Origin of the sequence: Kitasatospora sp. NPDC005751 (genome assembly GCF_040630835.1) — a bacterium.
Classification (GTDB): Bacteria; Actinomycetota; Actinomycetes; order Streptomycetales; family Streptomycetaceae; genus Kitasatospora.
In genome coordinates, this window is the sequence record NZ_JBEXYC010000008.1 from 167,909 (window position 1) to 225,579 (window position 57,671).

The window sequence follows — 57,671 nt, forward strand, 5'->3', positions numbered from 1 at the left end:
CCCCGCCCGGGACGCGGTCGACTGGGCCCGGCTGGACCTCTGGTGGGGCGACGAGCGCTTCGTCGCCGCCGACAACGCCGAGCGCAACGCCGTCCAGGCCCGGGCGGAACTGCTCGACGCCGTCCCGCTCGACCCGGCCCGGGTGCACGAGATGCCCGCCTCGGACGGCGTCGACGGCTCGGACGTCGAGGCCGCCGCGGCCCGGTACGCGGAGGAGCTGGCCAAGGCCGCCGGTCCGGGTGACCGCCTCGGCGTGCCCGCCTTCGACGTGCTGCTGCTCGGCGTCGGCCCGGACACCCATGTCGCCTCGCTCTTCCCCGAGCACCCGGGCGTCCGGGAGACCGGGCTGACGGTGGTCGGCGTGCGCGGTGCGCCCAAGCCCCCGCCGACCCGGATCTCGCTCACCCTCCCGGCCATCCGGGCGGCCCGCGAGGTCTGGCTGCTGGCGGCCGGCGAGGACAAGGCCGGCGCCGTGGCACTGGCCCTGTCCGGCCCGGGCGAGCTCCAGGCGCCCGCCTCGGGCGCCCACGGACGGAGCCGGACCCTGTGGCTGCTGGACCGCGCGGCGGCGGCTCAGCTCCCGCCGCAGCTGTACCCGCCGGCCTCGGCCTGACCGCGTTCGGCCCGACGGCATGACGAAGGGCGCCACCGTTCTCCACGGTGGCGCCCTTCGGCGTCGGTCAGGTGCTCAGATCTCACCGCGCAGCTTGGCCAGCGCCTCGGCGAGGATCGCCTCGCCGTCGGCGTCGGTGCGCCGCTCACGGACGTAGGCGAGGTGGGTCTTGTAGGGCTCGTTGCGCGAGGGGGCCGGCGGGTTGTGCTCGTCCTGACCGGCCGGAAACCCGCACCGCGGGCAGTCCCAGGTGTCCGGGATGACCGCCTCCGCGGCGAAGCTGGGACGGGTCTCGTGCTTGTTGGCACACCAGAAGGAGATCCGGTTGCGGGGGGCGGATTCGCCGCGCTCCGCCTCGCCCATCGGGCCGGCTCCGACCCTGCTGCCACGGATGGCGTTGCCACTTGCCACGGTCTGACTCCCTGCGTGCTGGTGCGCCGACCCGCCGCGGTGCGCGTCGGTGGCTAAAGTCGTCCTAGTGTAAGCAGGAGTTAAGGATGCACCGTCACCGACTCCGCCCCGGACCGTTCCAGCATAGGCCGCGGGGCGACAGGGCGTCAGAGATACGTCAGCTCTTGTACTTGAGCACCAGGCCGAGCACGATGATGCACGCGAACCAGGCGAAACCCACGATGACCGTGATGCGGTCCAGGTTGCGCTCGGCCACGGCCGAGCCGCCGCCGGTGGACATCGCGCCGCCACCGAACATGTCGGACAGGCCGCCGCCCTTCCCCTTGTGCAGCAGCACCAGGAGGACCATCAGCAGGCTGAAGATGATCAGGGCAATCGAGAACCCGAGAACCACGGCGGGACCAACTCTCTCGTATCTTCGGCGAAGGGGCCGGGCCGCACGATGCGGTCCGGCCCCAAAGCCTACGTTGCTGCGGCGGCGTTAGCCTACTGCCTGGTCACGGTACCGCACGATCTTGACGAACTCGTCGGCGTCCAGGGAGGCACCGCCGATCAGGCCGCCGTCGACGTCCGGCTTGGCCATCAGGCCGGCCGCGCTGGAGGACTTGACCGAGCCGCCGTAGAGCACCCGGACCTTCTCGGCCAGCGGGGCGTCGTACAGCTCGGCGATCCGCTTGCGGATGGCCGAGCAGACCTCCTGGGCGTCCTCGGGGGTCGCCACCTCGCCGGTGCCGATCGCCCAGACCGGCTCGTAGGCGACCACGACGGACTCGGCCTGGTCGGCCGGGACGTCCTGCAGGGCGCCGTCGAGCTGGGCCAGGGTGTACTCGACGTGGGTGCCGGCCTTGCGGATCTCCAGCGGCTCGCCGATGCAGAGGATCGGGGTGACCCCGCTGCGGTAGGCGGCCTTGACCTTGGCGTTGACGATCTCCTCGTTCTCGCCGTGGTACTGGCGGCGCTCCGAGTGGCCGATCACCGCGTAGGTGCACTTCAGCTTCGACAGCATCGGGCCGGAGATCTCGCCGGTGTAGGCACCGGAGTCGTGCTGCGAGATGTCCTGCGAGCCGTACTTGATCTTCAGCTTGTCGCCGTCGACCAGGGTCTGCACCGAGCGCAGGTCGGTGAACGGCACCAGAACGGCGACCTCGACCGACTCGTAGTCCTTGTCGGCCAGCGCGAACGCCAGCTTCTGGGTGTGCTGGATGGCCTCAAGGTGGTTGAGGTTCATCTTCCAGTTGCCCGCCATCAGCGGGAGACGCTCAGTCATTGCCTCAGCCTTCCAGGGCGGCGAGACCGGGGAGCGTCTTGCCCTCCAGGTACTCAAGGCTGGCGCCACCGCCGGTCGAGATGTGCCCGAACTTCGTCTCGTCGAAGCCCAGGATGCGGACGGCCGCGGCGGAGTCGCCGCCACCGACCACGGTGAACGCGTCGCTGTCGAGCAGGGCCTGCGCGACGGCCTTGGTGCCCTCGGCGAAGGTCGGGTGCTCGAAGACACCGACCGGACCGTTCCAGAACACCGTCTTGGCGTCGGCCAGCTTCGCCGCGAACAGCTCCCGGGTCTTCGGGCCGATGTCCAGGCCCTCCTTGTCCGCGGGGATCTTGTCGGCGTCGACGACCGCGAAGTCCTCGACCGGCTTGTGGGTCTTGGTGTCGGGGAACGACCCGGAGACCGCGATGTCCACCGGCAGCACGAACTCGACGCCGTTCGCCTTCGCCCGCTCCAGGTAGTCCAGGACGACCGGGATCTGGTCCTTCTGCAGCAGCGAGATGCCGACCTCGTGCCCCAGGGCCGCGAGGAAGGTGTACGCCATGCCGCCGCCGATGAGGATGCGGTCGGCCTTGCCGAGCAGGTTCTCGATCACGCCGACCTTGTCGGACACCTTGGACCCGCCCAGGACGACCACGTACGGCCGCTCGACCTCCTCGGTGAGCCGCTTGAGCACGGCCACCTCGGCGGCGATCAGGTCGCCGACGGCGTGCGGCAGGCGGGCCGGCAGGTCGTACACCGAAGCGTGCTTGCGGTGCACGGCGCCGAAACCGTCGCCGACGTACAGCTCGGCCAGCGCGGCCAGCTCGTCGGCGAAGGCGCCGCGCTCGGCGTCGTCCTTGCTGGTCTCACCGGCGTTGAAGCGCAGGTTCTCGAGCAGCGTGACCTCGCCGTCGGCCAGGGCGGCGACGGTGGCCTTCGCGCTCTCGCCCACGGTGTCGGTCGCGAACGAGACCGGCGTACCGAGGATCTCGCCGAGGCGGGCGGCCACCGGCGCGAGGGAGAACTGCGGGTCGGGCTCGCCCTTCGGGCGGCCGAGGTGGGAGGCGACGACGACCTTCGCACCGCGCTCGACGAGCTTGGCGATGGTCGGGGCGACGGCGCGGATCCGGCCGTCGTCGGTGATCGTGCCGTCGGACAGCGGGACGTTGAGGTCGGCGCGGACGAACACGCGCTTGCCGGCGACGTCGAGGTCTTCGATGGTCTTCACGGTCTTCGGTCTCCTGGGGAGATGGTTGCGCTGTTGGCAGCGGCACAACGGCGGGCCGCCTGGGAGTTGAGTTTCGAGGGTGCGCAGACGGAGGGCCCGGACGGCGTGCGGTGTCCGGGCCCTCCCCCCTACTTCACGTCAGCTCCCGCTGCGTCAGAGCTGGCCGCCGACGAGGGTGGTCAGGTTGACGAGGCGGTTCGAGTAGCCCCACTCGTTGTCGTACCAGCCGAAGACCTTGACCTGGTTGCCCTGGACCATGGTCATCAGCGAGTCGAAGATCGTGGAGAACGGCGAGTTCACGATGTCGGAGGAGACGATCGGGTCCTCGGTGTACTGCAGGATGCCCTTGAGGGAGCCCTCGGAGGCCTTCTGGAAGGCCGCGTTGACCTCCTCGACGGTGACGTCGCGCTCAAGGGTGACGACCAGGTCGGTGATCGAACCGGTCGGGACCGGGACGCGCAGCGAGGTGCCGTCCAGCTTGCCCTTCAGCTCCGGCAGGACCAGCGCGGTGGCCTTGGCGGCACCGGTGGACGTCGGGATGATGTTGAGGGCCGCGGCGCGGGCGCGACGCAGGTCCTTGTGCGGGAAGTCCAGGGTGACCTGGTCGTTGGTGTACGCGTGCACCGTGGTCATCAGACCCTTGACGATGCCGAAGTTCTCGTTGAGCACCTTCGCCAGCGGCGCCACGCAGTTGGTGGTGCAGGAGGCGTTGGAGATCACGTCGTGCTTGGCGGCGTCGTACTTCTCGTCGTTGACGCCCATCACGATGGTGACGTCCTCGTCGGTGGCGGGCGCCGAGATGATGACCTTCTTGGCACCGGCGGTGATGTGCTTCTTGGCCGCCTCGGCCTTGGTGAAGATGCCGGTGGACTCGATCACGATGTCCACGCCCAGCTCGCCCCAGGGGAGGTTGGCCGGGTCACGCTCGGCGATGACCTTGAAGGTCTTGCCGTCGACGGTGATGCTGTTCTCGGTGTGCGAGACCTCGCCCGGGAAGGTACCCAGGATCGAGTCGTACTTGAGCAGGTGCGCCAGGGTCTTGGTGTCGGTCAGGTCGTTGACACCGACGATCTCGATGTCCGCGCCCTGAGCCTTGACCGCACGGAAGAAGTTGCGGCCGATGCGGCCGAATCCGTTGATGCCTACCCGGATCGTCACGAACCGATCTCCTCGTTAGGTACGCCGGAGCTATGCCGACGGGGTGGAATTTGGGAGGTCCCCGACCGCCTATGACCCTACCTCTCCAAGGCCTGGGAGGGCACATCAGGCCGGGTCGGACGCCTTGGCGTGGCGTGTCAAGAGGGTGCGAGCAGGGCTTCCGTCCTTGCCGTCGGGGGCAGTTGGTCGCGGCCCGCGCGGACCGGTCCGAAGCCCCCCGGCCGCACCGTCCGGACACGGCACAGCCGGTGCCCGGAATCCGGACACCGGCTGGTCTGTCGTCACTGGCTGTGATCGCTAGTTGAGCGCCATCTCGTCGGTCAGATTGGCCTCGGTGCTCGGCAGGCCGAGCTCGGAGGCGCGCTTGTCGGCCATCGCCAGCAGCCGGCGGATCCGGCCGGCCACCGCGTCCTTGGTCAGCGGCGGGTCGGCCAGGGCGCCCAACTCCTCCAGCGAGGCCTGCTTGTGCTGCATCCGCAGCTGGCCGGCGGCGGCCAGGTGGTCCGGCACCTCCTCGCCGAGGATCTCCAGCGCGCGCTGCACCCGGGCGCCGGCCGCGACCGCGGCCCGGGCCGAGCGGCGCAGGTTGGCGTCGTCGAAGTTGGCCAGGCGGTTGGCGGTGGCCCGGACCTCGCGCCGCATCCGCCGCTCCTCCCAGGCCAGCACCGACTCGTGGGCGCCGAGGCGGGTCAGCAGCGCGCCGATGGCGTCGCCGTCCCGGATCACCACCCGGTCGACGCCGCGCACCTCGCGGGCCTTGGCCGGGATGCCGAGCCGGCGGGCCGCGCCGACCAGGGCGAGGGCCGCCTCGGAGCCGGGGCAGGTGATCTCCAGCGAGGAGGAGCGGCCGGGCTCGGTGAGCGAGCCGTGCGCCAGGAAGGCGCCCCGCCAGGCCGCCTCCGCGTCACAGGTCGCCCCGGAGACGACGGCCGGGGGCAGGCCCCGGATCGGCCGGCCGCGGCCGTCCACCAGACCGGTCTGCCGCGCCAGCAGCTCGCCGTCCTTGACCACCCGCACCACGTAGCGGCTGCCGCGCCGCAGACCGCCGGGCGCCATCACCACCAGGTCCGAGGAGTGTCCGAAGATCTCCAGGAGGTCCTTGCGCAGGCGTCGCGCTGCCGCCCCGGTGTCCAGCTCCGCCTCGATCACGATGCGGCCGCTCACGATGTGCAGCCCGCCCGCGAAACGCAGGATCGCCGAGACCTCCGCCTTGCGGCAGCAGGCCCGGGTGACCGGGAGCCGGCTGATTTCGTCCTTCACCGCTGGAGTCATCGCCATGGCCCGATCCTTCCATGTGTCCGGAAAATCCGGTCGTACGCGGCGGCCAAGAGCTCCGGGTCGTGTCGCGGCGTGCCGTCGGTACGGGCGACCCGGCCGAGCACCAGGGCCGCGCCCATCCGCTCCGCGGCCTTCTCCAGGCCGGCCAGGTCCGCCTGGCCGAAGGCGCCGCCGGTGACGGCGCGCTCGTCCACCAGGATCGCATCCACCGCGAGGGCGGGTGCGTGGTCGGCGATGACCTCCAGGTGGCGCTGCGGGGTGAAGCCCTCCGTCTCGCCCGGCTGCGGGGCCAGGTTCAGGGTGAGCAGCCGGCGCGCGCGGGTCTCGGTGAGCGCCTCGGCGAGTTCGGGGACGAGCAGGTGGGGCAGCACGCTGGTGAACCAGGAGCCGGGCCCGAGCACCACCCAGTCCGCCTCCCGGACGGCCGTGACGGCCTCCGGGACGGCCGGCGGCCCGTCCGGCAGCAGCCGGATGGACTGCACGGTGCCGGGCGTCACGGCGACGCTCGCCTGGCCCCGGACGGCGGACAGCTCGCCCGGGCTGGCCGGGTCGTGGCCGCGCACGACCGCCTCGATGTCCAGCGGTACCGCCGACATCGGCAGCACCCGGCCCTGGACGTTCAGCAGCCGGCCCACCCAGTCCAGGGCGGCGACCGGGTCCCCCAGCTTCTCCCAGAGCGCGACGATCAGCAGGTTGCCGACGGCGTGGCCGCCCAGGCCGCCGGAGCCGGTGAAGCGCTGCTGGATCACCTCGGACCAGGTCCGGCCCCAGTCGTCGTCGCCGCAGAGCGCGGCCAGCGCCTTGCGGAGGTCGCCCGGGGGCAGCACCCCGAGCTCCTCGCGCAGCCGGCCGCTGGAGCCGCCGTCGTCGGCGACGGTGACCACGGCGGTGAGGTCGGTGGTGAGCCGGCGGAGGGCGGAGAGCGAGGCCGAGAGCCCCTGACCGCCGCCGAGGGCGGCGATCCGGGGCGCCTGGTTGCCGCGGGGTGCCTGGTTGGTACGGGCCGGGCTGGTGCGGACCTGGCCGGTCCGCGGCCGGTTGGGCGACGCGCCGCGTGACGGGACCCCCGTCCGGTCGGCGGTCTTGTTCTGCGGCTGCCGCCCGGGCACGTATCCCGTCACACCTACCTCGCGTTCCTCTTGCCCGCCGCCGGCCTCCACCGGCGGCCCGGCAGGGGGTGAGGCGGCTACTCCCGTCCCATGTCACGGTGGACCAGCACCGTTTCGACGCCGTCCGCGATCAGACGCTTGGTCAGCCGCTCGGACATCGCGACGCTGCGGTGCTTGCCACCGGTGCAGCCTACGGCAAGGGTCATGTAACGCTTCCCCTCGCGGCGGTACCCCTCGGTGATGATGCGCAGCAGCTCCGCGTAGCCGTTGAGGAACTCGTTGGCACCGGGCTGTTGGAACACGTAGTCGGCGACGTCGGCGTCGGTGCCCGTCCGGGCGCGGAGCTCGGGCACCCAGTGCGGATTGGGCAGGAAGCGGCAGTCCACCACGAGGTCGGCGTCGACCGGGAGGCCGTACTTGAAGCCGAAGGACATCACGGTGGCGCGCAGCTCGGGCTCGTCGTGGTCGGCGAACTGGGCGTCCAGCTTGGCCCGCAGCTGGTGCACGTTGAGGTTGGAGGTGTCGATCACCAGGTCGGCCTCGCCGCGCAGCTCGCGCAGGAGGTCGCGCTCCTGGGCGATGCCGTCCACGATCCGGCCGTCGGCCTGGAGCGGGTGCGGGCGGCGCACGCTCTCGAAGCGCCGGACCAGGGCGTCGTCGGAGGAGTCCAGGAAGACCACGCTCAGCCGGACGCCGCGCTTCTCCAGCTCGTCCAGCGAGGTGAGCAGGTCGTCGAAGAACTGGCGGCCGCGGACGTCGACCACGGCGCCGATCCGGGCGACGTTCCCCTGGGAACGGGCGCCGAGGTCGACCATGGTCGGGATGAGGGCCGGCGGCAGGTTGTCCACCACGAACCAGCCCAGGTCCTCCAGGCACTTGGCCGCCGTCGACCGGCCGGCTCCGGACATCCCGGAGATGATCACCAGCTCCGGCACGTTCTCGCCCGCGGCCAGTGGTCGGGCGGTGCCGCCATCGTCGGACATCGTCACTTCGGTTCCCCGCTCTCGGTGGTTCTGCTGTGGAGAACGCGCGCGGCACGGCCACGCTTCCCCTGCTCACTCGGGCGAGTGAACGCGGGGCGCGCCGGCTGACGGACGGCGTCGGCCGTCATGGCGTCTCCTGGAATGGTGCGGTCTGGGGTGCGGCGTCGGTCCCGGTGCCGGCCGCCGGGCCGGCCGGGACGGCGCCGTCATCGATGATCTCGCCGGTGGCGGTGTTCACGGCGGGTGTCGCGGATGGACGGGACGACAACGCCGCCGCAACAGTCTCCGCCGTCCGGCGTCCGATGCCGGGGACGGCGCAGAGTTCGTCGACGGTGGCCAGCCGGAGCTTCTTCAGCGAGCCGAAGTGCTTGAGCAGCGCCTGGCGGCGAGTCTCGCCGAGGCCGGGGACGGAGTCCAGCTCCCCGGCGGTGAGTCGCTTGGACCGCTTGCTGCGCTGGTAGGTGATGGCGAACCGGTGCGCCTCGTCGCGGACCCGCTGGAGCAGGTAGAGGCCCTCGCTGCTGCGCGGCAGGACCACCGGGTCCTCCTCGCCGGGCAGCCAGACCTCCTCCAGCCGCTTGGCCAGGCCGCAGAGGGCGACGTCGTCGATGCCGAGCTCGTCCAGGGCGCGCTTGGCGGCGGCGACCTGCGGCTGGCCGCCGTCGACGACCAGCAGCTGCGGCGGATAGGCGAAGCGGCGCGGGCGGCCGGTCTCCGGGTCCACCGGGCCGACCACGACCTCCGGGCCGTCGGGGTCGTCGGACCCGCGGGCGGCGCCGTGCGGCCCGGGTGCGCCGGCCTCCGCGGGCGCGCCGGGGTCGTCCGCCTCGGGAACGGCCCACTCCCCGGTCTGCTCGCGCTCCTGGAGGTAGCGGCGGAACCTACGGCCGATCACCTCGTGCATCGAGCGGACGTCGTCCTGGCCCTCGAAGCCCTTGATCTGGAACCGGCGGTACTCGCTCTTGCGGGCCAGGCCGTCCTCGAAGACCACCATCGAGGCGACCACGTCCTCGCCCTGGAGGTGCGAGATGTCGAAGCACTCGATCCGCAGCGGGACGGAGTCCAGCTCCAGCGCGTCGGCGATCTCCTGGAGGGCGCGGCTGCGGGTGGTGAGGTCGGAGGCGCGCTTGGTCTTGTGCAGCGCCAGCGCCTGCTGGGCGTTGCGCTGCACGGTCGCCATCAGGTCCTTCTTGTCGCCGCGCTGCGGGATCCGCAGGTCGACCTGGCTGCCGCGCAGGCCGGTCAGCCACTCCCGGACCGGTTCGGCGGGCTCCGGCAGTGCGGGCACCAGCACCTCGCGCGGCACGGCGCCGTCGCCGCCGCCGTAGAGCTGCTGCAGGGCGTGCTCGACCAGGGCCGCGGTGTCGACGTCCTCGACCTTGTCGGTGACCCAGCCGCGCTGGCCGCGGACCCGGCCGCCGCGGACGTGGAAGATCTGGACGGACGCCTCCAGCTCGTCCTCGGCGAGGGCGAGCAGGTCGGCGTCGGTGGCGTCGGCGAGGACGATGGCGTTCTTCTCCATCGCGCGCTTCAGCGCACCGATGTCGTCCCGCAGCCGGCCCGCCTTCTCGTACTCCAGGTCGGCGGCGGCCTCCCGCATCTGCTCTTCCAGCCGGCGCAGGTAGTTGCCGGTGCGGCCGGCCATGAAGTCGCAGAAGTCCTCGGCCAGCTCGCGGTGTTCCTCGGCCGAGACCTTGCCGACGCAGGGCGCGGCGCACTTGCCGATGTAGCCGAGCAGACAGGGCCGGCCGACCTGGCGGGCCCGCTTGAAGACGCCGTTGGAGCAGGTGCGGACGGGGAAGACGCGCAGCAGCAGGTCGACCGTCTCGCGGATCGCCCAGGCGTGCCCGTAGGGGCCGAAGTAGCGCACGCCCTTCTTGTGCGCCCCGCGCATCACCTGGACTCGCGGGTACTCCTCGTTGAGGGTGACCGCGAGCTCCGGATAGCTCTTGTCGTCGCGGTACTTGACGTTGAAGCGGGGATCGAACTCCTTGATCCAGGAGTACTCCAGCTGGAGCGCCTCGACCTCGGTGGCGACGACCGTCCACTCCACCGAGGCGGCCGTGGTGACCATCGTCGCGGTCCGCGGGTGCAGCCCGGCGAGGTCCTGGAAGTAGGACGACAACCGGGGCCGCAGGCTCTTGGCCTTGCCGACGTAGATGACCCGCCCGTGGGCGTCGCGGAACTTGTAGACGCCCGGCGAGGTCGGGATCGCGCCCGGTGCGGGGCGGTAGGTGGACGGGTCAGCCATGGGTCCACCGTACCGAGTCGGGCCGGGGCTGCGGAGGGGAGATCAACTGGTTCAGCTCGGGGTCACCTTGAGGTTGCCGCCCTCGACCGCCACGGAGTAGGCGGGGAGCGGGGTGGGCGCCGGTCCGTCCAGCACCGCGCCGTCGGTGATGGCGAACATGCTGCCGTGACAGGGGCATTGGATCTTCTGGTTCTTGACCTGGTCGACGATGCAGCCGGCGTGGGTGCACGTGGCGCTGAACGCCTTGTACTCACCGGCGTTGGGCTGGGTCACCACGATCTTCTTGTCGCGGTAGACGGTGCCGCCGCCGACCGGGACGGCGGTGGCCGGGCCGACGTCCACCGGGGTCTTGGGCCCGGAGGAGGTGGAGGTGGAGGAGGACGACGAGGAGCAGCCGGCGACCGCCAGCGTGCCGCCGCCTGCGGCGAGGACGGCCGCGGCACCGCAGAGCAGGGTGCGGCGGGAGGTGGCGGGGTTCTCGCCCAGCGGGCTCTCGGGGGCCTCGGACATGTGGTTCGCTCCTGGAGTCGCTGCGGTTCGCCGGGGGTCCCCCCGCGGCGCCGGTCGGCGGTGATTCTATGCGGCCCTTACCCGGCCGCCCCCCGAACGGGGGTCGGCCGGGCCGATGTCGTGCCGCCGACCTCGCGGCGCTACTTCTTCTTGGCGACCGCCCGCTTGCGCGGGGCCTTCACCGGCGCCGGGGCGTCGGTGAACTCGCCCGGGAGGATGTCCCGGAGGAACTTGCCGGTGTGGCTCTCGGAGACCGCCGCGATCTGCTCCGGCGTGCCCTCGGCCACCACCATGCCGCCGCCGGAGCCGCCCTCGGGGCCCATGTCGACGATCCAGTCGGCGGTCTTGATCACATCGAGGTTGTGCTCGATGACGATCACCGTGTTGCCCTTCTCCACCAGACCCGAGAGCACCTTGATCAGCTTGCTGATGTCCTCGAAGTGCAGACCGGTGGTGGGCTCGTCCAGCACGTAGACCGTCCGCCCGGTGGAGCGCTTCTGCAGCTCGGAGGCGAGCTTGACGCGCTGCGCCTCACCACCGGAGAGGGTCGGCGCGGACTGGCCGAGCCGGACGTAGCCGAGGCCGACGTCGTTGAGCGTCCGCAGGTGCCGGGCGATCGCCGGGACGGCCTCGAAGAAGTCCATCGCCTCCTCGATCGGCATGTCCAGGACCTCGGCGATGGACTTGCCCTTGAAGTGGACCTCCAGCGTCTCCCGGTTGTACCGGGCGCCGTGGCAGACCTCGCACGGCACGTAGACGTCCGGCAGGAAGTTCATCTCGATCTTGATGGTGCCGTCGCCGGAGCAGTTCTCGCAGCGGCCGCCCTTGACGTTGAACGAGAACCGGCCGGGCAGGTAGCCGCGGACCTTGGCCTCCTGCGTCTCGGCGAAGAGCCGCCGGACGTGGTCGAACACGCCGGTGTAGGTGGCCGGGTTGGAGCGCGGGGTGCGGCCGATCGGCGACTGGTCGACGTGCACGACCTTGTCCACCTGGTCGGTGCCGGTGATCCGGGTGTGCCGGCCCGGCACGCTGCGGGCGCCGTTCAGCTCCCGGGCGAGGTGGGTGTAGAGGATGTCGTTGACCAGCGTCGACTTGCCGGAGCCGGAGACCCCGGTGATCGCGGTGAACGTCCCGAGCGGGAAGCCGACCGTGACGTCCTTGAGGTTGTGCTCGCGGGCGCCGTGGACGGTCAGCTGGCGCTTCTTGTCCCGCTCGCGGCGGGTGGCCGGGATCGGGATGGACCGCTTGCCGGAGAGGTACTGGCCGGTCAGCGACTCCTTGTTGGCGAGCAGCTGCTTGAGCGAGCCGGAGTGCACCACCTTGCCGCCGTGCTCACCGGCGCCCGGGCCGATGTCGACCACCCAGTCGGCCATCTTGATGGTGTCCTCGTCGTGCTCGACGACGATCAGGGTGTTGCCGATGTCCCGCAGCCGGACCAGGGTCTCGATCAGCCGGTGGTTGTCCCGCTGGTGCAGGCCGATCGAGGGCTCGTCCAGCACGTAGAGCACGCCGACCAGGCCGGAGCCGATCTGGGTGGCGAGCCGGATCCGCTGGGCCTCGCCGCCGGACAGGGTGCCGGCCGCGCGGTTCAGCGAGAGGTAGTCCAGGCCGACGTCGACCAGGAACCGCAGCCGCTCGTTGACCTCCTTCAGGACGCGCTCGGCGATCTGCTTGTCCCGCGCGTTGAGCTTCATCGCGCCGAGGAAGTCCGAGCAGTCGCTGATCGACATCGCCGAGACGTCCGCGATGGACCGGCCCTCGACGGTGACGGCCAGCACGACCGGCTTGAGCCGGGTGCCCCGGCAGGTCGGGCAGGGCACCTCGCGCATGTAGCCCTCGAAGCGCTCGCGGCTGCTGTCGCTCTCCGCCTCGGTGTGCCGGCGCTGGATGAACGGCACCGCGCCCTCGAAGCCCGTGGTGTAGGAGCGGTCCCGGCCGTAGCGGTTGCGGTAGCGCACCTCGACCTGGTGCTTGTGCCCGTACAGCAGCGCCTTCCTGGCGCGGGCCGGCAGCCCGGCCCAGGGGAGGTCCGTCCGGAAGCCCAGCTCGCCGGCGAGGGCGTCGATCAGGCGCTGGAAGTACTCCTTGGTGTGGCCGCCGGACCAGGGGTGGATGGCCCCCTCGTCCAGCGACTTCTCCTCGTCGGGGACGACCAGCTCCGGGTCGACCTCCATCCGGTTGCCCAGGCCGGAGCAGTCCGGGCAGGCGCCGAACGGCGAGTTGAAGGAGAACGAGCGCGGCTCCAGCTCCTCGAACGACACGTCGTCGTACGGGCAGTAGAGGTGCTCGGAGTACATCCGCTCGCGCTCCGGATCGCCCTCCGGGAGGTCGACGAAGTCGAGCACGACCATGCCGCCGCCGAGCCGCAGGGCCGTCTCCACCGAGTCGGTCAGCCGGCGCTTGGCGCTGCTCTTCACGGTGAGGCGGTCGATGACCACCTCGATGGTGTGCTTCTCCTGCTTCTTGAGCTTGGGCGGCTCGGCGAGCTGGACCGTCTCGCCGTCCACCCGGGCCCGGGCGTAGCCCTTGGACTGGAGGTCGGCGAAGAGGTCGACGAACTCGCCCTTGCGCTCGCGCACCACCGGGCTGAGCACCTGGAACCGGGTGCCCTCGGTGAGCTCCAGCACCTTGTCCACGATCGCCTGCGGGGACTGCTTGGCGATCGGGCGGCCGCAGTGCGGGCAGTGCGGCTTGCCGATCCGCGCGAACAGCAGGCGCAGGTAGTCGTAGACCTCGGTGATGGTGCCGACGGTCGAGCGCGGGTTCCGGTTGGTGGACTTCTGGTCGATCGAGACGGCCGGGGAGAGGCCTTCGATGAAGTCGACGTCGGGCTTGTCCATCTGCCCGAGGAACTGACGGGCGTAGGAGGACAACGACTCGACGTATCGGCGCTGGCCCTCGGCGAAGATCGTGTCGAAGGCGAGCGAGGACTTGCCGGAGCCGGAGAGGCCCGTGAAGACGATGAGGGAGTCGCGGGGCAGGTCGAGCGAGACGTTCTTGAGGTTGTGCTCGCGAGCACCGCGGACGATGAGGCGGTCGGCCACTGCTTCTGGCGCCTTTCTCCGGGGCGAGATGGCTTTGCGTGAGAGGTGTACTTCTTCCAGGATGCGCCTGCCAGCCTATAGCTCAGGCGTTCGATTCTCGACCTTGTCCAGCGGAGTCCACCCGATCGAGTGAGAGACCTGCTCGACGTTGACCGGGCCTGTTCGAGAAAAGCCCTGCTCAGCCGTGACATCGGAGATAGCGTCACCCTCGTCAACGAGCGAGTGCCCGTGCGGGCAACGCTGCCGACCACTCCGACGGAGGCCGCCACCGATGACCGACCCCCAGACCGCCGCCGACCTCGCCGACGAGCGGCTCCGGCTGGTCGCCACCAGCACCGGGCACCTGCTGCACACCGTGGCCGGACTGAAGCCCGAGGCCCTCGCGGAGCCCTCCGCCCTGCCGGGCTGGACCAGGGGCCACGTCCTGGCCCACCTGGCCCGCAACGCGGACTCGCTGGTCAATCTGCTCGACGGCGCCCGGACCGCCACCGACATCCCGCAGTACCCCAGCGACGAGGCCCGTGACCAGGGCATCGAGGACGGCGCCGACCGCCCGCTCGATGTCCAGCTCGACGACCTGCGCGACTCCGACGAGCGGTTCGCCGCGGCCGCCGCGGCGCTGGCGCCCGGGGCCTGGACGGCCGAGGTGCGCCACCGCACCGGCTACGTCTTCCCGGCCGCCGACATCCCGTGGAAGCGGCTGATGGAGGTCGAGTACCACCACGTCGACCTGGCCGCCGGCTACTCCCCCGCGCACTGGCCGGAGCTCTTCGCGGTGGCCGAGTTCCGGCGCCTGTCCGACCGGCTGGCGGGCGCCGAGGGCCTGCCCGCGGTCGAGCTGGTCGCCGACGACACCGAGGACCGGGCCGTGATCGGCACCGCCGGCGAGGGGCCCGGACTGACCGCCGAGGGCCCGGTGCGGGCGCTCGCCGCCTGGCTCTCGGGCCGCTCCGACGGCGACGGCCTGCAGGTCCACCGCGGCGGCGACCAGCTCCCCGACGGCCGCGCCGCGCTGCCCGCGCTCCCGCCGCTGGGCTGACGCGGGGCGGGCCCCCGCACCGGGCCGGGCCCCGGCGCGGGAAGATCCACAAGACGCGGCCCGGCCGCGCGACGATGCTGGCAGCAGGGGCGATGCCGACGGCGGCCCCGGAACGACGAGGAGCGGACGGATGACGTACCACGGAGCGGTCAAGGTCGGCGGGCCGCCGGACGTGCGCGAGCTGGCCCACCTGATCATCACCAAGGCGGCCGTCGGCCCGTACGACAACAACGCCTACCTGCTGCGCTGCCGGGCCACCGACGAGCAGCTGTTGATCGACGCCGCCGCCGACGCGGCGGTGCTGCTGGAGACGGTCGGTGACGAGCTGACCACCGTGGTCACCACGCACCGCCACCACGACCACTGGGGCGCGCTCGCCGAGGTGGTCGCGGCGACCGGCGCCCGCACCGCCGCCGGGCGGTACGACGCCGAGGGCATCGACGTCCCGACCGAGCTGCTGCTGGAGGACGGCGAGCCGCTGCGGTTCGGGCAGATCGAGCTGACCGTCCGGCACCTGGTCGGGCACACCCCCGGCGCCATCGTGCTGGTCTACGACGACCCCCAGGGCCACCCGCACGTCTTCACCGGCGACTGCCTCTTCCCCGGCGGCGTCGGGAACACCTGGGACGACAGGGCCGCCTTCGAGAGCCTCTACCGGGACGTCAACGAGAAGATCTTCGACGTGCTGCCGGACGAGGCCTGGGTGTACCCCGGCCACGGCAAGGACACCACCCTCGGCGCCGAGCGCCCGCACCTCCAGGAGTGGCGCGAGCGCGGCTGGTAGCCCCGGTACGACGAACGGCGGGCCCGCGACCACTGCTCGGTCGCGGGCCCGCCGCCCTGGACCCCGGGGGTCCCGGGGATCAGGGGATCAGGCGTCGATCTTCTCCGGGGCCTCGTCGGCCCGCTCCTGCTTCTTCGCGGCGATCAGGCTGGTCACCGTGGTGACGGCCAGCACCACCACGATGAAGCCCAGCGAGAACGGGATGCCGATCTCGGGGACGTGCACACCCTGCTCGTGCAGCGCGTGCAGCACCAGCTTCACGCCGATGAAGCCGAGGATCACCGACAGGCCGTAGGAGAGGTGGACCAGCTTCTTCAGCAGCCCGCCGATCAGGAAGTACAGCTGGCGCAGCCCCATCAGGGCGAAGGCGTTCGCGGTGAAGACGATGTACGGGTCCTGGGTCAGGCCGAAGATCGCCGGGATCGAGTCCAGTGCGAACAGGACGTCCGTGGTGCCGATCGCGAGCATCACGATCAGCATCGGCGTCATCAGCCGACGGCCGTTCTCCCGGATGAAGAGCTTGGTGCCGTGGTACTTGTCGGTCGACGGGAAGCGCTGCTCGATCGACTTGAGCAGCCGGTTCTCCTCGAACTCCTCGTCCTCCTCGTCGGCCCGGGCCTCCTTGATCAGCTTCCAGGCCGTCCAGACCAGGAAGCCGCCGAAGATGAAGAACACCCAGGAGAACTGCGCCACCAGGGCCGCGCCGCCGGCGATGAAGACCGCCCGCAGCACCAGGGCGATGATCACACCGAACATCAGCACGCGCTGCTGGTAGATCTTCGGCACCGCGAACTTGCCCATGATCAGGATGAACACGAACAGGTTGTCGACGCTGAGCGACTTCTCGGTGATGTACCCGGCGAAGAACTCACCGGCCGGCTTGGAGCCGGAGTGCCACCAGAGGAACCCGCCGAAGACGGCGGCCAGCACGATCCAGACCGTGGTCCAGACACCGGCTTCCTTGACCGACACCTCGTGCGGCTTGCGGCCGCCGATGAAGAAGTCGGCCACGATCAGGGCCAACAGCACACCGATCGTGCCGATCCACAAACTTACGGAAACGTCCACTACTGCTCCTCCGGCAGGTAGGCGAGACAGTCATCGTCACTGCCGGAGGTCTCTTCCGCCCGCCGGGCGCATGTGCGGCGCCCGCGGACCAGCGCCCCGGGACGCCGCCAGGTGGGCGCCCGTGATGACGGGACAACTGCGAGGGAATACTCCCCTCCGCTCCCACGAGGCTAACAGAAGAACCAAGAGAAGGTAAAGAAGGTAAAGAACGACCCGGGGCGCCTGCCGCCGGCCGGGACCCCGCCCGCTAGAGGAAGGGCTCGATGGCCGGCAGCAGGTCCTGGAAGGTCCGACCCCGGGCCGGCGCGCCGATCGCCTGCATCCCCCAGCCGCCGGACGGCTCGCGGAACACCTTCGCCATGATCTGCCCGGTGTGCGGGCCGCCGCCGGCCAGCTCGTAGCGGGCCAGCTCCAGCCCGGTCGAGTCGTCCACCAGCCGGCAGTACGCGTTCTGCACCTCGGCGAAGGTCTGCCCGGTGTACGAGCTGACCGTGAACACCACCTGGGTGATGTGCACCGGTACGTGGGCCAGGTCGACCAGGATCGACTCGTCGTCCTCACCCGCCCCGGTGCCGCCGACCAGGTTGTCCCCGGTGTGCCGGACGGAGCCGTCGTTGCTCTCCAGGTGCTGGAAGAAGACCACGTCGGACGGGGTCTGCTCGGCGTACAGCAGCGCCGAGGCGTCCAGGTCGATCTGTCGCGTCCGGCTGCCGAAGAGGCCGCGCTTGGGCGCCGCCTTCCAGCCCAGCCCCATCCGGACGACCGTCAGCGACTCGCCCGAACCCTTCTGCAGGCTGACCTGCTGCCCCTTGGCAAGGTTCACCGACACGGCCTTGTCCTCTCTGCCCAGCCGGGCGGTCGGTATCCGCGCCGGCTTCACGGTGGAACACCCCCTTGCCGTCCCCCGGCTGAGGCCCCCTGATGCGACCGCCCGTCCCGGGCGGCACCGCAGGCCAGCCTAGGGCCTGCGGTCGGCCGCGTCCGTCAGCGTCTACCCGTTTGTGGCAAGGCTGAGACACCGCCGGGCTTGACCGGTACCGGATCCGGCCAAGCCCGGCGCGGGCCGCGACCGGCGCTACGCGATACCCGCCTCGCGCATCTGGCGGAGCTCCTTCTTCAGCTCCTTGACCTCGTCGCGCAGCCGGGCCGCGACCTCGAACTGGAGGTCCGTCGCGGCCGCGTGCATCCGCTCGGTCATCGACTGGATCAGCTCGGCCAGCTCGGCCGCCGGCAGGCTCTTGGCGGGCTTGCGGTCCGCGCCCAGCGCCGGCACCGGGGCCTTGCCCTTGCCCCCCGCCCGGTAGCCGGAGGAGAGCAGCTCGTCGGTGTCGACCTCCTCGCGGGCGAGGGTGTCCAGGATGTCGCCGATCTTCTTGCGGAGCGGCTGCGGGTCGATCCCGTGCTTCTTGTTGTAGGCCTGCTGCACGGCCCGGCGGCGGTTGGTCTCGTCGATCGCCTTCGCCATCGAGGGGGTGATCCGGTCCGCGTACATGTGGACCTGGCCGGAGACGTTGCGGGCCGCGCGGCCGATGGTCTGGATCAGCGAGGTGCCGGAGCGCAGGAAGCCCTCCTTGTCCGCGTCCAGGATCGCCACCAGGGAGACCTCGGGCAGGTCGAGGCCCTCACGGAGCAGGTTGATGCCGACCAGCACGTCGTACCGGCCGGCCCGCAGCTCGCGCAGCAGCTCGACCCGGCGCAGCGTGTCGACGTCGCTGTGCAGGTACCGGACCCGGATGTCCAGACCGAGCATGTAGTCGGTGAGGTCCTCGGCCATCTTCTTGGTGAGGGTGGTGACCAGGACGCGCTCGTCCCGCTCCACCCGCGTCCGCACCTCGTGCACCAGGTCGTCGATCTGGCCCTCGGTCGGCTTGACGATCACCTCGGGGTCGATCAGGCCGGTCGGGCGGATGATCTGCTCGACCTGGCCGTCGCCGCGGGACAGCTCGTACGCGCCGGGGGTGGCCGAGAGGTAGACGGTCTGGTCGGTCCGCTCCAGGAACTCCTCCCACTTGAGCGGGCGGTTGTCCATCGCGGAGGGCAGCCGGAAGCCGTGCTCGACCAGGGTGCGCTTGCGGGAGGCGTCGCCCTCGTACATCGCGCCGATCTGCGGGACGGTGACGTGCGACTCGTCGATGACCAGGAGGAAGTCCTCCGGGAAGTAGTCGAGCAGGGTGTTCGGCGGGGAGCCGGGCGCGCGGCCGTCGAAGTGCATCGAGTAGTTCTCGACGCCCGAGCAGGTGCCGATCTGGCGGAGCATCTCGATGTCGTAGGTGGTGCGCATCCGCAGCCGCTGGGCCTCCAGCAGCTTGCCCTGCTTCTCCATCCGGGCCAGCGTCCCGGCCAGCTCCTTCTCGATGTCGTTGACCGCCCGCTCCATCCGCTCCGGGCCGGCCACGTAGTGCGAGGCGGGGAAGACGTGGACGGAGTCGTCCTGGCTGATGATCTCGCCGGTCAGCGGGTGCAGGGTGTACAGCGACTCGATCTCGTCGCCGAACATCTCGATCCGCAGGGCGAGCTCCTCGTAGACCGGGAAGATCTCGATGGTGTCGCCGCGGACCCGGAAGGTGCCGCGGGTGAAGGCGAGGTCGTTGCGGGTGTACTGGATGTCGACGAAGCGGCGCAGCAGCACGTCGCGGTCGATCTCCTCGCCCACCTTGAGCCGGACCATCCGGTCGACGTACTCCTGCGGGGTGCCGAGGCCGTAGATGCAGGAGACGGACGCGACGACGACCACGTCCCGGCGGGTGAGCAGCGAGTTGGTCGCGGAGTGGCGCAGCCGCTCGACCTCCTCGTTGATCGAGGAGTCCTTCTCGATGTAGGTGTCCGTCTGCGGGACGTACGCCTCGGGCTGGTAGTAGTCGTAGTACGAGACGAAGTACTCGACCGCGTTGTTCGGCAGGAGTTCCCGGAACTCGTTGGCCAGCTGGGCGGCCAGGGTCTTGTTCGGCGCCATCACCAGGGTGGGGCGCTGCAGCTTCTCGATCATCCAGGCCGTGGTGGCCGACTTGCCGGTGCCGGTGGCGCCGAGCAGGACGACGTCCTTCTCCCCCGCGCGGATCCGGCGCTCCAGCTCGGCGATCGCCGCCGGCTGGTCGCCATTGGGCTGGAAGGGGCTGACGACCTCGAAGGGCGTCTCTGAGCGCTCAATACTCGTGATGGGTCGCACGTGTCCACCGTACGACCCACCACTGACAACCGGTGCCTACTTGGCGCTGTCCCGGGCCAGCGCGACCAGCCGGGAGACCGCCCGGAGGTACTTCTTGCGGTAGCCGCCGCGCAGCATCTCCTCGGGGAAGACCTGGTCGAAGGGGATCCCGGAGGCGGTGATCGGCAGCTCGCGGTCGTACATCCGGTCGGCGAGGACGACCAGGCGCAGCGCGGTGGACTGGTCGTCGACCTGCCGCACGCCGCGCAGGCAGACCGCCTGCACGTCGTCCAGCAGCGCGCCGTAGCGGCTCGGGTGGACGGCGGAGAGGTGGTCGAGCAGCCCGGAGAACTCGTCCAGCGAGGCGCCCGGGGTGCGGGCGGCGACGGCGGCGACGGTCTCGTCGTCGTACGGCGGCGGGGCGGCCGGCAGGCCGCGGTGGCGGTAGTCCTGGCCGTCGATCCGCATCGGGCGGAAGTGCGCGGAGAGGCCCTGGATCTCGCGCAGGAAGTCGGCGGCGGCGAACCGGCCCTCGCCGAGCTTCTCCGGCAGGGTGTTCGAGGTGGCGCAGAGCTTGACGCCGTTGTCGACCAGGCGGCCGAGCAGGGTGGAGACCAGCACCGTGTCGCCCGGGTCGTCCAGCTCGAACTCGTCGATGCAGAGCAGGCGGTGGTCGGAGAGGGTCCGGACGGCCTGCTGGAAGCCGAGCGCGCCGACCAGGTTGGTCAGCTCGACGAAGGTGCCGAACGCCTTGGGGCCGGGGGCGGCGTGCCAGAGCGAGGCCAGCAGGTGGGTCTTGCCGACGCCGTAGCCGCCGTCCAGGTAGACGCCGGCCGGGCCGGTGGGCACGGGGGCCGTACGGCGGAACCAGCTGCGCTTGGGGGCGCCGCCGTCTCCGGCGTTGAGCGTGCCGGCGAACTGCTCCAGGACCTGGACCGCCTCGTACTGGCTGGGCTGGTTCGGGTCCGGGAGGTACGTTCCGAAGCTGACGAGGGAGAAGCGCGGTGGCGGGACCATCTCGGCCACCAGGCGCTCGGCGGGGACGACGGGGCGCCGGTCGGTGAGCGCGAGGGGAGCGGTGGCCACGTCTGCGGTCGCTATCGGCTCGGTCGGCGCGTCGGGGAGTGGGGCTGCGGGCACGGTACTAGAGGGTACGCCTGCCGGCGCACCGCTCGGGCCGAGGGCCGCCGGTGGATCGCCGGGCGCCGGGCGACGAGACTGGACGGCATGCAACAGTTGATCAGTCCGCTGTCCCGGCCGTTCGCCGATCCCGCGTCGCTGGAGTCGCTCGCCGCCGTCTACGCGTACCCCGAGCAGGTGAATCAGGGCCGGCCGTGGCTGCGGGCCAACATGGTGGCCGGCCTGGACGGCGGGGCGAAGCTGGCGGGCCTGTCCGAGGGGCTCTCGGGGGACGCCGACAAACGGATCTTCGGAGTGCTGCGGGCGCTGTCGGACGTGGTGCTGGTGGGCGCCGAGACGGTCCGCGCCGAGGGGTACCGGCCGGGCCGGGCCCGGGCCGACTTCGCCGCGGCGCGGGCGGCGGCCGGGCAGGCCCCGGCCCCGGTGATCGCGATCGTCAGCCGCTCGCTGGGGCTGGACCTCGCGGCGCCGCTGTTCACCGAGCCGCTGGTGCGGACGGTGGTGATCACCACCGAGGACGCGCCGGCGCGCAGCCGCCGGGCGGTGGCCGAGGTGGCCGACGTGGTGGTGGCCGGGAAGGGCTCGGTGGACCTGCCCGCCGCGGTCGCGGCCCTGGCCGAGCGGGGGTGGACGAGGCTGCTGAGCGAGGGCGGTCCGCGGCTGCTGGGGCAGCTGGCCGCCGCGGACCTGCTGGACGAGCTGTGCCTGTCGGTGGCACCGCTGATCACGGCCGGCGACGCGCCGCGCATCATCCACGATGCGGAAATGCCTGACGTGCAGCGGATGCGACTGGTCTCATTGATCGAGCAGAAAGGATTCCTCTTCACCCGCTACCTGCGTCTTCACCCGCAAGCCGCGTCACCGGCCCCCGTGACCGCCGGACAGTGATCCCGCTCTCCTTCGGGAGCTCCACCCGCGTGGCCCGCAGGGTCGCGGGGCAGCATGCGGAAAGCTTCCCGCCGGGCAGTATGGGATGCGATGCCGGGGCCCGGGGGCCGGTCACTGGAAGGGACTCACGTGTTCAAGACGGTACTGATGATCGAAAAGGCGCTCTCCGACGCCGATGTGGAGCTCGTCACCACGCTCCACAGCGACGAGAAGGTGTCCTTCGTCGTCCTGATGCAGCCGCGCGGCAAACAGGACGAGCTGCTGAGGGCGCTGGACGACGTCGCCCTCGGCCACCTCGACAAGGTGGTGCGCGAGCACGACGAGTCCGAGCACGAGCCGACGGTGGCCGGCGAATCGCTCGCCCACAGCCTGCGCCACCTGCGCCAGGCCGGCGCGGAGGCGATCGGCGAGCTGGTCGAGGAGAAGCCGCTGGAGCGGCTGCGCGCGGTGGTCGAGGAGCACCGGGCCGACGAGGTCGTGGTGCTCACCTCGCCGCACTTCGTGGAGGAGTTCTTCCACCGCGACTGGGCCTCCCAGGCCCGGCACAAGGTGGGTGTCCCCGTCCTGCGACTGTTCGCCAGCGACTCCTGACCCGACCCGCCGGTGGTGCAGAATCGTCCTTGCGGCCCATCCGCGAGGACGATTCGCCCGTTGGTCCGCCGACCGACGTACCCGCTGTACCCGCTCTGCCCCTTGTCTGCCCCCGCCCGTACGGAGCCTTGCCTTGAACGACGCCGCGCACGACCTGCACGCCCCGCACTTCATCGGTATCGGCGGCGCCGGGATGTCCGGCCTGGCGAAGATCCTCGCGGTGCGCGGCGCCAGCGTCTCCGGCAGCGACTCCAAGGAGTCCGAGACCGTCCTGGCGCTGCGCGCGCTCGGCGCCGTCGTGCACATCGGCCACGCCGCCGAGCACGTGCCGGACGGTGTCAGCAGCGTGGTCGTGTCCAGCGCCATCCGCGCGGACAACCCGGAGCTGGCCACCGCCCGCGAGCGGGGCGTCCCGGTGGTCCACCGCTCCGACGCGCTGGCCGCGCTGATGGGCGGCCGCCGGGCGCTGGCCGTGGCCGGCACCCACGGCAAGACCACCACCACCAGCATGCTCGCCGTCGCCCTCGGCGAGCTGGGCCTCGACCCCTCGTACGCGATCGGCGGCGACCTCGACGCGCCCGGCTCCAACGCCCACCACGGCACCGGCGAGATCTTCGTCGCGGAGGCCGACGAGAGCGACCGCAGCTTCCACAAGTACGCGCCCGAGGTGGCGATCGTGCTCAACGTCGAGCTCGACCACCACGCGAACTACGCCTCGATCGAGGAGATCTACGAGTCCTTCGAGACCTTCGTCGGCCGGATCGCCCCCGGCGGCACCCTGGTGGTCTCCGCCGACCACGACGGCGCCCGCGAGCTGACCTCCCGGGTGGCCGGCCGCGAGGGCCTGAACGTCGTCACCGTCGGCGCGGCCGAGGACGCCGACGTCCGCGTGCTGTCGGTGGTCGCGCACGGCATGACCAGCGAGGTCACCGTCCGGCTGGACGGCGCCGAGCTGACCTTCACCGTCTCGGTGCCCGGCCGGCACTACGCCCACAACGCGGTCGCGGCGCTGGCCGCCGGCGTCGCCCTGGGCGTGCCGGCCGCCGACCTCGCCAAGGCGCTCGGCGCCTACACCGGCGTGCGGCGGCGGCTCCAGCTCAAGGGCGAGGCGGCCGGCGTCCAGGTGATCGACTCCTACGCCCACCACCCCACCGAGATGACCGCCGACCTGGAGGCGATCCGGGAGGGCCTGCACGGCGCCGGGCGGGTGCTCGTGGTCTTCCAGCCGCACCTGTTCAGCCGCACCCAGCAGCTCGCCGAGGAGATGGGCCGGGCGCTCGCCCTGGCCGACGCCTCGGTGGTGCTGGACATCTACCCCGCCCGCGAGGACCCGATCCCCGGCGTCACCAGCGAGCTGATCATCGACGCGGCGAAGCGGGCCGGTGCCGAGGTCACCGCCGAGCACGCGTTCGACGCCGCCCCCGCCCTGCTGGCGGGCCTGACCCGCCCGGGCGACCTGCTGCTCACCATGGGCGCCGGTGACGTCACCAACCTCGGGCCGGAAATCCTCCGGCACCTCGCGAGCGTTGGCACCGACGTCCGAGACCTGCCGACCGGGAGTCTGCGATGAGCTACGAGATCGAGAAGAGCGACGCCGAGTGGCGCGCCGAGCTGAGCCCCGACGAGTACCACGTGCTCCGCGAAGCCGGCACCGAGCGCCCGTTCACGGGTGAGTACACCGACACCAAGACCGTCGGGGTCTACAGCTGCCGCGCCTGCGGGTCGGAGCTGTTCAGCTCGGAGACCAAGTTCGACAGCCACTGCGGCTGGCCGTCCTACTACGCCCCGCTCGCCGGGGACCGGGTGCAGTACATCGAGGACACCACGCTCGGCATGCGCCGGGTGGAGGTCCGCTGCGCGCGCTGCGGCGGGCACCTGGGCCACGTCTTCGAGGGCGAGGGCTACGGCACGCCGACCGACCAGCGCTACTGCATCAACAGCATCTCGCTGACGCTGCGCCCGGCCGACGGCAGCTAAGCACGGCACGGCACGCGGGCCCGGGAGCCGGTTCGGCGCCCGGGCCCGCGGCTATCCGCCGACCGGCTGGAAGCGCACCGGGAGGTGGAGCAGGGCGCGGTGGAACGGGCCCGGACGCCAGAGGAGGTCCTCGGCGCCGGTGCTCAGTTCGAGGTCGCTCAGCCGGCTGGTGAGCTGCTCGATCGCGGTGATCGCGATCAGCAGCGCCGGGTCCCGGGCCGGACAGGCGTGCGGGCCGGCCGCCCAGGCCAGGTGGGCGGACTCGCCGCTGCGCAGCTCGGTGCCGTCGGTGGGCGGCGCGGCCTGCGAGTTGGCGGCCCCGTAGGAGACCAGCACCAGCGAGCCGGCGGGGATCTCCCGGCCGTGGAAAGTGATGTCGTAGCGCGGGTAGTGGGCGGAGAGGTTGGCCAGCGGCGGGTCGTGCCAGAGCACCTCGTCGATCGCCTGGTAGGCCGTCATGGCGCCGCCGAACAGCGATCCCGCGTACCGGGCGTCGGTGAGCAGCCGCATCAGCGCGTTGCCGATCAGATTGGTGGTCGGCTGGTTCCCGGCGATCATGGTGAGGGTGATCTGCCGGACCACCTCGTCGTTGTCCAGCCCGGCCGGGTGGGTGAGGAACCACGAGGTGAGGTCGTGCCGGGGGCGCTCGCGCCGCTCGGCGACCATGCCGGTGACCACGGAGACGAGGTCGCCGTAGGCGGCGACGGCCTTCTCGGTGGACTCCATCATGCCGGCGATGCCGGCCACCAGCCGGGCGCTGTGCTCCTCGGGGACGCCGAACCAGGTGTTGAACACGGCCACCGGCAGCTGCCGGGCGTACTCGTCGATCAGATCGGCCGAACCGGTGGCCACGAAGGCGTCGATCAGCCGGTGCGCGACCTCGGCGACCCGGCGCTGCAACAGGTGCGGTTCGAGCAGGGCCAGGCCGTCGGTGATCACCTGGCGGTAGCGGGCGTGCACCTCGCCGTCGCTGAAGAAGGCGGTGGGGCGGTAGCCGAGCACCGGCAGGAGCGGGGAGGTCGGCGGGACGGTCTGCTGCCAGGCCCGGGAGTCCTTGGAGAAGGTGTCGGTGTCGCGCAGCAGGTCCAGCGCGGCCTGGTAGTCGGTGACCAGCAGGGCCTCCACGCCGGGCGAGATCTCCACCGGGGCGACGGCGCCGTAGCGGCGCAGCCGCTCGTAGACGAGTTGCGGGTCGGCGGCGAAGGCCGGGCCGTAGATCGGCACCGGCCGGGCGCCGGGCGCGCTGCCGGAGCCGGCGGCCGTGGGGGCCTCGTCGGTGGCGGTCGCTTCGTCGGTGGCGGTCGCTTCGTCGGTGCTGGTCACGGCTGCTCCGGGGCGGCGTCGGGTGTGGCGGGCAGACCGTGCAGCACGTGCTCGGTCAGCGCGATCAGTGCGTCGAGGCTGGAACCGCGCTCACGGGCGTCGCAGAGCACCAGCGGGGTGGCGGCGTGCAGGTCCAGGTGGGCCCGGAGCACCTCGATCGGGTGCGCGGGCGCGCCCGGGAAGCAGTTGACGGCGACCGCGTAGGGCAGCCCCTGCTCCTCGACCATGTCCATGATCTCGAAGGAGTCGGCGAGCCGGCGGGTGTCGGCCAGCACCAGGGCACCGAGGGCGCCGCGGGCGATGTCCTGCCAGAGCGGGAAGAACCGGCGCTGCCCGGGGGTGCCGAACATGTAGAGCACCACCTGCCCGGGCAGCGTCAGGCGACCGAAGTCGACCGCCACCGTGGTGGTGGTCTTGCCCGGCAGACCCTCCGCGTCGTCGACGGGGGCACCGGTCTCGGTCATCGCCTCCTCGGTGTGCAGCGTGGGGATCTCCGACAGGGTGCGGATCAGCGTGGTCTTCCCGACGCCGAACGGACCGGCGACCACCAGCTTCATCAGCGTCTGGTCCCGGTCGGGCAGGTAGCCCACCCGGTCGGTCCGGCCGGTCGGGCTACCGGAGCGTGCGGAGTCCAACGAGGAGCCTCTCGACGATGGAGCGGTCGGTCTGCTGTGCGCGGGGGATCGGGGCACGGGCCTGTAAGCAGCCCGCCTCGACCAGGTCGGCCGCGAGGAAGACGGTGGCGCTGACCGGCAGGCGCAGGTGGGCGGCGGCCTCCACCACGGTCAGTGCGCCCGGTCGCAGCAGCTCCCAGAGCCGCCGGTGTTCGTCCTCCACGTCCTGCGGCGGCTCCGCACCGGCCGCGTACAGGACGGTGAGCCGTTCGAAGCCCGCCGTGCCGGGCCTGGTCCGGCCGCCGGTGGCCAGGTAGGCGGGGACCATCCGCCTGCGGGGTACGGCGGTCATGACCGGGCGGTGGTGTCCTGCTGCCGGGCCGGGCTCGCCAGCGCGCGGCCCAGGGCGGCGACCTGCACCTGCATCTGGTAGGCCACGTTGCCGAGTTGGGCCTCCGGCGTGGTGAACACCGCCAGTGAGGTGTTCTCCCCGGCCGGGACGACGATGGCGAAGCCCAGCTCGGACTCCACGACCGTCTGCGCCAGCCGGGGCTGCTCGACGTCGGTGAAGGCGGTGGTGAACGCGCGGGCGGCGGCGTGCACGGTGGCGGTCATCGCGGCGACCCGCTCCGCCGAGGCTCGGCCGAGGCCGGCCGAGGCGCCCTCGACGAGGCCGTCACCGGTCGCGATCACCGCGTGCAGGACACCCGGCAGCTCCAGCAGCGGGGTCAGCACCCATGAGATCTCATCGGTGGCGGTAGGGCTGGGCGTGCTCACTGCTCGGCTCCTTCGGAGGTCTGGGCGGGGTGGCGGCCGGTCCGGTCCGAGCGGTCGGCGGAGCCGGTGTGGTCGGCGGCCTCCGCTCCGGTGGCCTCGGCGCGGGTGGTGCTCGTGGGGGCGGCGCTCGTGGAGGTGTCGCTCGTGGAGGCGGCGCTCGTGGAGGTGTCGCTCGTGGAGGCGGTACCCGTCGTGCAGGTACCCGCCGGGTCGGTGGCGGCTCCGGTGGCGGTCGGGCCCGGGGCCCCGCCGGGCGAGGTGCCCGCGGCGGCCGCCTCCGCGACGGCGGCGCGGCCTGAGCCCGTGCCCTGCTGCAGGGCGTCCCAGCAGGCGGCCGCCCGCTCGGGCGTCCGGGCGGACCGGCCGGTGGCGGCGGACCGCGCCGCGCCGTCCGCGGCACCCTCCGGCGCGGCAGCCCCGCCGGAGGGCCGGGCCGCCTCCGGCACCTGCGGGCCGAGCGGTCGGCGCCGGCGCCGGCTCGGCAGACCGCTGTCGTCGGCGGTCACCCCCCGTACCGGCGGCACGACGTGCATGGCCGGCGCCGGGTGCCGGGTCGGCGTGTCGTGCCCGTCCGGCACGTCGTGCCACTCCGGCACGTCCTGCCCGGTGGGATCATCGGCTCCCGCACGCGGGGTCGGCACCGCCTGGACGGTGGGCGCGGGAGCCGGGCCGGCGCCCGCCCGCAGCGGCAGCGGGGTGAGCACCGAGAGCGGCTGCTCCTCGTCCACGACCGTCAGCAGGGCGGCCGGGATCCGCACGATGGTCCGCATGCCGCCGTACGGCGAGGGCTCGATGTGACAGGAGAACCCGTACTGCCGGGCGAGCTTGCCGACCACCGCGAAGCCGGTCTTCGGCGGGTTGCCGAGCTCCGTCAGCAGCACGTCCGAGGGACCGGCCAGCAGCCGGCGGGCCCGGCGCAGCTGGTCCTCCTCCATCCCGATGCCGCTGTCGTCGATGATCACCAGGGCGCCGCGGCCGCCCTGCTGGACGGTCACCGGCACATCGGTTTCCGGGTGCGAGTACGACGCGGCGTTGGCGAGCAGCTCGGCGATCGTGATGGCGAGCGGCTCGGCGGCCCGGGCGACCACGGCGAGCCGGTTCTCGCGCAGGTGGTTGGCCACCTTGATCCGGGCGTAGCCGGGCACCCGGGAGAGCGCCCCGACCACCACCTCGGCCAGGGGCGAGTCGGTCCGGGCCAGACCGGGCCAGGCCTCGCAGAGCACCGCGATGGTCTGGATCCGGCGCAGCGCGACCTCGTTGCGGAAGTCGACCTCCAGCAGCCGCGGGTCGTCGTTGTCGTGCTGGAGCTGCTGGACCAGGCTCTGGATCTGGTACAGCAGGGTCTGGATCTTGGAGGTGGCACCGCGCATCGCGGCCCGGGCGGCGGCGTCGACCCGCTCGCGCTCACCGGTGACGGCCGCGACCGAGGCGTCCAGCACGGCCTGGAGGGCGCGCACCGCCTCCGGACCGGCGGCCCGCGCGTCCAGCGGCCCGGTGTCCGGCGCGTTGGGGTGGCTGAGCCGCAGCGCGGCGGCCGCCACCCGCTCCTCGGCCAGGTGACCGACCTCGGCCAGCAGGGCGGCCGACCGCACCTGGGCGGCCGCGAGCTGCCGGCCGGCCTCCGCGGTGCGGTCCTCGGCCGCCCGGGCGTGCAGCTCCGCCTCGGCCGCGCGGTGGTCGGCGGCCGCGGTGCGCTGCTCGGCCTCCCGGACCCGGCCCTCGGCGGCGAGCGCCCTGGTCTCGACCCGGCGGGCCTCCTCGTCCGCCCGCCGGGCGGCCGTCCGGGCCTCGCGCAGTTGCTGCTCGACCCGGGCCAGCCGGCCCTCGGCGGTGCGGGTGCGCTCCTCGCTGTGGACGGTGGCCGCCTCGGCGGCGGTGGCCCGGGCGAGTGCCCGGGCGCGTCCGCGGGCCAGGACGGCGGCCGCCGCGAGCGCGGCGACCGTGGCCACCGCGAGGGCCAGCAGCGCGATCTGGGTCATCGAAGTCCTCGGAAGTCCTCGCTCGAAGGGGTGGGGAGGTGCCGGTGGCGGAGCCTCGGCGACAGGTGGTCAGGCCGGCGAGGAGGGGAACCGCCGGGGGCGCGGCGTCGACATCCGGCCCGCGTCCTGGGCCAGCTCCCGCGCCACCAGGGCGACCTGGCCCATCGCCTCCAGGACGTTCGGCACCGCGCTGCCGTCCAGGTGCCGGTACTCGGCCGCGACGGTGAGCACCAGCCTTTCGGGCAGGCCGAGTTCGGGGTGGCGCTGCTCGGCGATGATCCGTCGGGCCGCGTCCAGGGCCGGTATCCCGGCGCGGTGCAGCGCGTGGGCGCGGCCGCGCACGTACCCGAGGTAGCCGATGTGGGCCTCCACGCCGGACCGGTCGAGCACCGGACCGTGGCCGGGGACGAAGAGTTCGGCGCCGGTGGCCAGCGCCTGCTCGCAGGCGCCGATGATGTTCTCCAGCGGTCCGGCCCAGTGCGAGGGGTGGTCTCCGGGCTGCTCGGGCGTCGAGCCGAAGATCACGTCACCGGTGAACACCACCCGCTGGTGCGGCAGGTGGACCAGCAGGTCGCCGCCGGTGTGCGCGGCCGGCAGCCCGGTGATCCGCACGGGGTACTCCCCCACCCGCAGCTCCAGTTCACCGGTGAAGACGGTGTGCGGGTGGACGGGATCGGTCTGCGACCAGTCGAACGGGCCGAAGTGCTCCCGGAGGTAGCCGCCGAGCGGCGAGGCCGGGTCGCTGCCCGCGACCAGCGCGTGCTGCTGCTTCGGCGTCGGCTCCCAGTGGATGTGCTCCAGCGCCTCCCGGGTGGCGATCACCTCGGCGTCGGGCACCACCCCGGCGCCCCAGAGGTGGTCGCCGTTGGCGTGGGTGACGATCACCCGGTCGATGTCCACCCCGTCGGCCAGCCGCTGCCGGCTCTGCGCGAGGAACTCCGCGGCGAGGGAGGGATCGTAGGGCGTGTCGATCCAGAGCGCCGTCCGCGGTGAGGTGAGCAGCCCGCAGTTGGCCAGGCCCCAGCCGCGCTTCGGCGGAAGCCACACATACAGGTCCTCGGCAATCGCGCTCACGTTCGCGCGGCTGATCGTCATGGGCGCGATTATGCCGATGATGTGATGACAGTGAAGCAAAACACCGGCGATTCAAGCCACTTCTCGCCCCAGACCCTCCCGACCTGTCCCGTTTCGCACCCGTGCGGTCTGGACCACTTCGTCTCAAGGGGCAGGACGGGAAGGCCGCCCCGAGCTGCCGGAAAGGCCTGCGGCGCCGCACCCGGGGCGCCGTCCGCTCACACCACCGGCAGCAACCGGCAGACCTCGACGGTCACATCGACGGTGTCCAGACCGATCACCCGGCCCTCGACCGCGACGAATCCTTTCTCCCCCGCGCGGAAGATCGCCGCCAGCGGCGACTTCCGGGTGGCGGCCGCCAACGCCTCCACGGCCATCGCCGAGCCGAAGGCGAAGACCCCGCAGAGCACGACGCAGGGCGCCTGCCGCGACGTCCGGGTCACGAAGACGAAACCGTGGTCCCGGATCAACTCGTCGGCCGCGTTGTACTGCGCCTCGAAGGTCATTCCGCCCCAGCGGGCCCGGGCCGCGTCCGGGTACTCGATGCAGAAGTCCGGGAATCCCGCGCCGAGCACGGTCGCCGAGTACGGATTGACGCTCGGTCCGCCGATCGAGAAGGTCGGCATCCTCGGGTCCTGCGCCCCGGCGGTGACCAGTTCTATCGTCGCCTTCCGGTTGATCTTCCTCAGCAGATCGGTGAGTTGGGCTATCGCCCGGGCCTCGGCCATCGGCATGAAGAGGACGTTCTTCGGCCCCCGGCTGATCAGCGGGCGGCCGTCCTTCGCGAACGCGAACGCCGCCGCCTCGATGCTGGGGGTGACGATCTGGACCCGGCCGTACGGGGCGAGCAGCACCCGGAGGAAGCCGTACCGCAGGAACAGTCTGGTCCGGGCGAGGGAGCGGGCCGCGAGAAAGCCGATCACGGCCGGAACGAACCCGACCAGGACCTGAAGCAGGATCTCCATAGCATCCCCCACCGAGGAAGACTCGGGCACGAACTGTCTGCCGTGAGGTGATGCCCGCACAGAACGCCGGGGACTCCCGACACGGCGGTCCACCCGGCGCAGCGCGGGGGAAGTGCGCCGGATTCACTCTTTCGAGTGACCGAAACCGGCCGCTCCCTCCCGGCCCGTCACCCCTCCGACCGCTTGGTGAACTTCCGCTCGCTCGCGCACCGCTCGTACCCGAGCCACGCGTTGATCGCGAGCATCGGCGCGTTGGTGGCGTCGTTGCTGGTGTAGGCCCACCGGTAGCCGGCCGCCCGGGCCCGGTGCAGCGACTCGGTCTTGGCCAGCTTGCTCAGCCCCCGGCCCCGGAAGGCCCGCCGGCAGGCGGTGAACGCCGACCAGTAGCGTTCCGCGCCGTCCGTCTGCACCGCGCTGAACGCGGCCGGCTCGCCGTCGACCACCGCCACCACGGTCAGCTCGCGGTCGAGGTCCGGGCGGGCCCAGTCCCCCGTCAGGAACGCCTCGTAGTCGGCGGCGTCCATCGCGATCTCGCCCGGCTCGTCCAGGGCCGCGTCCGCCTCGATCACGAAGATCGGGTACGGGTCGTCCGCCCAGTCGGTGGCCGGGCGCAGCTCGACCCCGGGCGGCAGTGCCGGGACGGCGGGCAGCGGACGGGCGAGGTCCCGGCCGGCGAAGTGGGCCAGCCGCCCCTCGGTGAAGCCGCGGGCGACGGCGAAGGCGCGTGACGCCGGCTCCTCGTCCACCCAGCTGTGCAGCTCGACCACGCCGTGCCCGGCCAGGTGCCGCTCGGCCGCCGCCAGCAGGGCGGTGAAGACCCCGCGGCGCCGGAAGGCCGGCAGCACACTGCCGTTGGCGTACCCGATGCCCCGGGTGGTGGTGCCGACGACCACACCGCACCGGACCGAGCCGACCACCTCGCCGTCCAGCTCGGCGACGAAGGTGCGGAAGTGCTCCCCCGCGGCCCGGCGGGCGTTCAGCCAGGTGAAGACCTCGGGGGTGAGGAGCAGGTGCTCGCGGCCCGCCCGGTGGGCGGCCGCGGCGGCCTCGGCGTCGGCGGGGCGGAAGTCACGCACGGTCAGCGTCGTCATGGGCGGGTACCGTAACCGCCCCGCCGACCGGTTCGCCTCCGAATTTCCGCCCCGTCCGGGGGGCCGGTGACAGGGACGGGACCAAAGTCCCTCATCACCGGGTCGACAAGCTCAAATAATGCTCTGAGAAGACCGGATGGGGCTTGGCAGCCGCTCCCACCGGGGACATCCTCAGCAGCACGGCCCGGCCCGACCCTGGCGACGATGCCCGCGTCGGCCGACGGCTTCCCACCCAGCCCTCCGAAGGGGGCGAACCCATGACCTCTCCTGCCGTCCGGCGCAGGACGCCCGCCGCTCCGACCGGGGCCACCGAACGACCGGCGGGTACGGCCGGTCCCGCACCCACCGCGCTCGGCGTCGGCCTGGGCTGGCGCGGCGAGATCGACACCGTCGTGGAGCGCCAGCCCGGCCTGGACTGGGTCGAGGTGGTCGCGGAGAACGTCTGCGCCGACCACCTCCCCGAGTCGCTGCGGATCCTGCGGGCCCGCGGCGTCACGGTGGTCCCGCACGGCGTCTCGCTCGGCCTCGGCGGCGCCGACCGGCCCGACCCGGCACGGCTCGACCGGCTCGCGGAGGCGGCCGGCGCGCTCGGCTCCCCGCTGGTGACCGAGCACCTGGCGTTCGTCCGGGCCGGTGGCCTGGAGGCCGGGCACCTGCTGCCGGTGCCCCGTTCGCGCGACGCCCTCAGGGTGATCGCCGAGAACGTCCGGATCGCGCAGGACCGGCTCCCGGTGCCGCTGGCCCTGGAGAACATCGCCGCCCAGCTGGCCTGGCCGGACGACGAACTGACCGAGGGACAGTTCCTCGCCGAGCTGGTCGAGCGCACCGGTGTCCGGCTCCTGATCGATGTCGCCAACCTGCACACCAACCGGGTCAACCTCGGTCTGGACCCGGCCGCCGAACTGGACCGCCTGCCGCTGGAGGCGCTGGCCTACGTCCACGTCGCCGGTGGCACCATGATCGACGGCGTCTGGCACGACACCCACGCCCACCCCGTCACCGAACCGGTGCTGGAGGTGCTGGCCGAGCTCTGCGACCGGGTCGCACCGCCCGGCGTCCTGCTGGAGCGGGACGCCAACTTCCCGCCGCCCGCCGAGCTGGCGGCCGAACTGGACGCCATCCGCCGCGTGCTGGACGGGGGACGGGCCGGATGACCGGCCCGACCGGCGAGGCCCACGGCCTCACCGCCGCCCGCGCCGCGCTGGCCCGGCGCCAGGAGGAACTGCTGGCCGCCCTGGTGGCCGGCGGGCCCGTCCCGCCCGGCTTCGACCCGGCCCAGGTCCGCGCCCAGTCGGCCGGTCTGGCCGCCAAGCGCCGGGACACCACCGCCAAGGTGGCCCCGGAGCTGCCCCGCCTGCTCGGCCGGCGGTACGGGCCGCTGTTCCTCGCCTACGCGCGGACGCACCCGCAGACCGGCGGCTACCGCGCCGACGCCCGCGCCTTCGCCGCGTGGGCGCTCACCGACGAGCCGGGCACCCGCCCGGACGCCGGGCGGCCCGGCACCGAGCCCGGCACCGAGCCCGGCCCCGCGCTCGACCCAACGCTCGACCCCGAGCAGCGGCAGGCTCTGGAGCGATGGCTCCACGGCCCCGCGCCCGAGCGTCCGCAGGGGCCGCTCGCCCGCCTGCGCCGGGCCCTGCGGCCCGGCCCGCGGCACTGAACCAGAACCACCCACACCATTCCGGGGGAACCGCCCATGTGGCACAACACCTTCTTCGTCGTACCGGCGCTGCTGCTGGTCGCGGCCGCGTCGTACGCCTCGTACACCAAGGGCCGGGTCCGGCGGGTACCGCAGGTCAAGGGCCTGCCCGGCCGCGGACTGCCGCTGCTGGACACCGCGTTCCTCTCCGGCGGCCCCGGCCGGGTCTTCGACACCGCCCTGGTCCGGATGCACCAGGCCGGCCGCGTCGTCGTCAACCGGGCCGGCCTGGTCACGCTGACCACCCGGAAGGCCTACGACGCCGTCGACGAGGCGATCATCGAGGCGGTCGGGCCGACCGGGCAGCGGGAGCTCGCCCCGCTGCGGCGCGCGGTGATGCGCGCCCCCGCCGTCCAGCAGCTCGGCGACGGGCTCGCCAACCGCGGGCTGCTGCGCAACCCCGCCCTGATGCACCGGGCCAAGGTGGCCCGTCGGCTGCTCTGGCTCGCCCTGCTGAGCGTGGTGGTGACCACCGTGGTCGCCCACGCGGTCGACCTCGGGGAGGCGGACCGCCCCGTCCTCTGGCTCCCGTCCGTGCTGGTGGTCCTCGGTCTGGTGTCGCTGCTGGTGACCTGGCCGTTCAAGGGACGGATCACCCCGGCCGGCCGCCGTCAGCTCGCCCTGATGTCCGTCGGCAAGCCGTGGAAGCCCAGTGCCGGCCTGGCACCGCGGGCGGCCGGCGGCGTCCTGCTCGGCGCGGTCGCGCTCAGCGGGCTGGCCGCCTCCGGGCTGGACGACGCGGAGCTCCAGGAGGCGATGCTCGCCGCGGCGGCGGCCGACCTGGCGACCGCCAAGGCCGCGGCGACGGGCGGTTCCTCGTCCTCCACCTACACCTCGTGCTCCTCCGGCTCCTCCGGCACTTCCTGCGGCGGCGTCACCTGGTGCGGCAGCGGCTCCGATTCGGGCTCGGGCTCGTCCGGGTCGAGCTGCGGCGGCAGCAGCTGCGGCTCGTCCTCGTCGAGCTGTGGCTCCTCCTCGTCGAGCTGCGGCGGCGGCTCCAGCAGCTGCGGATCCTCCTCCAGCTGCGGTGGCGGGAGCAGCTGCGGATCCTGAGGCCCACCGCCCTCCCGAGTCACAGTTCGATATCGCGCACCGGAAAGGCGTTCCGCCCGGAGCGGGGGCAGGTCTACAACGGGCCCATGTGGTTGCTCTTCCTGATCCCGGCCTGCGTCAGCGCGGTGCTCTCCTGCATCCGGCTGGTCCGGATGACCGCCACCGCCGACGCGCTCGCCGGGCAGGAGGGGCCCCGGCCGCCCGAGGCGGTCGGCATCGGCCTGTACGAGACGGCCTACCTGGCGGGCGGCCCGGACCGGGTGGTCGAACTGGCCCTGGTCCTGATGGCCTCCCGGGGCCGGCTGCACCTCGCCCACACCGGCTGGACCACCGTCGTCGACCCCAGGGGCCGCAGCCGCCTGGAGCGGGCGGTGGTCGCCGCTGTCGGGCCCGGGGGCCAGTGCCGGACGGACGACCTGCGCCGGGTGATGTCCGTCCACCCGACCGTGCTGGAGATCGGCGGCCGCCTCGCACTGGCCGGTCTGGCCACCCCGGCGCCGGTGCAGCGGCAGACCGTCCTGGTGATCCGCCAGGTCCGGCAGGCGATGCTGCTCACGCTGGTGCTGCTGGCGGCCGCGCTGGCGGTCGGCGCCTTCTCCGGCGGCGACGCGCTGGCACCGCTGGCCTGGTTCTCCCTGCCGCTGGTGCTGACCGCGGGCACGCTGCTGATGGCCCGGGTCGACGTCTACCCCTACACCCGCTGGGCCTCCCCGGTCGGCCAGGAGGTGCTGCGCGAGGTGCGGCCGCCCCGCCAGCACGGCCTCACCGACGACGACGAGCGCGAGCTGCTCACCGCCGTCGCGATGATCGGCTCCGTCGCGCTGCCGGACGCCCGCCTCCGCGCGGCCCTGCGCCCGCACCGGAGCTGACCCGCCGACGGCCGAGGGGCCGGCCGCTCCCCTCGACGGGAACGGCCGGCCCCTCGGGCGGAGGCGTCAGACCAGGCCGTTGAGCAGCTCGCTGACCGGCTTGCGGCGGCCCGTGTAGAAGGGGACCTCCTCGCGGACGTGCAGCCGGGCCCGGGACGGGCGCAGGTCGCGCATCAGGTCGACGATCCGGTGCAGCTCGTCCGCCTCGAAGGCGAGCAGCCACTCGTAGTCGCCGAGCGCGAACGAGGCGACCGTGTTGGCCCGCACGTCCGGGTAGCCGCGCGCCATCTGGCCGTGCTCGGCGAGCATCGCGCGCCGCTCGGCGTCCGGCAGCAGGTACCACTCGTAGGAGCGGACGAAGGGGTAGACGCAGACGTAGTCGCGCGCGCGCTCGTCGGCCAGGAAGGCCGGGATGTGCGACTTGTTGAACTCGGCCGGGCGGTGCAGCGCCATGTTGGACCAGACCGGCTCCAGCACCCGGCCGAGGCCGGTGCGGCGGAAGCGGTTGTACGCCTCCTGGAGGTCGTCGGAGTCCGCCGCGTGCCACCAGACCAGGATGTCGGCGTCCGCCCGCAGACCGGAGACGTCGTAGGTGCCGCGCACGGTGACGTCCTTCGCGGCGAGCTGCGCGAACAGCTCGTCGACCTCGGCGGCCAGCGCGGTGCGGTCCTCGGGCAGCTCGCCCTTGAGCTTGAACACCGACCACATGGTGTAGCGGATGACCTGGTTCAGGTCGCGCGCCTTCTTCTTCTCGGGCTGCTGCTCCGGCTGCTGCTCAACGGTCTCAGTCATGCGCCCATTGTCCTCTCCGTGACGTTCTCCCCGGTCGCCGGGGTCAACAGTTCGTCGAGCGCGGCGACGGCCGCCCGCGCGCTCGCGACGCAGGCCGGGATGCCCACGCCGTCGTAGGCCGCGCCGCAGACGGCGAGCCCGCCCACCCGGCCGACCGCGGCCCGGATCCGGGCCACCCGGTCGAGGTGGCCGACGGGGTACTGCGGCAGGCCGGACCGCCAGCGGGTCACCGCGGTGTCGTACGGGCGGGCGGTCAGACCGATCGCCTCGCCCAGGTCGGCCAGCGACCGCGCCACCAGCTCCTCGTCCGACAGCTCCAGCGGCTGCTCCTCGCGCAGCCGGCCGAGCGAGGTGCGCAGCACGAAGCTGTCGGGGGCCGAACGCGCCAGCCAGCCCCACTTGTTGGAGGAGAAGGTGGACGCCTTGATCCGGCGGCCGTCCACTGGCGGCACCAGGAACCCGCTGCCGGCCGGCGGCGTGGGCAGCTCGGCCCGCCGGAACGCCAGGGTGACCAGTGCCATCCCCGCGTACTCGACGGCGTCCAGCTCGACGGCCGCCCCCGGCGCGTCCGCGCGCAGCAGCCGGGCGGCGGCGGGCGCGGGCACCGCGAGCACCACGGCGTCCGCCTCCAGCGCCCCGCCCCCGGCGGTCACCACCCGCCAGCCCCCCGGGGTCCGGTGCAGCCCCTCCACCGCGGTACGGGTGCGCAGCTCGACACCGGCCCGGGCGCAGGCCGCGGCGACCGCCTCGGGCAGCGTGCCGAGACCGCCGCGCAGGCCCTGGAAGACGGGAGTGCCGACGGTGCGCGGCCGGTTGGCGAGCTCGTGCACGCCCTCGACCAGCGAGCCCCCGCCGCGCGCGATCTCCAGCAGCTGCGGCACGGCGGCGCGCAGCGAGATCTCGTCGGCGTGCCCGGCGTAGACGCCGCCGAGCAGCGGTTCGACCAGCCGGTCGACCACCTCGCGCCCGAGCCGGTCCGCGACGTACCGCCCGATCGCGACATCGTCCCCGACCTCGGTGGCGCCCTCGTGCCGGGCCCGCTCCAGGCCATCGGCGCTGAGCACCCCGGAGGCGGCGAGCGCCACCAGGTCACCGGGGACGCCCATCACCTGGCCGCCGGGCAGCGGCCGCAGCGCGCCCCTGGTCCAGATCGCGGCCTTGGCGGTGGTGGGCGGCTCCAGCTCGCCGCCCAGCCCGACCGCCCGCGCCAGCTCGACCGCCTCCGGCCGCCGCGCCAGCATCGACTCGGCCCCGAGGTCCACCCGGACCCCGCCGACCTCTCCCCCGTACAGCTTCCCGCCGAGCCGGTCGGACGCCTCCAGCAGCGTCACCCGCGCCCGCGCGGCCCCGCCGGCCGCCCCGCTGAGAAAAGCGGCCGCGGCCAGCCCCGCGATACCGCCACCGATCACGACGACCTGTGCTTGCGACATGCCCCGCAGTCTCGCAGGTCCTTACATCAATGCCTCAATCCGCCCGCTTCCGGACAGGCACGAGACCGTCGAGGTCGAGATCGACGGCGAACGGCACCGGCCGGCGCGTAGGAGGAGGTACTGGCTTCGAGCTCGAAGACGTGCACCACCGGGAGGCCGTCCTCCTCCTCGACCACCCAGTCGTGCGGGATCCCGGCCTCGGCGTACTTGCGGACCTTGACCACGCGGTCCCGATGGGCCGACTCCGGCGAGACGACCTCGACGACGAGCGACACCTGCTCCGGGGCGAACCAGGTGCGGTCAGGGTCGAACTCCGCGCTGACGGCCAGCAGATCCGGTTCCGGACGGTTGCGTCGGTCCAGCTTGACCGTCATCTCGCGCTCCACCATGACCCCGTCCGGCACGAGCGCCTCCAGCGCTCCGGTCAGGACGGTGACGACCCGGCTGTGCCAGGAGCGCTGCGGCCGCGTCCTCAAGACCAGTGCTCCGTCGATCAGCTCGGTGTGGCGCGGCGCCCAGGACAGGTGGTCGAGGTCCTCGGCGAACCACCCCTCCTCGCGAGGTAGCGGCCGGGGTGGTCCACGGGCATCCGCTCACCCGGACGAGCGACCGGAGGCGACGGCGGGCCGGGGCCTTGACCGGCCTGCGGCCCAGTCGTGATCGAGCTGCGACCTCCGGGGCGGGTCCGATCGGGGGCGGCGGCCGTCGAATGGTCCGGGCGCCGGAGGACGCGGTGCCGCAACCGTGGACTGGGAGGGGTCGGTCGTGGGACGAGGACGGCGCGGAGCGGGGGCACTGGCGGCGGTGGCCGTGGTGGCGGTGCTGGCCGGTGGGTGCGGCGCGGACGGTGGCGGGGCGAGGGAGAGGTCGGCCGCGGCCCCGGCGGGCGATGCGGCGGGCCCGGGCGTGGCCGCGTCGGCGGCGCCGAAGGCCGCGCCCGCTCCGGGCGCCGCCGCCGGGGCGTCGGACGCGGTGCCGGTGGTGGACACCCGGCAGATCGCGTACAGCGCGCAGCTGTCGGTACGGGTGGCCAAGGCGGACGCCGCGCTGGCGCGGGCGCGCGAGCTGGCGCTGGCCGCCGGCGGGTACGTGGCGAGCGAGACGGTGACCGGCAGCGGCGGGCGGGCCGCCGACGGCGTGGCCGGACCGCAGAGCGGTCAGCTGACGCTGAAGGTGCCGTCGGCGGCGTTCCAGCAGACCCTGGACCAGCTGGCCGGACTGGGCGAGGTGCTGTCCCGCCGCAGCCAGGCGGACGACCTGACCCAGCAGGTCGCCGACGTCGGCAGCCGGGTGCAGACCCAGCAGGCGAGCGTCGACCGGGTCCGGGCACTGATGGCGCAGGCGAAGACGCTGGCCGAGATCACCAGCCTGGAGGGCGAGTTGAGCCGCCGCGAGGCGGATCTGGAGTCGTTGCAGAAGCAGCTGAAGGAGCTGTCGGCGAAGACGTCGCTCTCCACGGTCACGCTGGACGTGCGGCAGAGGACGGAGACCAGGGCACCGGACGGGGAGGCCGCCCCGGCGAAGAAGGACGGCTTCTGGCACTCGGTCGGCGCGGGCCTCGGCGGCGGCTGGGACGTCCTGGTCGCGATCGTGCGCGCACTGGCGGTCGCGGTCGCGGCGGCGGCGCCGTTCCTGCTGGTGCTCGTGCCGGTGGTGGCGGTGCTCCGGCTGGTCCGGCGGCGCCGGACGCCCGCGCTGCCGCCGAAGCCCACCGAGCCGCCGCGGCGCGGGGAGAGCGGGGAGAGCGGGGAGGCGGCGAACGAGGAGGAGGCGCAGCGGCGGGAGGCCTGAGCACGACGGTGGCGGGCCCCCGACACCCGGGGACCCGCCACGCCGTCGGTCAGCGCGCGCTGGCCTCGTGCACGAAGGCGACCAGCCGGCTGAGCGCGTCCGGGTCCATGCTGGGCAGCACGCCGTGGCCGAGGTTGAAGATGTGGCCGCTGGTACCGAGCGCCTGGGCGGCGTGCAGCACCTCGCGGGCCTTGGTCTCGACCGCCTTGGTGGGCGCGAAGAGGACGGCCGGGTCCAGGTTGCCCTGGAGCCCCTTGCCGGGGCCGACCCGCTCGGCGGCGACGTTCAGCGGCACCCGCCAGTCCACGCCGACGATGTCCGCGCCGGCCTGGCCCATCAGACCGAGCAGCTCACCGGTGCCGACGCCGAAGTGGATCCGCGGCACGCCGTACCCGGCGACCGCGTCGAAGACCTTGGTGCTGGACGGCATCACCGAGCGGCGGTAGTCGTCGGGGGCGAGCGCGCCCACCCAGGAGTCGAAGAGCTGCACGGCGGAGGCGCCGGCCTCGATCTGCACCTTCAGGAAGGCGGAGGTGATGTCGGCCAGCCGGTCGAGCAGGGCGGCCCACAGCTCGGGCTGCCCGTACATCATGGCCTTGGTGTTCTCGTGGTTCTTGGACGGCCCGCCCTCGATCAGGTAGCTGGCGAGGGTGTAGGGCGCACCGGCGAAGCCGATCAGCGGGGTACCGCCGAGCTCGTCGACGAGCAGGCCGACCGCCTCGGTGATGTAGGGGACGTCGTCCGGCTCCAGCGGGCGCAGCCGCTTGAGGTCCTCGGCGGTGCGGATCGGGTCGGCGATCACCGGGCCGATGCCGGGCTTGATGTCGACGTCGATGCCGACGGCCTTGAGCGGCACCACGATGTCGCTGAAGAAGATCGCCGCGTCGACCTTGTGCCGGCGGACCGGCTGCAGGGTGATCTCCTTGACCAGCTCGGGCCGCATGCAGGAGTCCAGCATCGGGATGCCCTCGCGGACCTTCAGGTACTCGGGCAGCGAGCGGCCGGCCTGGCGCATGAACCACACCGGGGTGTGGGGCACCGGCTCGTGCCGGCAGGCCCGCAGGAACGCGGAGTCGTGCGCGGCGCCGCGTCGCACGGAGGGCTGCTGCCCGGTGGGGGTGCCTGCCTGAGTGACTGCCGTGGTTTCTGCCGTTGTCTCGCTCACGGTTCAAATCTTCGCACGCGCCCCGGACCCGGCTCCCCGCCCGGTCTCGTCGGTTCCTCCAAGATCTGGTCGGTTTGCCGTCCCGGCACGCCGCGCGGGCAGAAGTTGCGGCGATTACCCCGGCCTTCGACCTAGTCTTCGGGGCATGGCAGCGGTCGGCGGGCACCCCGCACAGGGTGGCGGAACAGGTGGCGGAACGGGTCGGGAGGCGGCGCCGAGCGAGTTCCGGGCCGCGGTCGAGGCTCTGACGGCGGCGCGGCTGCGGCCCGAGCTCGAACTCTCCCCCGCCCCGGCGCCGCGCCGGCTCGCCCCCCACGCGTTCGCCCTGACCGCCTCGGTGGAGGTGGACGGCGACGAGCTGGCCGACGGCCGGCTGGTGCTGCTGTACGACCCGGCCGGGCAGGAGGCCTGGAACGGGGACTTCCGCGTGGTGACCATGACCCGGGCCGAGCTGGAGCCGGAGATGGCCGGCGATCCGATGCTCTCCGAGGTCGGCTGGGCCTGGCTGATGGACGCGCTGCAGGCGCACGGCGCCGGGTACGCGGAGCCGTCCGGGACGGTGACCAGGTGCGCCTCGCAGTACTTCGGCGCCCTGGCGGACCGCGAGTCGTCCACCGAGATCGAGATCCGGGCCTCCTGGACGCCGGCCGACGGCCGCTTCGAGCGGCACCTGGCCGCCTGGGGGGACCTGCTCTGCATCAGCGCCGGTCTGCCCCCGGTCGCGCCCGCGCCGCAGCCGGCCGTCGACGTGCCGTCACTCGGTGGGGTGGTCCCGATGCCCGCCCGCCGGCGCCCGCGCTCGCACTGACGGGTGGTCCGCGGCCGCCGGCGGCGGTACCGGACCCAGCGCCACCCCCAGGGCTGACGGAGTGTGGCTTCGGACCCGCTCTGCGGCGATTTGTCCGGCCTGACGCGATGCCTGACGTGACCGATTCATGCCGACTCTGATCGATTTTGTACGAATTCCAGGCATGTCGCATCAGTCACCTGCGCGATTTGTCCGTATTGTTACTCACTAGATCGTGATCTTTCGCTAAAGCCGGGCACGGTAGCTGCCGAAGCAGACTGTGACCCTTTCCAAACGCGGAACACTCCGACCGCCCCATCGGGGTTCCGTCCGCCACTCCCCGCAGGAGGCCTGGTGTCGGTCCTTCTTGAGCACCCCGCAAACGTGGTCGCCTACCGGCCGACCAAGCCCACCGCCATGGTGGTCATCGCTGACCCCCGTGTCCGAAACACCGTCACCCGCCACCTCTGGGCGCTCGGCGTCCGAGACGTGATCGAGGTGTCCTCGATCGCCGAGGCCCGCCCCCGGGTCTCCACCCCACGCGACATCTGTGTCGCCGACGTCCACCTCCCGGACGGCTCCGGGCTGACCATCCTGGCCGAGACCCGCGCCGCGGGCTGGCCCAACGGCCTCGCGCTCTCCGCCGCCGACGACATCGGCGCGGTCCGCAGTGCGCTGGCCGGCGGCGTCAAGGGCTACGTGGTCACCGGTACCCGCACCAACGTGGCCATGCCGGGTCGCCCCGGCCTGCCGCTCGGCGCGGGTGGTCTGGCCGGCCGGATGCGCCGCCCCGGCATGCCGGGGATGCCCGGTGCCGCCGGTGCGCCGGGTGCCCCCGGAGCTCCCGGTGCGCCGGGCGCGCCGGGTACCCAGCAGTCCGCCTACCGCGAGCTCTCCGGCCGTGAGGTCGAGGTGCTGCGGCTGGTCGCCGAGGGCCAGTCCAACAAGGCCATCGGCGTCGCGATGGGCCTGTCCGCGCTCACCGTGAAGAGCCACCTGGCCCGGATCGCCCGCAAGCTGGGCACCGGTGACCGGGCCGGGATGGTCGCCGTCGCGCTGCGCACCGGCATCATCCACTGAGCGATCGGTGGGCCGCTGCGGCGGTCCTGGAGGAACGTTTCCTCCAGGACCGCCGCAGCGGCGTCCGGACGGCCCCGCGGCGGCGTCACCGCGGCCCCCGCGGCCGCTCCGGACCGCCCCCGGTCCCGGACCACGGGAGCGGGGACGGCGCAGGCCGCCCGGTGGCATAGTCACGAACCCGGTCTGACCAGTCCGACAACACTCCTGGCCCCGAGGTCCGTCGTACCCTTGGTGAGTGACCGACGCCGTAGCAGCCACCCAAGAAGAAGCAGCCCCGGTCCCGCTCCTCGAACCGAAGGAGGGGATCCCGCCAGTCGTGGCGGACGAGGAGGCGCTGGCCGCCACCGTCGCCGCCTTCGCAGCGGGCACCGGACCGGTCGCCGTGGACGCCGAGCGAGCCTCCGGCTACCGCTACGGCCAACGGGCGTACCTCATCCAGCTGCGCCGCGCGGGCGCCGGCACCGCGCTGATCGACCCGATCGCCTGCCCGGACCTCAGCGGGCTCGGCGCCGCCCTCGCGGACACCGAATGGGTGGTGCACGCCGCCACCCAGGACCTGCCCTGCCTGGCCGAGGTCGGGATGCGGCCGCAGCGGCTCTTCGACACCGAGCTGGCCGGACGGATCGCCGGCTTCGCCCGGGTCGGCCTCGGACCGATGACCGAGAGCGTGCTCGGGCTGAGCCTGGCCAAGGAGCACTCCGCCGTCGACTGGTCCACCCGCCCGCTGCCCGAGCCGTGGCTGCGCTACGCCGCTCTGGACGTCGAGGTGCTGGTCGAGCTGCGGGACGCACTCGAACAGGAGCTGGACGCCCAGGGCAAGCTCGGCTGGGCGCTGGAGGAGTTCGCGGCGATCGCCGCCGCACCCCGCCCGGCCCCCCGCACCGACCCCTGGCGCCGCACCTCGCAGCTGCACAAGGTCCGCCGGCGCCGCCAGCTCGCCGTGGTGCGCGAGCTCTGGCTGACCCGGGACCGGCTGGCGCAGGAGCGCGACGTCTCGCCCGGCCGGGTGCTCTCGGACGCCGCGATCGTCAACGCCGCGCTGGCCATGCCGCTGAACATCGCCGCCCTGCAGGCCGTCCAGGGCTTCGGGCCGCGGGTCCACCGCCGCCAGCTGGAGCAGTGGCTGGCCGCCGTCCAGCGGGGCCGGGAGGTCCCGGAGAACCAGCTGCCGCCGGCCGCCGCCCCGCACGACGGCCCGCCGCCGCCGCGCGCCTGGGCCGAGAAGGACCCGGTCGCGGCCGCCCGGCTGTCCGGGGCCCGGGCCGCGGTGAGCGAGCTGGCCGAGGCGCGCAACCTGCCGGCCGAGAACCTGATCACGCCGGACCTCGTCCGCCGGGTCTCCTGGGAGCCGCCGGCCGACCCGAGCGCGGTCGGCGTGGCCGCCGCGCTGCGCCGGCTGGGCGCCCGGCAGTGGCAGGTCGACCTGGTGGCACCGGTCGTGGCCGCGGCCTTCGTCAAGGCCGCGGAGGTCGAGCCGGAGTAGCCCGCGGGCCGGACCGGAGACCGTGGCAGCGGCGGAACGCTGCCGCGGCGGAGGGGATGCCGTCGTGCGACGGCATCCCCTCCGTCGTGTCCGGGCGGCCGCCCGCGCGCCCCGGCGCCACCGCTCCCGGGCTCCGCCGGGAGGACGTGTCGGGGGACACACGGGGTGAACCGGCCGTCGGGCCTGGGCAGGTTGGTTACCGGCGGGTAGCATGACGGTGAAGCAGCGCCGCTCACGTGCCCCCGTGCGACGGACGGCGGCAGCCTGCCCACCTCAACCTGTTGGTCCCTGGGAGGAGAGCCCCCGTGCCTCGTACCGCGAGGGACGTCGTCTTCGTCGATGGCGTCCGCACCCCGTTCGGCAAGGCCGGCCCGAAGGGCATCTACCACGAGACGCGCGCCGACGACCTCGTCGTCAAGTGCATCCGGGAGCTCGTGCGCCGTAACCCGAACCTGCCCGTCGAGCGGATCGACGAGGTCGCCATCGCGGCCACCACGCAGATCGGCGACCAGGGTCTGACCATCGGCCGCACCGCGGCCCTGCTGTCCGGCCTGCCGAAGTCCGTTCCCGGTTACGCCATCGACCGCATGTGTGCGGGCGCGCTGACCGCCGTGACCACGACCGCCGGCGGCATCGCCTTCGGCGCGTACGACGTGGTCGTGGCCGGCGGCGTCGAGCACATGGGCCGTCACCCGATGGGCGAGGGCGTCGACCCGAACCCGCGCTTCGTGTCCGAGAAGCTCGTCGACGAGTCCGCCCTGTTCATGGGGATGACCGCGGAGAACCTGCACGACCGGTTCCCGCACATCACCAAGGAGCGCTGCGACGCCTACGCCGTGCGCTCGCAGGAGAAGGCCGCCAAGGCGTACGCCAACGGCGACATCCAGCCCGACCTGGTGCCGATCTCGGTCCGCAACTCCAACCCCGAGGTCGGCGAGACCGGCTGGGGCCTGTCGACCACGGACGAGCCGATGCGCCCGGGCACGACGATGGAGTCGCTGGCGGGTCTGAAGACCCCGTTCCGCCCGCACGGCAACATCACCGCGGGCAACTCGGCCGGTCTGAACGACGGCGCCACCGCGTCGCTGCTGGCCGCCGAGGACGTCGCCGAGGAGCTCGGCCTGCCGGTCAAGATGCGCCTGGTCTCGTTCGCCTTCGCGGGCGTCGAGCCCGAGGTGATGGGCATCGGCCCGGTGCCGGCCACCGAGAAGGCGCTGGCCAAGGCCGGTCTGACCATCGACGACATCCAGGCCTTCGAGGTCAACGAGGCCTTCGCCGTCCAGGTGCTGGCCTTCCTGGACCACTACGGCATCGCGGACGACGACGAGCGGGTCAACCCGTTCGGCGGTGCGATCGCCTTCGGCCACCCGCTGGCCTCCTCGGGCGTGCGCCTGATGAACCAGCTGGCCCGCCGCTTCGAGCAGCGCCCGGACGTCCGTTACGGCCTCACCACGATGTGCATCGGCTTCGGCATGGGCGGCACCATCATCTGGGAGAACCCGCACTTCGAGGGTGGTAAGTGACCATGAGCACCACGACTGAGCTGCTGCAGCAGGGCGCCGAGCTGTTCCCCGGCGAGGTCGTCACGACCGCGCACGTCCGCCACCTGGACCTGCCGCTGCAGGCCGGCCGGCTGGCCCTGATCACCCTGGACAACGGCTTCGACCACACCAAGCCGACCACCTTCGGCCCGGGCTCGCTGCTGAAGCTGTCCACCGCGCTGGACCAGGTCGAGGCCGAGGCCGCCGCGGGCACGATCGTCGGTGTCGCGATCACCGGCAAGCCGTTCATCTTCGCGGTCGGCGCCGACCTCAAGGGCGTCGAGATCCTCAAGGAGCACGCGGACGCGCTGGCCATCGGCAAGGGCGGCCACGAGGTCTTCAAGCGGATCGCCGCGCTGCCCGTCCCCTCCTTCGCCTTCTACAACGGCGCGGCGATGGGCGGCGGCGTCGAGGTCGGCCTGCACGCCACCTACCGCACCGTCAGCGCGGGCGTTCCGGCGTTCTCGCTGCCGGAGGTCTTCCTGGGCCTCGTCCCCGGCTGGGGCGGCTGCACCATCCTGCCGAACCTGATCGGCCCCTCGAAGGCGATCAAGGTCATCATCGAGAACTCGATGAGCCAGAACAAGCAGCTCAAGGGCAAGGACGTGTTCGAGCTGGGGATCGCCGACGCGATCTTCGAGCCGGCCGACTTCCTGGAGCAGTCGCTGCTCTGGGCCGCCAAGGTGCTCACGGGCGACGTCGTGGTCGAGCGCGAGGCGATCGACCGCGGCAAGGCCTGGGACGACGCCGTCGCCTGGGGCCGGCTGGTCGCCGACTCCAAGGTGCACGGCGCGGCCCCGGCCGCCTACAAGGCGCTGGACATCATCCAGCAGGTCAAGGACGCCGACCTGCAGGCCGGCTTCGACGCCGAGGACGCGGCGCTGGCCGACCTCATCATGAGCGGCGAGCTGCGCAGCGGCATCTACGCCTTCAACCTGGTGCAGCGCCGGGCGAAGCGTCCGTTCGGTGCGCCGGACAAGTCGCTGGCCCGCCCGGTCACCAAGGTCGGCGTCGTGGGCGCCGGTCTGATGGCCTCGCAGCTGGCGCTGCTGTTCGCCCGCCGGATGGAGGTGCCGGTGGTCCTCACCGACATCGACCAGGAGCGCATCGACAAGGGCGTCGGCTACGTCCACGCCGAGATCGACAAGCTGCTCGGCAAGGGCCGGATCGGCCAGGACAAGGCCAACCGGCTCAAGGGCCTGGTCACCGGCTCGCTCGACAAGGCCGCCGGCTTCGCCGACGCGGACTTCGTGATCGAGGCCGTGTTCGAGGAGATGGGCGTCAAGCAGAACGTCTTCGCGGACCTGGAGAACGTGGTCTCGCCGACCTGCGTGCTGGCGACCAACACCTCCTCCCTCTCGGTCACCGAGATGGCCTCGAAGCTGAAGCACCCCGAGCGGGTCGTCGGCTTCCACTTCTTCAACCCCGTCGCGATCCTGCCGCTGCTGGAGATCGTCCGCGGCGAGCAGACCGACGACGCCGCGCTGGCCACCGCCTTCGGTGTCTCGAAGAAGCTGAAGAAGACCTCGGTGCTGGTCAAGGACGCCCCGGCGTTCGTGGTGAACCGGATCCTGACCCGCTTCATGGGCGAGATCCAGGACATCATCGACGAGGGCACCCCGATCGCCACGGTCGAGAAGGGCGTCGAGCCGCTCGGCCTGCCGATGTCCCCGATCGTGCTGCTGGAGCTGGTCGGCCCGGCCATCGCGCTGCACGTCTCGGAGACGCTGCGCGGCGCCTTCCCGGAGCGGTTCACCGTCTCCGAGAACCTCGGCCGGGTGGTCAAGGCCGGCAAGCGCGGCTTCTACACCTGGGTCGACGGCAAGCAGGTGCTCGACCCCGAGGTGCTGGAGCTGCTCACCTTCGGCGACACCGTGCTGACCGAGGAGCAGGTGCTGAACCGCGCTCTGGAGGCCGTCGCGCAGGAGATCGGCCTGATGCTGGAGGAGGGTGTCGTCGCCGAGGCGCAGGACATCGACCTCTGCATGATCACCGGCGCCGGCTGGCCCTTCCACCTGGGCGGGATCACCCCGTACCTGGACCGTGAGGGCGTCTCGGAGCGGGTGAACGGCAAGCGGTTCCTCGCCCCCGGCGTGGCCTCGGTGCCCGCCTAAGGCGTAGGCCCCGTAACGACGCGGGAGCCCCGGTGACCTCAGGGTCACCGGGGCTCCTGCGCGTCGTGGCGGGGGCGGTGGGGCGCGGCGGGCACTCTCGGCGGGGCGGGGCCCGGGGAGCCCGGGGCGCGGGCGCGAGGGCCCTGTCGCGCGCCGGGCGCGGTCAGCGCTTGAGGCGGTAGACCACGGTGTCGGCGAAGACGCCGACCATCTCGTAGTGGGTGTCCAGCAGGTTCTCGATCTTCGGGATCATGCCGGGCTGGTAGGGCGCCAGGCCGGAGTCGTCCACGACGATCTCGGGCAGGCCCTTGGCGATCTCCCGGTCGAAGGTCTGCCAGGCGTTGCTGACGCTGAACTGCTCGCCGACGTTGGCGTTGCCGTCCTTGCCGCCGCTGAAGTTGGTCAGGAAGCCCGCGGTCAGGTAGCGGGTGGCCGGCTTGCGGTCGGCCAGCCAGTACAGCTCCGGGTGCATGCCCCAGACCAGCACGGTGTCCTGCGGCTTGCTCTGCGCGGCGACCGCGGTGGCCACCTCGGTGGTCCGGGTGAGCCGCTCCCCCGGCCAGGCCAGCGCGAGGCCCCAGAACACCGTGGCGGCGGCCGTGGTGTACACCAGGACCGGTTTCCAGCGGATCGCCGAGGTGGCGACCGCGCCGGTGCCCAGCAGCACCAGCGGGGGCATCAGCTGCAGGTAGTAGTGGCCGAAGAAGTGGAACCCGACGCTGACCGCGACCACCGAGGAGAGCAGCCAGACCCAGAGGTCGGTGGTGGAGCCGTGCTCCTCCCCGGCGACCGGCAGCGGGCGGTGGCGGTGCTTCAGCCAGAGCCGGCGGCCGACCGGCAGCAGGAAGCCCAGGCCGGCGCCGACCAGGATCGCCGAGTTGCCCAGCGCGCGGCCGGCCATCTGCAGCCAGGCGCCGCCCACCGAGGCGTAGTCCCCGCTGCCGGTGACCACCCAGAACAGGAAGCCCTTGGGTTTGGTGAGGATCACCGCGACCAGCGCTATCGGCAGGGTGAAGCCGAATCCGATCTTGAACAGGGCGGGCGGCCAGCGGACCCCGCGCCGGCGGGCGTCCTGGAACAGCATCCAGAGCACCGGCAGCAGGACGGCGCCGCCGGTCTGCTTGGTCAGCGAGCAGAGTGCCACCGCGATGCCGGCGGCCAGCCAGCGGCGGCGCTCGGCGTACCGGAAGGCGGCCACCATGGCGGGCAGCATGAAGACCTCGAAGGTCGCCGCCTGGGTGTCCTCCGGGGAGAGCCCGATGGAGACCAGCAGGTAGAGCAGACCCGCCCCGGCGCCCGCCCGGTTGCCCCAGCGGCCGCGGGCGATCGAGGCCAGCAGGATCGCGGTGACCAGGTGGGCGACCACCGCCAGGGTGCGCAGCGGCCAGAGCGAGGCGGAGCCGAAGACGGCGAAGCAGGCCTGGTAGAGCCAGGGCAGCAGCGGCGGCTTGCGGTCGACCACGGTGTCGTAGAGGACGCCGCCGTCCGCCAGCATCCGGGCCTGGGTGGCCAGGAACCCCTCGTCGGGGCTCCAGACCGGCCGGACGAAGGAGGGGATGTGGGTGGCGAGCGCGACCAGGGCCAGCACCGGCACCAGCCTCGTCCAGTAACCCTGGCGGACGCGGTCGGGCAGGCGCTCGGCAAGCCCGACGAGGCGGGGGCGGGTGGGGGTCGGCACGGATGACAACCTACCGGGCGGGATCGGCGCGGGCAGCGCCGGTCCCGCCTTTCGGTGCGATTATCAGCCTGTCTTGCGACGAACTGTTGCCCAGTTGTGGCAAACGGCCGCGGACCGGGCGGCTCAGGCCCGGACGGCCGCCACGTCCAGCCGGGAGACCAGGGCCGTCACCTTGCGGGCGATGTCCGGGGCGGTGAGACCGATCTCGGCGAGGATCTCGGGCCGCGAGGCGTGGTCCAGGAACTCCTGCGGGATGCCGAAGTCGCGCACCGGGACGTCCACCTCGGCGTCGCGCAGCGCCTGCGCCACGGCGGCGCCCACACCGCCGACGCGGCCGTTGTCCTCGATCGTGACGACCGCGCGGTGCTCGGCGGCCAGGCCCGGCAGGGCGCGGTCCACCGGCTTGACCCAGCGCGGGTCCACCACGGTGGCGGTGACGCCCTCGGCCGCCAGCAGGTCGGCGACCTCCAGGCTCGTCGCGGCCATCGCGCCGACCGAGACGATCAGCACGTCGGCGCGGCGCTCCTCGGCCGGGGCCTCGGGGGCGCGCAGCACGTCCATGCCGCCGATCCGGCCGACCGCGGGGACGGCCGGGCCGACCGTGCCCTTGGAGTAGCGGACCACGGTCGGGGCGTCCTCCACCTCCACGGCCTCGCGCAGCTGGGCGCGCAGCTGGTCGGCGTCGCGCGGGGCGGCGAGCCGCAGACCGGGGACGACCTGGAGGATCGACATGTCCCACATGCCGTTGTGCGAGGCGCCGTCGGTGCCGGTGACACCGGCCCGGTCCAGCACGAAGGTGACGCCCAGCCGGTGCAGCGCCACATCCATCAGGACCTGGTCGAAGGCCCGGTTGAGGAAGGTCGCGTAGACCGCGAACACCGGGTGCAGGCCGTTGGTGGCCATGCCGGCCGCGCTGGTCACGGCGTGCTGCTCGGCGATGCCGACGTCGAAGATCCGGTCCGGGAAGGCCTTGGCGAACGGGGCCAGGCCGACCGGGTGGAGCATCGCGGCGGTGATGCCGACGATGTCCTCGCGCTCGCGGCCGAGCGCGACCATCTCCTCGCCGAAGACGGACGTCCAGTCCTTGCCGGCGCTCTTGATCGGCAGGCCGGTCTCCGGGTGGATCACGCCGACCGCGTGGAAGCGGTCCTCCTCGTTGTTCTCGGCGGCGTGGTAGCCGCGGCCCTTCTCGGTGAGGCAGTGCACGATCACCGGGCCGCCGAAGCCGCGCGCCTTGGTGAGCGCGGACTCCAGGGCGGTGAGGTCGTGGCCGTCGATCGGGCCGATGTACTTGAGGCCGAGGTCCTCGAACATGCCCTGCGGGGCGATGAAGTCCTTGAGGCCCTTCTTGGCGCCGTGCAGCGTCTCGAAGAGCTGCTGGCCGACCACCGGGGTGCGCTGCAGGGCGTCCTTGCCCCAGGAGAGGAAGCGCTCGTAGCCCTGGGTGGTGCGCAGCGTGGCCAGGTGGTTCGCCATCCCGCCGATGGTCGGGGAGTAGGACCGCTCGTTGTCGTTGACGACGATGACCAGCGGGCGGTCCTTGGAGTCGGCGATGTTGTTGAGCGCCTCCCAGGCCATGCCGCCGGTGAGGGCGCCGTCGCCGATCACGGCGACGACCGGGTCCTTCTTCCCCTGGAGCTGGTTGGCCTTGGCCAGGCCGTCGGCGTAGGAGAGCACGGTCGAGGCGTGCGAGTTCTCGATGACGTCGTGCTCGGACTCGGCGCGGGAGGGGTAGCCGGAGAGGCCGTCCTTCATCCGCAGCCGGGAGAAGTCCTGGCGGCCGGTGAGCAGCTTGTGGACGTAGCTCTGGTGGCCGGTGTCGAAGAGGATGCGGTCGCGCGGCGAGTCGAAGACCCGGTGCAGCGCGACGGTCAGCTCCACGACGCCGAGGTTGGGCCCGAGGTGGCCGCCCGTCTTGGAGACCTCCGTCACCAGGAAGGTCCGGATCTCCTGGGCCAGCGCGGCCAGCTGTCCGGGCGTGAGCCGGTCGAGATCGCGCGGTCCCCGAATGCGGGTCAGCAGGGCCACCCGTTCCTCCTCGTTCAAAGTCGCGGACCGCGGGCGGTCCGACGGGCCTCGCTGCCCGTGTGCCGTCGCGCCGATCGGTCTCGGCGGTGCGCCGACCGGTCGAGTCTAATGTCCGCCTACCGGACACCGAGCGGGGTGCCCGGTGCCGGCGGCCCGTACTCGCCGTTCACGGCGCGCCGCGGCCACGGAGGGTCCGGGGGCGGGCACGGACGGTCGAAGGGCGGCAGACCCGGTCGGCGCCGGACACGGACGGTCGGACCGCCGCGGACCGGCCGGCACTCACGGCCGGGCGACGGACGCCTGTACGGACCGCCCGATCGGGCTGGAGTCGTCCATCTCGCTCATCACCAGGGCGAGCGCGCCGAGCACCTCGGCCCGGCCGCCCAGGGTGCCCGGGACGACCGAGAGCTGGCGGGCCGCGCTGGGGATGGCGTAGCGGGCCACCGAGTCGCGGATCGGGCCGAGCACCAGCTCACCGGCGTCGGCGAGGTCCCCGCCGAGGATCACCCGGCGCGGGTTGAGCAGGTTGCAGAGGGTGGCGACACCGGTGCCGATCTGCCGGCCGGCGTCGGCGATCACCCGGCGGCAGCCGAGGTCACCCTGGTGGGCCAGCTCGACCACCCGGGGCACGCTCAGGTCCTGGCCGAGCGTGGAGGAGAGCAGGCCGAGCAGGTAGCGGGAGCCGACGAAGGTCTCCAGGCAGCCGCGGTTGCCGCAGCGGCAGACCGGGCCGGCCTCGTCCAGCGTGATGTGCCCTATCTCACCGGCGGTGCCGCCCGGGCCGCGGTAGATCTGCCCGTTGACCACCAGTCCCGCGCCGACGCCGCTGGCCACCTTGATGTAGGCGAGGTCGCTCAGACCGCGGCCGGCGCCCCAGACGAGTTCGCCGAGCGCGCCCAGGTTGGCGTCGTTGTCCACGTGCACCGGCATGCCGAGCCGCTCGGCCAGCTCCCGGCCGGGGGCGATGCCCGTCCAGCCGGGCAGGATCGCGGTGGAGCCCAGCGCGCCGGTCTCCACGTCGATCGGGCCGGGGACGCCGAGGCCGACGCCGATCACCTTGTCCGGGCGGAAGCCGGCCTCCTGGAGCAGCCGGTCCACCAGCGCCTCGGCGCGGTCGAAGCCCTGGGCCGCGGAGACGTCGACGTCGATCGGCTCGCTCTCCTCGGCGAGCACCCGGTGCGCGAGGTTGCCGACGGCGACCCGGAGGTGGGTGTGGCCGAAATCGATCCCCACCACGATGCCGGCGTCGCCGCTGAGCGAGACGCTGCGGGCGCGGCGGCCGCCGGAGGAGGTGTCGGCGACCACGACGGTGCCGCTCTCCTTGAGCTCCCGGACGATGTTGGACACGGTCGCCGCCGAGAGGCCGGTGGCGCGGGCGATCTCGGCCTGGGTCAGCGAGCCGGCCATCCGTACCGCGCGCAGCACCCGCTCCAGGTTGGCCCGGTGCAGTGAGGACTGCGAACCCGGTGTGTCCGTCGCCATGATCCACCCTTCCAAGGGCGAGGGAACCCCTCCGCCGGGCGATCCCTTCAACTCCTGAAGCCTAGGGCCTGACGGCGTCGGGTGGCGCGGCTACCGCGGTGGCGGAGTGGGGAAGGAGTGGGGAAGGTGGGCCTGGTGGACTGCTCCGGGGGCCTCGCACGGCGCCGGGCGGTGTGCCACCGGGCGCCGGGCGGGGTACCGCCGGGGGGCCGGGCGCCGGGGACGGGGCCCCAGCTCAGAGCCGCGACGCGCGGCCTGCCGGGCTCCTGCGACCGGCCGAAAACCGCCCACCCGTACCATGGTGCCCATTCTCACCCGTCCCACCGGCCACGGACGTGACCGGCCGGGGGACGCTTCCAGACATGACGGGGCATCAGATGGCAGGGGATCACCCTACGCCGGGGGCAGGCGACACACCCGGTACCGGGCCGCAGGACAATCGGGGCGTCTCGCTCGGCCGCACGCCGGGAGGCGTGGACCCGGCCGCCGTGGCGAACCAGATGACACAGCTCGACGGGGCTCCGGTCCCCGGGCAGGGCGGACCGGCCGCGCCGGGCGCCGCACCCGGGCAGCCGCCGGCCCCGGGCAGCGAGTACGCCTACGCGCCCACCGCCGCCGCCTTCCCCGCCCAGAGCGCTCCGCCGCCGCCCGGCGCCGCGCCGGCCGGCCCGTACAACCCGGCCCAGCCCCCGTTCCCGGCCCCCAACGCCGGCCAGCAGTACGGCTACACCGCCCCGCCGCCGGCCGACGGCGGAGCCGGGTACGGCTACCCGCAGCAGCAGCCCGGGTACGCCTTCCCCGGCGCGCCGGTGCCGGCGCCGCCCAAGCGGCGCAACCCGGTGATGGTCTGGGGCGGCATCATCGGCGGTGTGCTGGCGATCGCCATCGTCGCCGGTCTGGTCGTGCTGTTCACCGAGAACAAGAAGGACCCGGACACCCCGTCCGCGGACGGCGGCACCAGCAGCACGGGCGGCACCACCGACAGCTCGACCACCGACCCCTCCGCGGGCACCGGCGGCGGCAGCGGCGGCAGCGGCGGCAAGGCGGGCTCCTACAGCCTCGCCTGGACCGCCGCCAAGCCGGCCAACGCGGCCAGCGGCTCGCAGCTGCTCGGCATCTGGGGCGCCGACAAGGCCGTGGTGCGCGCCGACAGCTACGGCATCCGCGCGCTCAACTCGGCCGACGGCAAGGAGCTGTGGACGCTCGCGCCGCCGGCCGGCAGCAAGGAGTTCTGCGCCGTCTCGTACGGGGTGAACTCGAAGCACATCGCCGCCGTCGCGCTCAACACCGGTGACAGCGACTGCTCCACCGTCGGCGCGGTCGACATCAGCACCGGCAAGCTGCTCTGGTCGGCCAAGGTCAGCACCGAGCGGATGTCCTCGCCCACCCTGACCGTCACCGAGAAGGTCATCGGCATCGGCGGCAACGTGGCCGGCGCGGTGAACATCGCCGACGGCTCGCCGGTCTGGCAGTTCCAGCCCCGTGACAAGGACTGCAACGTCTACGGCAAGGTCGCCGGCACCCAGATCGCGGTGAGCGACCGCTGCTACGGCTCCAACGCCAACCCCAAGTCGCAGCTGGTGCTGGTCGACACCGACACCGGCAAGACCACCAGCCCCGCGCCGGTCCCGTTCACCGGCAGCATCGAGCGCATCGACAAGGTCGTCTCGGACCAGCCGCTGGTGCTGCTGGTGACCAGCGGTCCGAACGGCGACTACATCCTGCCGTTCGACAAGAGCAACAAGCCGATGACCCCGATGTCGGTCAAGGAGCCCGGGGCGGACAGCCTGCGGCTCTCCGGCCAGGCGGACGCGTTCACCCAGAACGTCGTCAGCGGCACCACGCTGTACGTCCAGACCAACCCGAGCAAGCCCGCCGTCAACGCCTACGACCTGACGACCGGCAAGCGGCTCTGGTCGTCCACCGGCGGCACCAACGACGGCATCCGGCTGGTCTCCGGCACCGACAAGGACGGCAAGGTCCGGGCCGTGCTGGACATGGGCTACGGCAAGGGTGCCAAGATCGTCACGCTCGCGCCAGCCGACGGCGCGGTGACCGAACTCGGCACCATCACCAGCCAGAAGAACTCCGACTTCATCGGCTCCAGCACCACCGAGTACGTGCTGCAGTCGGACGGTTCGCTGTACGGCTTCGCCCGCAGCGCGGGCTCGGACGCGCCCGTGGTCAAGTACGCGAAGAAGTGACGCCGGGGGCGTAGCGCCCCGGTGCCCGACCCGGTCGAGGGCGGGGCGGAACAGGCCAACCCGCCTGTTCCGCCCCGCCCTCGAACATTTCCCCGGGCGCCGCGCGCCGGGCATGGGAGGATGCGAAGCATCAGCCTGACGAAGGAGTCCTGCGAGTGCCCGGCACCAACCTCACCCGTGAGGAGGCCCGTACCCGGGCCGACCTCCTGCACGTGGACGCGTACGACATCGAGCTCGACCTGAGCTCGGCCCGGGAGGGAGGCATCTTCCGGTCCACCACCGTGGTCCGGTTCAGCGCCAACACCCCCGGCGCGTCCTCCTTCATCGACCTCGTGGCGCCGAGCGTCGAGGAGATCACCCTCAACGGCGAGCGGCTCGACAACGCCAACTTCTCCGACAGCCGGATCACGCTGCCGAACCTGGCCGCCGAGAACGAGCTGCGGATCGTCGCCGACTGCGCCTACACCAACACCGGTGAGGGCCTGCACCGGTTCGTCGACCCGGTCGACGACGAGACCTACCTGTACACCCAGTTCGAGGTGCCGGACGCCCGCCGCGTCTTCGCCACCTTCGAGCAGCCCGACCTCAAGGCCACGTTCGCCTTCACGGTGACCGCGCCCACCGGCTGGGTCGTGGTCTCCAACTCGCCCACCCCGACCCCGGTCGGCGAGGGCGACAGCCAGGTCTGGACGTTCGAGCCCACCGGCCGGATCTCCTCCTACATCACGGCACTGGTCGCCGGCCCGTACGTCGGGGTCTTCGACAGCTACGAGAACGGCGACCAGAAGGTCCCGCTGGGCGTGTACTGCCGCCCGTCGCTGCGTGAGTTCCTGGACGCCGAGGCGATCTTCGAGGTCACCAAGCAGGGCTTCGACTACTTCCAGGAGAAGTTCGACTTCCCCTACCCGTTCGCCAAGTACGACCAGCTGTTCGTCCCGGAGTTCAACGCCGGCGCGATGGAGAACGCGGGCGCCGTCACCCTGCGGGACCAGTACGTGTTCCGCTCCAAGGTGACCGACGCCGCGTACGAGGCGCGGGCCGCGACCATCCTGCACGAGCTCGCCCACATGTGGTTCGGCGACCTCGTCACCATGGAGTGGTGGAACGACCTCTGGCTGAACGAGTCGTTCGCGACCTTCGCCGAGGCCGTCTGCCAGGCCGAGGCCCCCGGTTCGAAGTGGCCGCACTCCTGGACCACCTTCGCCAACCAGATGAAGACCTGGGCGTACCGGCAGGACCAGCTGCCGTCCACCCACCCGATCATGGCCGACATCAACGACCTGGAGGACGTCCAGGTCAACTTCGACGGCATCACCTACGCCAAGGGCGCCTCGGTCCTCAAGCAGCTGGTGGCGTACGTCGGCCAGGACGCCTTCTTCCAGGGCGTGCAGGCCTACTTCAAGCGGCACGCCTGGGGCAACACCCGCCTGGCCGACCTGCTCGGCGCACTGGAGGAGGCCAGCGGGCGCGACCTCAAGGCCTGGTCCAAGGCGTGGCTGGAGACGGCCGGCATCAACGTGCTGCGCCCGGCCCTCACCCTCAACACCGACGGCGAGATCGAGTCCTTCGCCGTGCTGCAGGAGGCCCCCGCGCTGCCGGCCGGTGCCAAGGGCGAGGCCGTCCTGCGCCCGCACCGGATCGCCATCGGCCTCTACGAGCTGGCCGACGGCGCGCTGGTGCGCACCGACCGGATCGAGCTGGACGTCGACGGTCCGCGCACCGAGGTCCCCGAGCTGGTCGGCCGGCACCGCCCGGCCGTGATCCTGCTCAACGACGACGACCTCTCCTACGCCAAGGTCCGCCTGGACGAGGACTCGCTGGCCGTCGTCACCGAGCACCTCGGCGGCTTCACCGACTCGCTGCCGCGCGCCCTGTGCTGGGCCTCCGCCTGGGACATGACCCGCGACGGCGAGATGGCCGCCCGCGACTACCTGGAGCTGGCCGTCTCGGGCCTCCGCCGGGAGTCCGACATCGGCGTCGTCCAGTCGGTGCACCGCCAGGTCAAGCTCGCCCTCGACGCCTACACCGACCCGGCGTGGAGCGAGCAGGGTCTCGCCCGCTGGGCCGAGGCCGCCGAGGAGCAGCTGCGCGCCGCCCAGCCCGGCAGCGACCACCAGCTGGCCTGGGCCCGCGCGCTGGCCGCCGTCGCCCGCAGCGAGGGGCAGCTGGACCTGCTCGCCGCGCTG

Annotated in this window: 46 protein-coding genes and 2 pseudogenes (2 of these 48 running past the window's edge); 18 read left to right on the forward strand and 30 right to left on the reverse strand. The window is 72.7% G+C overall.

From position 1 onward, the window contains the following. Positions 1–613, forward strand: the 3' portion of a protein-coding gene (gene pgl / locus ABZ497_RS11580) for a 6-phosphogluconolactonase (RefSeq protein ID WP_329490013.1). It extends 176 nt beyond the left edge of the window; only the last 613 of its 789 coding nucleotides appear in the window; its start codon lies off the left edge, out of view; the stop codon is at positions 611–613. A 75-nt stretch (positions 614–688) separates the two neighbouring features. On the opposite strand, the gene ABZ497_RS11585 is transcribed toward pgl, so the two are convergent. From ABZ497_RS11585 to uvrA, 11 genes are all read right to left on the reverse strand, one after another. Further along, on the reverse strand, positions 689–1,024 hold the full coding sequence (locus ABZ497_RS11585; RefSeq protein ID WP_035841977.1) for an RNA polymerase-binding protein RbpA: 336 nt from the start codon (positions 1,022–1,024) through the stop codon (positions 689–691). Between the two features lie 157 nt (positions 1,025–1,181). Further along, positions 1,182–1,418, reverse strand: a complete 237-nt coding sequence (gene secG, locus ABZ497_RS11590; RefSeq protein WP_359804430.1) for a preprotein translocase subunit SecG — start codon at positions 1,416–1,418, stop codon at positions 1,182–1,184. A gap of 87 nt (positions 1,419–1,505) precedes the next feature. After that, complete coding sequence (gene tpiA / locus ABZ497_RS11595; RefSeq protein ID WP_329490011.1) at positions 1,506–2,291, reverse strand: triose-phosphate isomerase; 786 nt, start codon at positions 2,289–2,291, stop codon at positions 1,506–1,508. Positions 2,292–2,295: 4 nt separating this feature from the next. Continuing rightward, positions 2,296–3,501 (reverse strand): phosphoglycerate kinase, encoded by a 1,206-nt coding sequence (locus tag ABZ497_RS11600; protein ID WP_329490010.1) that lies wholly within the window; start codon positions 3,499–3,501, stop codon positions 2,296–2,298. Between the two features lie 153 nt (positions 3,502–3,654). Next, positions 3,655–4,659: a type I glyceraldehyde-3-phosphate dehydrogenase gene (gap, locus tag ABZ497_RS11605; protein WP_329490009.1), complete on the reverse strand. Its 1,005-nt coding sequence runs from the start codon at positions 4,657–4,659 to the stop codon at positions 3,655–3,657. 297 nt (positions 4,660–4,956) lie between these two features. Continuing rightward, positions 4,957–5,937 carry a DNA-binding protein WhiA gene (whiA, locus tag ABZ497_RS11610; protein WP_329490008.1) on the reverse strand — a complete coding sequence of 327 codons (981 nt, stop codon included), beginning with the start codon at positions 5,935–5,937 and terminating at the stop codon, positions 4,957–4,959. Continuing rightward, a complete protein-coding gene (yvcK, locus tag ABZ497_RS11615) occupies positions 5,928–6,899 on the reverse strand; it encodes a uridine diphosphate-N-acetylglucosamine-binding protein YvcK (RefSeq protein ID WP_329492283.1) in 972 nt (323 codons plus the stop codon). Before yvcK ends, whiA begins: the two co-directional genes overlap by 10 nt. A gap of 224 nt (positions 6,900–7,123) precedes the next feature. Continuing rightward, a complete protein-coding gene (rapZ, locus tag ABZ497_RS11620; protein WP_329490007.1) occupies positions 7,124–8,029 on the reverse strand; it encodes an RNase adapter RapZ in 906 nt (301 codons plus the stop codon). A gap of 124 nt (positions 8,030–8,153) precedes the next feature. Continuing rightward, the gene (gene uvrC, locus ABZ497_RS11625) at positions 8,154–10,280 is read right to left on the reverse strand and encodes an excinuclease ABC subunit UvrC (protein ID WP_359804431.1); all 2,127 of its coding nucleotides are present in this window, start codon (positions 10,278–10,280) and stop codon (positions 8,154–8,156) included. Positions 10,281–10,331: 51 nt separating this feature from the next. After that, on the reverse strand, positions 10,332–10,790 hold the full coding sequence (locus ABZ497_RS11630; RefSeq protein ID WP_352288129.1) for a Rieske (2Fe-2S) protein: 459 nt from the start codon (positions 10,788–10,790) through the stop codon (positions 10,332–10,334). 140 nt (positions 10,791–10,930) lie between these two features. Beyond that, positions 10,931–13,834 carry an excinuclease ABC subunit UvrA gene (uvrA, locus tag ABZ497_RS11635; RefSeq protein WP_329490004.1) on the reverse strand — a complete coding sequence of 968 codons (2,904 nt, stop codon included), beginning with the start codon at positions 13,832–13,834 and terminating at the stop codon, positions 10,931–10,933. Positions 13,835–14,105: 271 nt separating this feature from the next. On the opposite strand from uvrA, the gene ABZ497_RS11640 reads away from it, so the two are divergent. Together ABZ497_RS11640 and ABZ497_RS11645 are read left to right on the forward strand one after the other, a co-directional pair. Then, complete coding sequence (locus ABZ497_RS11640; protein ID WP_359804432.1) at positions 14,106–14,873, forward strand: maleylpyruvate isomerase family mycothiol-dependent enzyme; 768 nt, start codon at positions 14,106–14,108, stop codon at positions 14,871–14,873. 130 nt (positions 14,874–15,003) lie between these two features. Beyond that, positions 15,004–15,657 carry an MBL fold metallo-hydrolase gene (locus ABZ497_RS11645; protein ID WP_359804433.1) on the forward strand — a complete coding sequence of 218 codons (654 nt, stop codon included), beginning with the start codon at positions 15,004–15,006 and terminating at the stop codon, positions 15,655–15,657. An 87-nt stretch (positions 15,658–15,744) separates the two neighbouring features. On the opposite strand, the gene ABZ497_RS11650 is transcribed toward ABZ497_RS11645, so the two are convergent. From ABZ497_RS11650 to zapE, 4 genes are all read right to left on the reverse strand, one after another. After that, positions 15,745–16,725 (reverse strand): TerC family protein, encoded by a 981-nt coding sequence (locus tag ABZ497_RS11650; RefSeq protein ID WP_329490001.1) that lies wholly within the window; start codon positions 16,723–16,725, stop codon positions 15,745–15,747. Between the two features lie 247 nt (positions 16,726–16,972). Beyond that, positions 16,973–17,554, reverse strand: a complete 582-nt coding sequence (locus ABZ497_RS11655; protein WP_329490000.1) for a TerD family protein — start codon at positions 17,552–17,554, stop codon at positions 16,973–16,975. A gap of 246 nt (positions 17,555–17,800) precedes the next feature. Continuing rightward, a complete protein-coding gene (gene uvrB, locus ABZ497_RS11660; RefSeq protein ID WP_359804434.1) occupies positions 17,801–19,891 on the reverse strand; it encodes an excinuclease ABC subunit UvrB in 2,091 nt (696 codons plus the stop codon). A 36-nt stretch (positions 19,892–19,927) separates the two neighbouring features. After that, a complete protein-coding gene (zapE, locus tag ABZ497_RS11665; RefSeq protein WP_352288365.1) occupies positions 19,928–20,971 on the reverse strand; it encodes a cell division protein ZapE in 1,044 nt (347 codons plus the stop codon). A gap of 126 nt (positions 20,972–21,097) precedes the next feature. Here zapE and ABZ497_RS11670 point away from each other — a divergent pair, with 126 nt between their 5' ends. The 4 genes from ABZ497_RS11670 to msrB all read left to right on the forward strand — a co-directional run bounded on the left by ABZ497_RS11670 (position 21,098) and on the right by msrB (position 24,466). Continuing rightward, positions 21,098–21,898, forward strand: coding sequence for a pyrimidine reductase family protein (locus tag ABZ497_RS11670; protein WP_359804435.1), 801 nt, complete (start codon positions 21,098–21,100; stop codon positions 21,896–21,898). Between the two features lie 129 nt (positions 21,899–22,027). Then, entirely contained in the window at positions 22,028–22,489 is a 462-nt protein-coding gene (locus tag ABZ497_RS11675) for an indole-3-glycerol phosphate synthase (protein WP_359804436.1), read from the forward strand. 133 nt (positions 22,490–22,622) lie between these two features. Then, the gene (murC, locus tag ABZ497_RS11680) at positions 22,623–24,059 is read left to right on the forward strand and encodes a UDP-N-acetylmuramate--L-alanine ligase (protein WP_359804437.1); all 1,437 of its coding nucleotides are present in this window, start codon (positions 22,623–22,625) and stop codon (positions 24,057–24,059) included. After that, positions 24,056–24,466, forward strand: coding sequence for a peptide-methionine (R)-S-oxide reductase MsrB (gene msrB / locus ABZ497_RS11685; RefSeq protein WP_359804438.1), 411 nt, complete (start codon positions 24,056–24,058; stop codon positions 24,464–24,466). The genes murC and msrB overlap by 4 nt, the downstream gene beginning before the upstream one ends. 51 nt (positions 24,467–24,517) lie before the next feature. On the opposite strand, the gene ABZ497_RS11690 is transcribed toward msrB, so the two are convergent. The 8 genes from ABZ497_RS11690 to ABZ497_RS11725 form a co-directional block, all read right to left on the reverse strand. Further along, positions 24,518–25,690, reverse strand: a complete 1,173-nt coding sequence (locus tag ABZ497_RS11690; RefSeq protein ID WP_329492281.1) for a cytochrome P450 — start codon at positions 25,688–25,690, stop codon at positions 24,518–24,520. Positions 25,691–25,785: 95 nt separating this feature from the next. After that, positions 25,786–26,346, reverse strand: a complete 561-nt coding sequence (locus tag ABZ497_RS11695) for an ATP/GTP-binding protein (RefSeq protein WP_329492280.1) — start codon at positions 26,344–26,346, stop codon at positions 25,786–25,788. 55 nt (positions 26,347–26,401) lie between these two features. After that, on the reverse strand, positions 26,402–26,755 hold the full coding sequence (locus ABZ497_RS11700) for a DUF742 domain-containing protein (RefSeq protein ID WP_329489994.1): 354 nt from the start codon (positions 26,753–26,755) through the stop codon (positions 26,402–26,404). Then, positions 26,752–27,180: a roadblock/LC7 domain-containing protein gene (locus tag ABZ497_RS11705; RefSeq protein ID WP_329489993.1), complete on the reverse strand. Its 429-nt coding sequence runs from the start codon at positions 27,178–27,180 to the stop codon at positions 26,752–26,754. Before ABZ497_RS11705 ends, ABZ497_RS11700 begins: the two co-directional genes overlap by 4 nt. Then, positions 27,177–29,159 (reverse strand): ATP-binding protein, encoded by a 1,983-nt coding sequence (locus ABZ497_RS11710; protein WP_359804439.1) that lies wholly within the window; start codon positions 29,157–29,159, stop codon positions 27,177–27,179. Before ABZ497_RS11710 ends, ABZ497_RS11705 begins: the two co-directional genes overlap by 4 nt. Positions 29,160–29,228: 69 nt before the next feature. Further along, the gene (locus ABZ497_RS11715) at positions 29,229–30,254 is read right to left on the reverse strand and encodes an MBL fold metallo-hydrolase (protein ID WP_359804440.1); all 1,026 of its coding nucleotides are present in this window, start codon (positions 30,252–30,254) and stop codon (positions 29,229–29,231) included. A 197-nt stretch (positions 30,255–30,451) separates the two neighbouring features. Beyond that, a complete protein-coding gene (locus ABZ497_RS11720; RefSeq protein ID WP_352288106.1) occupies positions 30,452–31,198 on the reverse strand; it encodes a hypothetical protein in 747 nt (248 codons plus the stop codon). Between the two features lie 167 nt (positions 31,199–31,365). After that, positions 31,366–32,289, reverse strand: coding sequence for a GNAT family N-acetyltransferase (locus ABZ497_RS11725; RefSeq protein WP_359804441.1), 924 nt, complete (start codon positions 32,287–32,289; stop codon positions 31,366–31,368). Positions 32,290–32,546: 257 nt separating this feature from the next. On the opposite strand from ABZ497_RS11725, the pseudogene ABZ497_RS11730 reads away from it, so the two are divergent. The 3 genes and pseudogenes from ABZ497_RS11730 to ABZ497_RS11740 all read left to right on the forward strand — a co-directional run bounded on the left by ABZ497_RS11730 (position 32,547) and on the right by ABZ497_RS11740 (position 35,910). After that, positions 32,547–33,949: pseudogene (locus ABZ497_RS11730) on the forward strand (DUF692 domain-containing protein). Positions 33,950–33,985: 36 nt separating this feature from the next. After that, on the forward strand, positions 33,986–35,041 hold the full coding sequence (locus ABZ497_RS11735) for a TIGR04222 domain-containing membrane protein (protein WP_359804442.1): 1,056 nt from the start codon (positions 33,986–33,988) through the stop codon (positions 35,039–35,041). Positions 35,042–35,127: 86 nt separating this feature from the next. Then, positions 35,128–35,910, forward strand: a complete 783-nt coding sequence (locus ABZ497_RS11740; RefSeq protein ID WP_359804454.1) for a TIGR04222 domain-containing membrane protein — start codon at positions 35,128–35,130, stop codon at positions 35,908–35,910. A gap of 66 nt (positions 35,911–35,976) precedes the next feature. Here ABZ497_RS11740 and hemQ read toward each other — a convergent pair whose 3' ends face one another. From hemQ to ABZ497_RS11755, 3 genes and pseudogenes are all read right to left on the reverse strand, one after another. Further along, positions 35,977–36,702 (reverse strand): hydrogen peroxide-dependent heme synthase, encoded by a 726-nt coding sequence (hemQ, locus tag ABZ497_RS11745; protein ID WP_329489986.1) that lies wholly within the window; start codon positions 36,700–36,702, stop codon positions 35,977–35,979. After that, complete coding sequence (gene hemG, locus ABZ497_RS11750) at positions 36,699–38,132, reverse strand: protoporphyrinogen oxidase (protein ID WP_359804443.1); 1,434 nt, start codon at positions 38,130–38,132, stop codon at positions 36,699–36,701. Before hemG ends, hemQ begins: the two co-directional genes overlap by 4 nt. A 34-nt stretch (positions 38,133–38,166) precedes the next feature. After that, a pseudogene (locus tag ABZ497_RS11755) lies at positions 38,167–38,656 on the reverse strand (Uma2 family endonuclease). Positions 38,657–38,897: 241 nt separating this feature from the next. Here ABZ497_RS11755 and ABZ497_RS11760 point away from each other — a divergent pair. Beyond that, complete coding sequence (locus ABZ497_RS11760) at positions 38,898–39,923, forward strand: DUF4349 domain-containing protein (protein WP_359804444.1); 1,026 nt, start codon at positions 38,898–38,900, stop codon at positions 39,921–39,923. 49 nt (positions 39,924–39,972) lie between these two features. On the opposite strand, the gene hemE is transcribed toward ABZ497_RS11760, so the two are convergent. Next, on the reverse strand, positions 39,973–41,019 hold the full coding sequence (gene hemE / locus ABZ497_RS11765; RefSeq protein ID WP_352288359.1) for a uroporphyrinogen decarboxylase: 1,047 nt from the start codon (positions 41,017–41,019) through the stop codon (positions 39,973–39,975). Between the two features lie 214 nt (positions 41,020–41,233). On the opposite strand from hemE, the gene ABZ497_RS11770 reads away from it, so the two are divergent. The 5 genes from ABZ497_RS11770 (at position 41,234) to ABZ497_RS11790 (ending at position 48,093) form a co-directional block, all read left to right on the forward strand. Further along, entirely contained in the window at positions 41,234–41,896 is a 663-nt protein-coding gene (locus ABZ497_RS11770; protein WP_329489983.1) for a DUF3000 domain-containing protein, read from the forward strand. Between the two features lie 333 nt (positions 41,897–42,229). Next, positions 42,230–42,955 carry a response regulator transcription factor gene (locus ABZ497_RS11775; RefSeq protein WP_329489982.1) on the forward strand — a complete coding sequence of 242 codons (726 nt, stop codon included), beginning with the start codon at positions 42,230–42,232 and terminating at the stop codon, positions 42,953–42,955. 235 nt (positions 42,956–43,190) lie between these two features. Then, on the forward strand, positions 43,191–44,438 hold the full coding sequence (locus tag ABZ497_RS11780) for a ribonuclease D (protein ID WP_352288091.1): 1,248 nt from the start codon (positions 43,191–43,193) through the stop codon (positions 44,436–44,438). Between the two features lie 305 nt (positions 44,439–44,743). Beyond that, the gene (locus ABZ497_RS11785; RefSeq protein WP_329489980.1) at positions 44,744–45,961 is read left to right on the forward strand and encodes an acetyl-CoA C-acyltransferase; all 1,218 of its coding nucleotides are present in this window, start codon (positions 44,744–44,746) and stop codon (positions 45,959–45,961) included. Between the two features lie 2 nt (positions 45,962–45,963). Further along, a complete protein-coding gene (locus ABZ497_RS11790; protein WP_359804445.1) occupies positions 45,964–48,093 on the forward strand; it encodes a 3-hydroxyacyl-CoA dehydrogenase NAD-binding domain-containing protein in 2,130 nt (709 codons plus the stop codon). A 163-nt stretch (positions 48,094–48,256) separates the two neighbouring features. Here the strand turns inward: ABZ497_RS11790 and ABZ497_RS11795 are convergent, their stop codons facing one another. The 3 genes from ABZ497_RS11795 to ABZ497_RS11805 form a co-directional block, all read right to left on the reverse strand. Beyond that, the gene (locus ABZ497_RS11795) at positions 48,257–49,771 is read right to left on the reverse strand and encodes a glycosyltransferase family 39 protein (RefSeq protein ID WP_352288085.1); all 1,515 of its coding nucleotides are present in this window, start codon (positions 49,769–49,771) and stop codon (positions 48,257–48,259) included. Between the two features lie 123 nt (positions 49,772–49,894). Continuing rightward, a complete protein-coding gene (gene dxs, locus ABZ497_RS11800; protein ID WP_352288082.1) occupies positions 49,895–51,799 on the reverse strand; it encodes a 1-deoxy-D-xylulose-5-phosphate synthase in 1,905 nt (634 codons plus the stop codon). Positions 51,800–52,078: 279 nt separating this feature from the next. Next, positions 52,079–53,281, reverse strand: a complete 1,203-nt coding sequence (locus ABZ497_RS11805; protein ID WP_329489976.1) for an ROK family transcriptional regulator — start codon at positions 53,279–53,281, stop codon at positions 52,079–52,081. Between the two features lie 500 nt (positions 53,282–53,781). Here ABZ497_RS11805 and ABZ497_RS11810 point away from each other — a divergent pair, with 500 nt between their 5' ends. Then, positions 53,782–55,485, forward strand: a complete 1,704-nt coding sequence (locus tag ABZ497_RS11810) for a PQQ-binding-like beta-propeller repeat protein (protein ID WP_359804446.1) — start codon at positions 53,782–53,784, stop codon at positions 55,483–55,485. A 155-nt stretch (positions 55,486–55,640) separates the two neighbouring features. Then, a protein-coding gene (gene pepN / locus ABZ497_RS11815; protein WP_359804447.1) for an aminopeptidase N crosses the window boundary here: on the forward strand, positions 55,641–57,671 show its 5' portion. 561 nt of this gene lie beyond the right edge of the window; only the first 2,031 of its 2,592 coding nucleotides appear in the window; the start codon lies at positions 55,641–55,643; the stop codon falls past the right edge of the window.

Excerpts from the sequence above, each read along its gene's own strand:
- tpiA (WP_329490011.1), bottom strand. The coding sequence starts at position 2,291 with ATGACTGAGCGTCTCCCGCTGATGGCGGGCAACTGGAAGATGAACCTC.
- whiA (WP_329490008.1), bottom strand. The coding sequence starts at position 5,937 with ATGGCGATGACTCCAGCGGTGAAGGACGAAATCAGCCGGCTCCCGGTC.
- rapZ (WP_329490007.1), bottom strand. The coding sequence starts at position 8,029 with ATGTCCGACGATGGCGGCACCGCCCGACCACTGGCCGCGGGCGAGAAC.
- uvrC (WP_359804431.1), bottom strand. The coding sequence starts at position 10,280 with ATGGCTGACCCGTCCACCTACCGCCCCGCACCGGGCGCGATCCCGACC.
- ABZ497_RS11630 (WP_352288129.1), bottom strand. The coding sequence starts at position 10,790 with ATGTCCGAGGCCCCCGAGAGCCCGCTGGGCGAGAACCCCGCCACCTCC.
- ABZ497_RS11640 (WP_359804432.1), top strand. The coding sequence starts at position 14,106 with ATGACCGACCCCCAGACCGCCGCCGACCTCGCCGACGAGCGGCTCCGG.
- ABZ497_RS11645 (WP_359804433.1), top strand. The coding sequence starts at position 15,004 with ATGACGTACCACGGAGCGGTCAAGGTCGGCGGGCCGCCGGACGTGCGC.
- ABZ497_RS11670 (WP_359804435.1), top strand. The coding sequence starts at position 21,098 with ATGCAACAGTTGATCAGTCCGCTGTCCCGGCCGTTCGCCGATCCCGCG.
- msrB (WP_359804438.1), top strand. The coding sequence starts at position 24,056 with ATGAGCTACGAGATCGAGAAGAGCGACGCCGAGTGGCGCGCCGAGCTG.
- ABZ497_RS11695 (WP_329492280.1), bottom strand. The coding sequence starts at position 26,346 with ATGAAGCTGGTGGTCGCCGGTCCGTTCGGCGTCGGGAAGACCACGCTG.
- ABZ497_RS11700 (WP_329489994.1), bottom strand. The coding sequence starts at position 26,755 with ATGACCGCCGTACCCCGCAGGCGGATGGTCCCCGCCTACCTGGCCACC.
- ABZ497_RS11710 (WP_359804439.1), bottom strand. The coding sequence starts at position 29,159 with ATGACCCAGATCGCGCTGCTGGCCCTCGCGGTGGCCACGGTCGCCGCG.
- ABZ497_RS11715 (WP_359804440.1), bottom strand. The coding sequence starts at position 30,254 with ATGACGATCAGCCGCGCGAACGTGAGCGCGATTGCCGAGGACCTGTAT.
- ABZ497_RS11720 (WP_352288106.1), bottom strand. The coding sequence starts at position 31,198 with ATGGAGATCCTGCTTCAGGTCCTGGTCGGGTTCGTTCCGGCCGTGATC.
- ABZ497_RS11725 (WP_359804441.1), bottom strand. The coding sequence starts at position 32,289 with ATGACGACGCTGACCGTGCGTGACTTCCGCCCCGCCGACGCCGAGGCC.
- ABZ497_RS11735 (WP_359804442.1), top strand. The coding sequence starts at position 33,986 with ATGTGGCACAACACCTTCTTCGTCGTACCGGCGCTGCTGCTGGTCGCG.
- ABZ497_RS11740 (WP_359804454.1), top strand. The coding sequence starts at position 35,128 with ATGTGGTTGCTCTTCCTGATCCCGGCCTGCGTCAGCGCGGTGCTCTCC.
- hemQ (WP_329489986.1), bottom strand. The coding sequence starts at position 36,702 with ATGACTGAGACCGTTGAGCAGCAGCCGGAGCAGCAGCCCGAGAAGAAG.
- hemG (WP_359804443.1), bottom strand. The coding sequence starts at position 38,132 with ATGTCGCAAGCACAGGTCGTCGTGATCGGTGGCGGTATCGCGGGGCTG.
- ABZ497_RS11770 (WP_329489983.1), top strand. The coding sequence starts at position 41,234 with ATGGCAGCGGTCGGCGGGCACCCCGCACAGGGTGGCGGAACAGGTGGC.
- ABZ497_RS11790 (WP_359804445.1), top strand. The coding sequence starts at position 45,964 with ATGAGCACCACGACTGAGCTGCTGCAGCAGGGCGCCGAGCTGTTCCCC.
- ABZ497_RS11805 (WP_329489976.1), bottom strand. The coding sequence starts at position 53,281 with ATGGCGACGGACACACCGGGTTCGCAGTCCTCACTGCACCGGGCCAAC.
- ABZ497_RS11810 (WP_359804446.1), top strand. The coding sequence starts at position 53,782 with ATGACACAGCTCGACGGGGCTCCGGTCCCCGGGCAGGGCGGACCGGCC.